Origin of the sequence: Paenibacillus sp. OK003, assembly GCF_900109515.1 — a bacterium.
Lineage (GTDB): Bacteria > Bacillota > Bacilli > Paenibacillales > Paenibacillaceae > Paenibacillus > Paenibacillus marchantiae.
In genome coordinates this window covers 230,687-288,357 of sequence record NZ_FOBD01000005.1, presented here as the reverse complement: position 1 = coordinate 288,357, position 57,671 = coordinate 230,687, and the positions used below count along the sequence as shown (strand labels likewise).

Sequence of the window (57,671 nt, the reverse complement as noted above, 5' to 3'; positions counted from 1 at the left end):
GTATCCTGAGCAAGATCCTGTGCATCCTGATGACTCGCACCCATTCCGCGCAAAATGCCGAAGACTTTATTTTTATATCGATCCACGAGCACAGTAAATAGCTGTTTGTCCCCTGAGATAATACGCTGAATGAGCTCCTCCTCTGGTATCTGTTGAGTCATGTAATCCCCCTTCTCTACAGCTTCCATGCATGGTTCTGTACTATATAGACGGAAACACTTCCTGAAACCTCTCACTTTATCCAAAAAAAAGAATTCGCGCCACCCGGTGTAAACCGGATAGCCGAACTCTGCAACCATTGAAGGTTCATTGTTACTGCTACACTTGCTGCCATGTGGAGTTTCTTTTTCGCTTCGTTTTCAGTCCTCCCTGCTTTTCTCTGAGACAAAGTCACTGAGCTGTGAATAGATCGCTACAATCTCATCCATCGACATACGCACGAGTCCACTGGATGACGGGGCTACAAATTCATGAATTTCCTTGACGACCGGGTCGTCCTGAAATCCCCATTCCACTTTGGCACGCTGACTGTACTGGGTGTATACCCCTTTCCCAACAAAACAGGCGATGTCTGGTCGGTATTCCTCCAGCTTTTTCCTTAAAATCTGCCGTCCCTCTGCATATTCTTCCTTTGTAATATCGTCCATACCTCTTGTCGGTCGGGCCACAATATTCGTAAATCCATACCCGAGCTTCAGCAACTCCCCATCCTCTTGTGCATCATATAAACGAGGGGTCAATCCGGAACGTTCAAGAATGCGCCAGAAACGGTTTCCTTTATAAGCATAATGATGACCCGTCTCTCCAGATGTGATGCTGGGGTTGAATCCAATAAATAATATCGATAAACCAACATCCAGATGATCTGGAATCATAATGAAAAGCCCCCTTATCTTTTTTAGTCATTTACATCTTTCATCTGTGTATAAAATGATATAATGGTTGAAGTATTTTCGAAATCGGACTGAAATTTTCATGAAAAAGGAAGCTGAACTGATGATTGCAGACATCATGCTTGAAGTCGTCCTGCCCGTCTTTCTCCTGATTGCCGTCGGGTCCTGGATGCAAAAGGTGTTCAAGTTGGACTTGTACACCCTCGCCAAAATCAATTTCTATTGTATTACCCCCGCAGCCGTCTTTATGAGCATGTATCACTCCGATATGTCGGGGGAATTGCTGGGAACAGTCACGCTTTTTTACGCCTTATATGTACTTATTCTCTATATTGTGGGGTCTGTGTTCGCACGCTCGCTTCGCATGAACAAAGGCATGAAGGCCGCCTTCAACAACAGCATCATGCTGGACAACGCAGGCAATTATGGTCTGCCCATCAACTCCCTGGTATTTCGTGGTGATCCGCTGGCCTCTTCCATCCAGGCACTGGTCATGTCTTTACAGGCATTGCTGACGTTTACCTATGGTGTACTGTCCATTCAAGGTGCGAAGCTCAAAGGCAATTACCGTGCGGTGATCATTGGATTTCTAAAAATGCCCGTTCCTTATGCCCTGTTGCTCGGCATTTTGTTTCATATGGGGAATATTCCATTGCCCAATTTCCTGTCCATGCCGCTGACTTACGCGCAGCAAAGTATGGTCGCTGTAGCATTGTTGACACTCGGTGCCCAAATTGTAAAATATCCAATTCGCCTGTATCGTCTTGATGTGTATATTAGCACATTTCTGCGTTTGCTGATTGGTCCGGCCATCGGGATTTCCATTGTACTGCTGCTCGGTTTACAAGGGATCGCCGCTCAGGCCCTTATTATCGCATCCGGTATGCCTACCGGAGTCAACGCATCCATCTTAGCCGAGGAATACGATAACGAGCCAGACTTTGCCGCTCAGACGGTGCTAATCTCGACTTTGCTGAACATCATTACGATTACTGCACTGATTTCCTTTGCCAAGACGTTCTGACCTCGTACGCAAAAAATAACTAGTCCACTCTCCTTAACGGAGCTGTGGACTTTATTTGGTCTGAGGAGAATTCAGCACAAAGCTGGCACAACCAAAAAAGTCCAAACACAGCCGTCTCCGGATGCGCTTGAACTTCTTTTGTTACCTGCATATTCGATCTGATCAAGTCTGTTGTTCGACTTACCAGCCCTAAGAAAACTAAGATTCACATGTCGTCCGTTCAGGGAACTTACCGCCTTCTCTGAACAAACATCGAATCAGTCGCTGTGCGGCCCGATTGAAATAAAAACTCGGACTGACACCCTCGACCTGAACAGGTTCCAGTTCTTTCACACTTTCCTTGACCTTATTCATTTCAATGAGTCCCATCTTCCGCTCATTCGGTCCGAATCGATAAATAACCTTTTCATCGTCTTCCGTCTGTTTCACCAGCAGAATCATTGACGCCATACAGGTTACCCCCTATCGTTACGTTGTGAGATTCCAATGACCACTTGCTTACTATTAATTATTACCCAGAACGGATTGGAAACATATAGGGCTTTAGTTATTTATATTAACGTTAAAACTCCTAATTTTAATTATCTTGAATGAAATATTTTGACGAAAAATAACAAAAACAGGCTTGGATATACCAAACCTGCCCTATTACCTTGCGTCCAAAGGAATCAGAAGTCTCATGATTCACCGATTCTATTACAAACGTGGGTCCACCGGTTCAAAATTTAGATGTGCAAATACGCACGACCTCGTACTTTAATCGCAGGTTGCCGCCCACACCTCTTGCAGTGCAAAACGGAAAATCCGGTCCAGTTCTTCATATGGAATAATCTGTTCATTCTCCAGTTGAGCGGCCAGTTGTTCAAAATGTTCGATCTTCTCCGCCAAAAAAGCCTGTATCGCGGGCAGCTGAGGTTCCAGGTCGAGTTCCTCACCTGCCTTTTTCCGGCACAGCAGCTCATGGATTTCCGTATAGAGCGGCGCGCTCTGAGGAACAAGCTCTTGCACCAGCTCTTCAAATGCCATTGGCGGCATCGCATCATAACGTTCGATCCAGCCACACGCGAGCAGTGGGCGCAGCACGTAGAAATACTTTTTAATCCTCACCTGCTCACCCTGTAGATAATCACGGAAATTACCCTTTGCCATATTCAGATAATGATACATACAGGACTTCGGTGAGAAGGTCAACGGCGACAGTGCACGAATATGCTCTGCCACGCTGTACGGTTCGTCATACTGAATCGGAGATTGCAGCCACTCCAGCAGCGGTGGATTCGACTTGCGAAACAGCTTCAAGGCTTTGCGCAAATCCCAACCATTAATATCGAGCTGATCACTGATTGGGCGTTCGATAACATCCCTTTGTTCCTCAATCGACAAGTACCATTCCAGCGGTCTCACATACAGAAAACGAACATCATAATCGCTGTCCTGTGAAGGAAATCCCCATGCCCGGCTGCCCGATTCACAGGCATAGATAATCCGCACCTGCTCCTCCTGTTCAATCTGCTTCAGCTGCTGTCTAATCGTATCTCTCATTTCTTCATGAACATGAGTCATCTCTGTGGCCTCCACATTTTCCAATTTAAATCTCTATCTCTCTCACCCGGCTCGCAAGTGTATCATATCCCGCTATAGTCTCAGCAATATACGTCAGTACCGTTTCACTCCACCCATAGATATAAAAGGTTTTACCATCCCGTGGCGGCACCATTGCCTGCTGATAAGGTGCAATATCCACAATAAATGCTTTCAGATCCGGATTCATCATCCGCCGATAACGTTCAAGCTCAACATATAACGGACTGCCTTCATTCTGCTGTTCATCGGTGATCATAATGATCTGATCCACTTTCTCTCCGATATCCCGAAGCTCTCGTACAGGCCGTCCCGTGTCGGTTCCACCTTGTGCGCGAATTCGGTGAGCTTGGGAAAGGATGCTTTCATTCATCTTAGGACGAGCATCCTCAACCATATGGTCGAATAACCAGAACAGCGAGTTGCCTCGTGTTTGTTTATATAGCGCCAGTGCCAGCACCGATCCAATCCGCAAATAATCCCCTTGCATGGAACCGGAGCGATCCAGGAAAATGGCGGTTCTTCCCGGCAGCGATGGCAGGTTGCCAATCGATAGCTCCACCGCTTCCCGCAAAGCATAGCGCAGCTCTTCTCTTGCGATCATTTCATACGCACTGGCGAAGCGGAAAGGCAAGATGCGCGACTTGCGCAGGGCTTCTGCATCCGTTAGACGGCCCGTTACGTAATCGATATTTTTCGATTTTTCAAACACTCCCGCCCGATCCATCGCATTCAGATGACGTAACAATGCAAAGGTCGGCATCTGCGACATTAACGCCTCCCATACTGTACGTGTCGGCTGCATGATCGATGTGACCACCGAATACGGCAGTTTGCCTTTTTGGATCAGATGCATCCGACTTGCCGGGTTTGGAGTAGCCTTCAGTTTTTCCAGCGCCTGCAACTGCGGCAGGTCCGTAAGATCCACCTCATGTCCTCGCAAATAACGGAACAAGGCTTGTTGCTTCCTATCTGTCGGCTTGGGGTGTGCTGTAGCGATCATATCGCCCAGACTGTATCCACGTCCGCGCCCGTTGTATTTGATTGCCCAATATTCAGTAATGCCGTTCAAAAATTGACTTACCTGACGCTTCACCGCTCGACCGCCCTGCCCCCGACCTGTTCCTCTTAGAATCGTCAGAAAATCGGCCAAGTCAGCCGGGGTCTGTACGACCTTGGAGAATATCTTTGCAAACTGATCCGACTCCACCTTGGACAACAGTGCCAGTCCGTACAGAGGCTGTAAACGCATCAAGCCTTCATTACGAGCATAGACCAGCGCCCGAGCCATAAACCCTGCATCGACCTAAGCCATCTCCTGATGACTGACCATCGCATCGTCCATCAATTGCTGTGTATCTGCATAGAACGTATTGTTCAATGTATTGGTCAACAACATCTGTATATATTGTTCCTCCACCAATCGCTCATAGGCTCCGTAGTCCCCATGATTACGAGTCGTTGGCTGAGGTTGATTGAATAATTGTTTTGCTCTGCTCATCCCTCATGACCTCCCGGTGTGAGTCTATTTACTGATACTCCATAATAAAATGTTCCGAGGAAAAAGGGGGGAAGGTATAATACCCGCTCTACCGCTGAGCTACACCGCCATGAACGGCGGCGATTGGATTCGAACCAACGACCTGGTCGATTAACAGTCGAAGTAACCCTCCCTGGCGCCTCGGAACCTTGATCCGCAGAGTTTGTTGCTGTCCCGCTTCACAACCTTATTATGCCTCACACGTCTGCACGCGAACATGGCGAAAGTATGGCGACCTCCATAAGTTTAAAATGAAACCAGCCACTCATCCTGATACAATGTAGGGATATAGTAAATGGGAAGATCACGAATGTTTCTATATATCGCAGAATTGTTCTGCCAACTTAGTCATCCACTATATCCGCCTGACTCCAGGCCACCAAGGAGTGAATATTCATGGCTAAAGAAAGCTTTGACAAAGAAATTCAATTTCTGCGCATGTTGTCCCTGACAAGTGGTGCGTACAACCGTAAACAGTATGCCGAACGGCTTGGCATATCCGTACATACTTTTGATAAAACCCAACGCAGATTAAAAGAAATTATGCAGACCGTCGCTGACCAACGCTCAGGCTCGGAACCAAACAAAGAAATGGCGGATCTCGTCCGCTTCCAGTACGGAGAATCTGCTGAGCCCATGCTGCTCTTCCTCTTTCGCGCCAAGTCGATGAAAGAGACTGAAGTTCAGCGTCTTTCTATCCTTTTGCATACCCTGCAAGATCAAGCTTTAACCGCTATGGAATTACTGGATGCCTGCTGCGCGGATCTGCCAGAGGAACTGGCGCTGCCTGACGAAAAGACCATTCGCTCCGATCTGAAGTATCTGGAAGAAGTCGGGGTGATCCGCAAGCAACCCGGCGGCAGGCCCTATCGTTACCTTTTGCAGCAGGACGTACTTACGGGTCTAACCGTAGAAGAACAGCTGGAGCTGTATGATTTTGTGGATATTATGGCGAACACCCAGGTTCCGTCCGTGCAGGGATATTTATTGCGCGACAGTCTCAAAAAAGCCATTGCCGCAAGTTATCCGCAGGAAGAAGCCACCGAGCCATTCATATATAAGTACCACTATTATTCACGCATTCTGGACGAAGCACATCTGTACACTCTGCTTAGTGCGATTCGCCAACGAAAACATATCCAGTTTCTGTATTATTCACCCAAAAAACCGTCCAGCTACAGTTCGCAGAATACGAATCCACGCTTTGAACGGGAAGCAGGCGGACGATCCAACCGGATCGTACCACTTGAAGTGGTCTATGACCATCAGTATGGCCGCTGGTATGTCATTGGATATCAGGGACGCCGTGGCTTTGTGAAATTCCGGATGGAAGGCATTACACAGCTGGAGGAACAGGATTCGATTGAAGAAGAATATATGCTCGAATTGAAGCAACAGTGGGCCGAAATCAGCCGCTACAGCTGGCTGGTGGATACGGGGAACACCGTAACGGTTCAAGCACGCTTCTTCCATCCTCAGGACGGCCAGCGTAACTTCATTCTGGATCGGGTTCGTTTGCAAGGCCAATGGGGAATGATTACGCCCGAAACGGAACATACCTTTCTGTATGAAATTCAGGTCAACGGTACCACCGAGATTAAGCCGTGGCTTCGGAGTTTTGGTTCAAGCTGCGAGGTGATCGCTCCACAGAGGCTGCGTCAGGAGATGATTAAGGAATGGAAGGAGATTGCGCAATATTATGAATCTGTTCGAGAAGATGTTCAACTACCAGATGATGACGAGATTGAATGAAACCGGACTTTTCACCTGGACATCCCAGGAACGGGCCTGGCTGCGCATGATGCTGAATCACCCTGCCGCACCAGAAGCGCTGCACCCTGACACGTTGCACAAAATGCATGAAATGCTGGATGCAGAGCAGGATCTGGACCTTCAGGATTACCTGACCGAAAAAGCCAAAAGTGAAGAAAACAGTGTCTTTCATCCGCTGCTCAAACCATTACGGCAGATGATTTTGCATCATCAAGGGTTTCGTTTGACAGGGCGTGTCCGCAATGGACGAATCAGCCAGGATCAGTTTGGATACCCCTACAAACTCGAATATTCCATGGTCAAAAAAGAATGGTACGTACTCTGGTATGCTCCACTCTACAACAAACTGATGTCCACCAAGCTGCATAGCATCATTACCGCGGAAGCCCAGCCGCTTCAACCGGAAACAGCTTCTCAGTATGCTGCCAAAATCGCCATTTTAACGGAGAACCGGAAGACAACCGTAACGATCGAAGTGCTGCCGGAGTTTAATCAGGAGTTGTCGCGAATTCTATATGCCTTTTCCTGCTTCGAGAAGCAGGTGGAATTTGTGGAAGCCCAACAGACGTACCGCATTGAACTAACCATTCCGCGAAATGAGCTGGATTACGTACTGTCCAAAATGCGTTTTCTAGGCAAACGGGTACGGATTGCAGACAACGCTGCGCTTCGAAAACGAATGTCTGAGACAGCCGCCAAAGTATTGGCACGCTATGCGGAAACCGAGCTTGAAGCAATGCCTGAACGGACTTCTGGAGGAGTGCGGAGCCACCACGGAGAGGAACCTATTGTAAAGGCAGAAGGCAGTGACTCTGCATAATGATTCTGCCTAATAATTCTGCCTAAAGTACATCTTTTATTGCCAAACGACATATATCCCCATTTACGTATAAGAACTGGTGATTGCTTCAAAATATAAAAATCTGCCAGCTAAACTGCAGCTGACAGATTTTTAACTTAAACTTCAACTTTTCTATTATTCAGATATACGGCAACGCCAACCAAAATTACAGCCACGATGATTTCAAAGATAATACTTGCCCACGTTCCATCTGACCACATGATTCGATTGGACATAATGGAGAGCCCTGTACTTTTTTCCGTTACCTGAAATAATTCATCCGGGTTAAAGCGACCCGAGAAGATGGTATTCTCCAGCCAGCTAATGACATTGATTAGTACGAAAAATGCGACGATACTAATCCAAGGTCCTGTTTTAAAGCGGAAGCTGCCTCCAATCGAAATGGAGAGGAAGATGATTATGATACAGAACAAAGCTACCCACCAGAAAAACAATAGCAACGAAACAATCTCCGAAAGATGAATGCCCGAATCGTTAATAAAGCTGGCAAAGTTGATCCCTGTATGCGTTGCACTGAAAATAAAGTAGTGAATGGTGGCAACAGCCAGCAAACCCAGCCCGCAGAGCGTTCCGAATATGATCGGGGATAAGACATGAGACAGTCCTGTTACCGGCACAAGGCGGCGATTGTACGAACGGATGTTGGACCAATACGTTTTGATCATTTTCACATATATGGACACGCCTACTCCGACATATACAATAACACCTATAGCACTTGCAGTTATATCTGAAACAAACAAGGACAGCCCAATTTGAACAATAATCAATACGGCTAGCCCAGCCAGCAATGTGTTCCAATTCCTTCTAAAGTCATACTTCAGCAGTGTCATCATTCCGCATAAACCTCCTTGAACATCTCATCCACACTTTTACCGTACTTGAGACGCAGTGTCTCCACTTCTTCCCGCATCACCAGCTCACCTTCACGGATGAAGATCACTTCATCAAAAATTCGTTCGATATCCGTTACAAGATGTGTAGAGATGATCAGACTGCTGTCTTCGTCATAGAACTTCACAATCGCATCCAGAATTTTGCCCCGGGCAACCGGGTCTACCCCGCCAATCGGTTCATCGAGCAGATAAAGACGAGCCTTACGGGAAAGAGCCAGTGTTAGTTGTAATCGTTCATTCATGCCTTTCGACAAATGTCTTACCTTTTCTCCCTCTTCAAGCTTCATGAAATCAAGCATCTCTCTTGCTTTGGCTTCATCAAAATCAGCGTAGAAATCGCGGTAATACGCAATCGCGTCCCGTACCTTCATCCAACTCTCGGTTAATGGGCGGTCCGGCATAAAAGATACCAGCGACTTCGTTTCCAAGCCAACCGCTTTCCCCGTGACACGAACATCTCCACTGCTGGGGTGCAGAAGCCCTGCAACCAGCTTCATCAAAGTGCTTTTACCGCTGCCGTTACTGCCCAGCAGACCTACAATTCGGCCTGGTGCGATTTCAAGCGTGATGTCATGAAGAGCTTTCTTGCCGCCATACGTTTTGCTTACATGGTTCAGCTCAAGAATATTACTCATTCACTGTTCCTCCTATTCCATCGCGATGCAGTGATTGTTTTCCTTCCGCAACGGCATCAGCGACGATATTTACGATATCCTGTTCTTCGATGCCCAGCTCCTGCATTCCTGTCAGAAAACGCTCCAGCAATTCACCAGCCATCTCTTTTTTGATCGTCATAATTTTCGACTCCTCACTTGTCACGTATCGGCCCAGACCTCGCTTGGTTTCAACCACTTCTTCCCGCTCCAACTCCTGAAATGTTCGCTGTACTGTATTAGGATTGATCTGTAATTCGGCCGCGAGCTCACGAACCGAAGGAATTTTATCGCCTGCCTTAAGTGTCCCGGTCACAATCTGTCTTTTGATGTACTGCATAATCTGCAGGTAGATTGGCAAGTTGTTGTCAAATTCAATGCTCACAATGTCCTCGCTCCTCTCTGTATCTGTGTGTTAGTTACATAGTACACTAGTGATTTGTTGTTGTAAAGCCCATTTATTTAAAATGGCCCCAAATGCAAAAAAAGAACAGATCCTCAGATCTGCTCTTATTACTCTTGATTCTTCCAACTACGGTCATTGTATGATGTAATCGGCCTGACAAGAAGTCTCTATACGATATCCAAAGGCACTTTACCCTTAGGTGCAGGGAATGCCTCATTCAACCGAACAACTTCATCTTGGGTCAAAATAACGTCCATCGCCGCAGCATTTTCTGCAACATGATTCAGCTGTACAGCTTTCGGGATCGCCAGTATGTCTCCATCCCTGATAACCCAGGATAACGCAATTTGCGAAGGACTGACTCCTCGATCCTCGGCAATCTCACGGATGACTGAATGCTCCAACAATTCTTTACGAAGCCTGCCACCTTGGGCCAGCGGACAATAGGCCATAACAGGAATAAGGCGTTCCCTCAACCAGGGAAGAAGCTCGTATTCAATACCACGAGAAGCTGCATGATACAGCACCTGATTCACTGCACAATGCTGACCAGCTGGAATGTTCCAGAGCTCCTGCATGTCCTCTGTATCCAGATTCGAAACACCCCAGCGCAGAATTTTGCCTGATTGTTTCAGCTGTTCCAGAGCTTCAACCGTCTCCTCCAACGGCACACCTCCACGCCAGTGCAGCAGGTACAGATCCAAGCGATCTGTACCCAGACGCGAAAGGCTGCGCTCACAAGCGGTAATCATCTGCTTCCGATCCGCATGATGAGGATACACCTTGGATACCAGGAATACATCATCGCGACAGTCTTTTATCGCCTCACCAGTGACCTCTTCCGCCCCGCCTTCAGCATACATCTCAGCCGTATCTATTACTGTCATTCCACGTTCAATACCATAACGCAGTGCCTGAACTTCTTCTCTCCGACTGGATTGCTTCTCACCCATATACCATGTTCCCTGTCCGATTGCAGGCAGTGTTGTCCCATCGGGCAGCTGGATCGTACGCGTCTGATTTCCTTGTTGCATCTGTACTCCTCCAATCTGACAATATTCCTCATGATCTATTTATTATTAAATAGATCAAAGCTACTTCCTTCACTCGACCTTTCAATCGATTGCTTCCAACGCTCCACCATCATGATATACAACTGGTCCAGTGGTAATGTGAGGCTGTTCTGGGCAATGCTTACCGTAGCATCGACCATGCTGCTGTTTACCGTCATTAGTTTGCGCTTCATCCCATTCTGGCGATCCAGAAACGCTTTCTCGTCCCACAATTTAACCCCAATCATCTTCTGTCCCATGAATTCATACATAAAAATATTCTCAACATCTTTCCAGGCAATTAACCCTCCTGATGTGTAAGAAGATGCATCCACAAACCCATGATCATCAACAACAAAGGAAGGTTCCTTCTTAATCATCTTCACCAGGCTGTAGCAGAGACAAAGCCCGAAAAACAAAATAGAGAACAAACCTATAACCGAAGAAATGGCAGATCCCTTGGCTAAAGAATCATCTAACATCAAAAAAAATCCGGCTGCTACAAAAAGTGCCGCCCCCAATGTAAGCCATGCCATTCGTTTCCGGCTTGGGTATTCCACGTGCTGTTGATCATAGGATGTGGACAAAGTGATGCTCCTCCTTCATGGTGACTGAGACAAGAATGATCTATATAAACGGGGTGCAGCTCATTAAATCAGCTGCATTACCAAATATACTTAAATAGCAATGTTCATTAAACAGATTCAACTGACATTAAACATCATTTTCAGACAGCTTTTCGTCCATTTCATGACTATTCAACATTAGGATTCGTCATGCTTCCAATAATTCCTTTCGGGCATAGGCGATATTGTTAAGAAATAGGAGTACGTTCGTTCAGAATCGTGTTGTCCTGCCTCATGCTTTCCGTTAATATAAATGGAAAGGTTAGGAAATTAAAACAATCTGATCGTGGTGGGAGGACAAACAATGAATAGTCTGCGCGGCATAACATCGGAAGATCTTTTTCAGATTACATGGGTTAATGATCCAACTCCGTCTCCTCAGGGCGGACAACTGGTATATGTAAGTCGGAAAACAAACAAAGCACGAGACGGTTATTCTTCTCACCTGAGACTCCTTAACCTGGAGAACCAGAAGGACAGAGCTTTCACATCCGGAGATAAGGATCACGCTCCTGTTTGGTCGCCGGATGGTTCACAGCTTGCTTTTTTACGAGAACATGAAGGCAAAACACAAGTGTGGCTGATCGCCTCAGATGGTGGAGAAGCACAGCAAGTCAGCCATTTGAAGCATGGCGTCAGCTCCCTGCTTTGGTCACCGGATGGGCTCACTTTGCTTGTTAAATCATCTGTGGACATGAGCGAAAAAGACGAAGATGAAACGGAAGACATCGATAAAAAACGGCCGCAAGAACTTGTCGTGGATCGAATTCGAATGAAATCTGACAGCGGTGGACTGTGGAACGGTCGACGAACCCATCTCTTTCGTGTTCCAATCGAAGGGGGAGAGGCGATCCCTGTAACTACAGGTCATTATGACGTTGGGGACTATGCGTGGTCGCCGGATGGAGAGTCCATTGCCTGGATCGCTCAGTTTCCGGAAGAGGGCGAGCACCATAACGATTACTCCCTGACAAACCATGTATATCGTGCCAAGGCTGACGGATCTGACGTGCAGCAGTTGACTCCGGAAGGATACTCTTTCGGCCGGCTGACGTACGCACCTGATGGACAAACCCTTGCATTGCTTGCCAGCGACCGTTCCTATGGAAATGCTACGTTGGTCAAGCTCTATACCCTTCCGATCTCAGGCGGCCAACCCGTATGTCTAAGCAAGGATTGGGATGTACAGATCAATCATAGCCTCGTTGGTGATATGCGCTCACACTTAACTAATACGGGCCCGGTATTCAGTCGTGATGGTTCATCCATTCTCTGTCTTGCTACTATTGAAGGTAGCGTTCGGATTGCCCGATTCGCACGAGATGGCAGTCATGCCGAATACATCTTGCCGGACGAGAAAGAGTTCTATCAGTTTGCTGAGCTGGAAAACGGACAGATTGTGGCTGCCGTAGCAGACGTACTTCGTCCTGGTGATCTCTTTCTGTATACTCAATCTGATGAAGTTGGGGCCGAGCCTATACAATTGACCCATAGCAATCCTCAACTGGTTGAAGAAATCCAACTTAGCACACCCGAGACCTTCTGGTTCAATTCCTCTGATGGCCTGCGACTGCAAGGCTGGATGCTGAAACCGGCTGGCATGGTGGAAGGAGTCAAAGTCCCAACCATTCTTGAGATTCATGGCGGTCCACATATGATGTATGGCTTTACGTTTATGCATGAGTTTCAGCTCCTCGCAGCACAGGGCTATGCTGTTGTATATATTAATCCAAGAGGTGGGCTCGGATACGGACAGCAATTCGTGAATGCCTGCCGGGGTGACTATGGCGGCGGGGATTATCGTGATCTGATGGAAGCCATGGATTATGCGGTTTCCCGATATCCGTTTATCGACGAGTCCCGTCTGGGCGTCACTGGCGGCAGCTATGGTGGCTTCATGACCAACTGGATTGTTGGACATACCGACCGTTTCAAGGCAGCCGTCACTCAGCGTTCCATCTCTAACTGGCTCTCGTTCTACGGAGTCAGTGATATTGGATTCTTTTTCACGGAAGACCAGATTGGCGGTAATGCATGGGATGACACCGAGAAGTTATGGAAACATTCTCCGCTTGCATATGTGGGTAATGTCAGCACGCCGCTGCTGATTTTGCATGGTGAGCAGGATCTGCGTTGTCCGATTGAACAAGCTGAACAACTATATGTTGCCTTGAAGCGGCGCAGACAGACCACTCGGTTCGTTCGTTTCCCGGGAGCCAATCACGAGTTGTCCCGCGGAGGTCACCCGCACTTACGGGTACGTCGTCTGGAGCATATTGCTGGATGGTTCAATGAGCACTTGTAACGCTATCATAAGATCACATTTATGAAATAAAAGATAAATATTCTTCCTCTTGCTACCTATGTCTGCCTGAGCGGGAAGAATTTCTGGATTAGTAAAAACCACCAGTAGAAGCGGTCATATCATGACCTTCCCTGGTGGTTTTTTACTGTTTTGACGTTTGGAAATGGGACAATTACTGCGTTCTGCGTTACTATCCCATGTTTATTTTTATGAAAGCATGACTATGAGTACTTGATAGTGCTCCCTTACTCTTCGCCCCACACAACGGTTACTTCATTAACATCCTTGTACGTTGTAGAAGTGGAACCCGTAATGGATACGGCGAATTTGCCTTCTTCACGACCAACAATGCTGAATCCATCCGCCTGTACGTCTTGCGCGTATTGAGTCAGGTCTTTGTTCTGGTAATAATCTTTGTAAGATGTTCCTACCGCGAGCAGCGTCTCTTTTGTTGTATATATAAAGACGATTTTGTTCTTACCTTCTACACTAGACTCAATCAGGCTGATGGTCTTGGCATCCGTTGGTAAAGGGAAATCAACCGGTAAATACTTGGCTTTCACACTCTCAGCCTGTTTGTTTTTATCTGTTGATGTTGAAGTCGAACCGCTGTTGCTTGTGGAACTGGACCCACTGGAGGAGCTTGTGGACCCGATGCTTATTTTATTGGTTTTCGAATCATACGTGACTTCCGTGTTCAACGCATCTGCAATGGAACGAACTGGGAGATACGTACTGCCTTGATATGTAATAGGGACGAGCTTCTTGCCCTGATCACCTGTTGGTGTGAACTTCTGTCCGTTAACTTCAATGCCTAACCCATGGTTCAAATAAGCCTTAATGGTTTCCAATTGCGTTCCTGCATATACCCCTGCTGATCCTGTTAATACCATACTGAAGACACCAGCGGTTAACATCCACTTTTTATTTTTCATCCAAAGTCCCTCCTGATTGTCTCTATTACCGAAATTTATGTACGGTTGCTGCTTCGTTGTTAAACCAAAGCTTGGAATCATAATACCATCTGGCGAGAGCTTGTACATGATTTAATAGAAAAACAGGACCAGCGCCGCACAAAATTAGTCGTTTCATTCATTTTGCTTTACGCACGCTCGAATCATTGTTATTACATGAATAAAGTCCTGGATGCAGCCCCATACAAAATGGAATCCATCTGCTGGTTACAAGTTGCGAAATCATCAAATTTATAAGATAATAATCTGTCGATTGTAGTCGAAGGAACGGATTTCAAGGGGGATTTAAGCAATGAGCAAGAACAATAATCATACATTTGACGAGCCGATTAATCGACTCTGCACGGGATCAGAGAAATGGGATGCACTTGAGGAGATTTTTGGGGTCACAGATGCGCTCCCCATGTGGGTTGCTGATATGGATTTCGCCGCTCCACCATCGGTCATTCAAGCGTTGAAGACTCGAATGGAACATGGGATTTTTGGCTATACAGTGCGAACAGATGCGTATCACGCAGCACTATCGGGATGGATGGAGCGACGTCACAACTGGAGCATTAACGATGCATGGGTTGTATTCACCCCAGGTATTGTGCCTGCACTCAGCATTGCTGTACAACGGTTCACCGAACCGGGAGATGCAGTAGTAATTCAGACTCCGGTGTATGCACCCTTCTATGATGTGGTACGCGGTCAAGGCAGAGAACTGATGACCAATCCGTTGGTGGAGAACGATGGACATTATTACATGGATTTGGAGCATCTGGAATCCTGCCTGAAGACGGGTCGGGTCAAAATGTTAATTCTGTGCAGTCCTCACAACCCGGTTGGACGGGTATGGACTCGTGAAGAACTTCAAAGCCTTGCTGCACTCTGCGTGCAATATAACGTACTCATCGTTTCGGATGAGATTCATGCCGATCTGGTCCACGAACGCGGTGAGCATACTCCGCTGGCCCTTATTTCTGAAGCTGTCGCTGATCTCAGCATTATCTGTACTGCACCAAGCAAAACGTTCAACATTCCAGGTCTATGCACCTCCAATATCATCATTTCAAATGCCAAGCTGCGGGAATCATTCATGCAGGGCGTGAAAACGATGGGTCTTGCCAACATCAGCACGCTGGGAGCAGAAGCAGCCGAAGCGGCATACAACGGCGCTGAAGAATGGCTGGATAACTGTCTTGCTTATATCCGCGGAAATATGGAATACGTGCAGCAGTATGTCGCAGAGCATATGCCGCAAATCGGAATTCGGCTTCCAGATGCGACTTACCTGCTGTGGATGGATTTCCGGAAGCTGAATATTCCGCATGCGCAGCTGTGTACGATGCTGCTCAAGGAAGCAGGACTCGCCTTCAATGATGGAAGTATCTTCGGAGCAGAAGGCACAGGATTTATGCGCATGAATGTGGCCTGCCCACGTTCCACGGTAGAAGAAGCCATGCGCAGATTGTCTGTGCTGGTGGGCAGGCTGTCGGACAATAAGTTGAATTACGTTTAAAGTACATTGAAGACGTTAACGAATCGGGCATAAGGTGTCTACAATTCGTTCCAACAACGAAACTAAAATTTCGTCTAATAACCCGCGCTCGTTTCATTAAAGCGCTGATTTCGGTAAAATTGCAAAAGGGGCTGTCCCTGTAGTCAAATCCATGATTCATGTTCATGATGGACTACTCGGACACCCCTTTTATATCGGAAAACGGTTTATACCCCGTAAGTTATGAGGTTGGCATCTGCACAATCCGATCGCATAACCTGTCCAGTAACTCCCGATCATGGCTGATGATCAACAGTCCCAGGTTACGCTGACGCGCGATATTCATCACGGTATGCCAGATCTGCGCCTGTGTGATCGCATCCAGCATGGTGGTCATCTCATCAGCGATCACGTAACGAGTTGCTGTGCCGAGTGCACGTGCAACGCAGAATCGTTGCAATTCTCCGCCTGACAACTCACCGGGCCTTCGATCCAGCCAATTCGTCTGGATACCCAAGTCATTGAGCAGCTCCTGATCCTCGATCATGGCTTCCTTCAAGACACGGCGCATCCGCCAGCGTGGATTCACCGCTTTCTCCGGATGCTGGAATACCAGCTGAACCGGACAGGCTCCGGCTTTGGGGCGCGGCTTCCCATCCAGCAGCACTTGACCTGCGATCGGTTCCACATACCCTGCAAGGATACGTCCAAGACTTGTTTTGCCACAGCCACTGGGCCCCCACAAGCCAACGACTTCCCCCTGCTGTACTTCCATACTTATATTTTGAAATACCCAAGCTTCTTTACCATAACGATACCCTGCATCACTAACCTCAAGTGGCATGGATGCACCTCACTTCCCCGCCTCGGACCTTGCGCAGCTCAGGACGTTCGTTCGTGCAAGCCGTGGTCGCTCCGATGCAGCGTGGTGCAAATGAGCATCCTTCTACCCGCTGTCGACCTGCTACAGGCTGGGTTCCAGACAGAGGTTGAAAATCATTTTGTGGCAACGCGTTCCAGAGCGCTTTCGTGTATGGATGTCTTAATCTTTCGCCCTTTCCCGTAAAATCACAAGCCTGTGCCGTCTCCACATTGGAGCCTGCGTAAAATACGGATATGCGGTCTGCTGCCGTCAAGGCAGTCGTAATATCATGGGTAATCCAAAGAATGCCGACCCCTTCATTGGCCAGTTGACGAAAATGCTTCATCGTTTCAGCCAGCACTTCGGGATGGATGCCAGGTGTTGGCTCATCTGCAATAATGAGTTTCGGAGCACCAGAGGTGGCCGTTGCCATCAACACCCGACGTGCCATGCCACCTGACAGCTCAAACGGATATTTGCCCGACGTTCCCTGAGGCAATCCATAGCGTCCCGTCAGTTCCTGCTCTGCCTTTTGCATCGTGGATCGGTGCGTCGATCCTTGCTTGCGCCCTGTCTTTTGGCTTACGGGTTGAACCTGCCTGCCCACCTTCAACAGCGGGTCCAAATAACTGACCGATTGCGGAATGTACACCAGTTCATCTCCACGCAGATGAAGCTGCCGATCCATGGTCAAGGGTTCGCCTGCATAGCTAATCCGGCCTTCTATCGTCGCATTGGCAGGAAGAATGCCTATGATCGCCTGCGCCAGCACACTTTTGCCTGATCCACTTGCCCCTACGACGGCGACAATCTCCCCTTCATTGACAGACAGAGTCATATCCTGAATAACACGGTTCTCCTCGTGCCCAAACCATCCCCGAGCACGCCGGAACGAAACCGATACTTCATCCACTTCAAGAAGTGCCATGTCTACATCACCTCCCTTGAACTGCCGGTTCCCGTTAATGTCTTCAGACTACCGCCCAACACATCAAACGCACGAACAACCAACAACAATGCGAGCCCTGGGAAAAAAGCCAACCACCACATCCCTGCGGACAAATATCGCATCGACTCTGATAAAATAATTCCGATGGCTGGCTGCTGCGGCGACAGCCCCAGCCCCAGAAACGTAATCGCTGCCTCATGCAGAATGGCATGAGGGAAGATCAGCAGCACTCCCACGAACAGCTGCGGGATCAGATGGGGCAGCATGTGCTGCACCGCAATACACATTCGCGAATGGCCCAATCTGCGTGAGATATGAATATACTCGGCTGATCTCAGTTGAATCATCTCTGCCCTTACAATGCGGGCCAGATTCGGCCAATGGGTCAGGGCAATGGCTAACGCCACCCCAGGCAAACCTCCACCGAACACAAAAGCCAGCATCACCAGCGATACCAAGTGGGGAACACTCAGAAAGAGGTCAATGATCCATGAAATGACCCGGTCCGCAGCTCTCCCTGAAGCAGCAGCAAGACCCAGTAAAAGAGCGATAAGTCCGCCGCCACAAGCCGCGAGTAACCCCACCTGAATGCTCGTTGCCAATCCTTTCAATGTGCGCATAAACATATCTCTTCCCAGCCAATCTGTACCGAAAGGATGTGCCCAGGCCGGAGCCAGATTCCGATCCATCAAGGAGGTCAGCGTCGATTCTGCGGGAAGCAGTCTGCCTGTCAGCCACACGGTGGCAATCCAGATCACACCTAGGCCACCCCAGATCATCGCCCATTTGCGCGGATTACGAAAACGAGGAATACCGCCACCTGAATAACCTTTCCCACCATGAGTACGTGGATGTACTGGCCTCCAATTCCTCTTGTTCCCCGCCTCACTTTTGGGAGAGTTAACTTTCAGATGCTGTGCAGTCTGAGCCTCAGGCCGGGAGGGACGTTCTAATGTCTGTTTCATCCTATAGCCTCCTCCTTCATGCGCGGATCAATGATACGGTACAGAATATCGGCCAGCATATTGCCTGTAAACACAAATATCGCACTACACAGCACAAGTCCCAGCAGCAGCGGCACATCACCGCGTAATCCAGCCTGGACTGTTGCTTGCCCCAATCCGGGATAGGAAAACACTTGCTCCGCGAGCACAGCTCCACCGAACAATTCACTAAATGAAGCAAATTGCAGCGTCAAAGCTGGCAGTACCACATGTCTGAACCCATGACGACGAAACAGTTGAACACCTCGCTCACCTCGTGCCCTCGCAAAAAGAATATAATCGGAGTCCAGCACATCCACGAGCTTCTGCCGGGTATGTAAGGCAATCGCGGCTACGCCCGTCAGACTCAACGTCAGCGCAGGCAGAATCATGTGCATGGCCCGATCTCCCCATGTCACTTGATCTGCTGCCATGCCCGCAGGTACACCAAGTCCGATTGGCAGCCAGCCAAGCCATACACCGAATACCATGAGTAATAACAGCGCGATCCAGAATACAGGCGTGGAAGCCAGTGTGTAACAGTACCAACAGATCAGACGATCCAGCCGTGAATCCCTTTTCATGGCAGCAACGACGCCCAGACCGAATCCAATCAGACCGGATAACACCCATGCCACCGCCATAAGAGCAACAGAATTCATGAATCGTTCCTGGATGATGTCCGCAACCGGCTGCCTATAGATCATTGATGTTCCTAGATCGCCCTGAATCAGTGCCTGTCCCCAAGTAAACAGCCGTTCTACGGGTGAAGCATTGAGCCCCCAACGTTCTTCAATAAGACTGCGCTGCTCTGCGCTCACCCTGATCATATCTCCACCAATGTAAGCCTCCACCGGGTCCACTGGAGAGAACTGCATTAATATAAAAGACACCACGCTGACTCCTGCCAGCAAAGATAACAGCCGCAGCATTTTAAATCCGACAAATTTGGCCCATCCCATCCTGTCCTCCATCCAATCTCTCCCCAATTCAGGCTAAAGCTACCGTAGCGTTTCTATTTCGAATCTTCATCCCAGGACCATTCTTCCAGATTGGATGTCACAGGCCACCCATGACCATGTGGATGGATCTGCTGTTCACCGATTTTCAAACTATTCTTCACCAGATACAGATGATCAATGTTCACCAGCCATGCCCATGGCGCATCGCCCTGGTAACTGAATCCTGTCGATCCATCCCACTCCGCCTTCTGCCAGAAGGGCAGTGCCTCTTCTTCCGTTGTCGCTCGGAGAGCTTGATGCATCCAGTTGTCCACGGTTGGGTTGCTGTACAATCCAGTGTTGTAGTATCCTTCACCTTTATGGGTACTGCTGTAGAGATTGTAGGTTTCAAGCGGATCATGACTTCCCCAGCCAAATAATACGGCATTGGTATAGGCCAGCTTTTTCGTCTCTTCCCGGCTTTTCCCCTCCACATTGACCTGGATTCCCGCTTGGGCCACCATATCCGCAGCAGCCAGTGCCAACGACTGTCTCGTTAAATCCCCTGCAAAATAAAGCAGATTGAACTCGGCCTTTGTACCGTTCTTCTCGACAATTCCGTCACCATCTGTATCCGCCCAGCCGCCATCAGCCAAAATCTGCTTCGCTTCATCGGGATTCGCATCTGCAAATACAGAATCCGAATTGCTCCACGGCAGATCGTCGCTGACCGAGTAGGCCGGACGACCATGACCCTCCAGTACCCCCTCCACCAATGCAGTGCGATCAATCGCCACATTTACCGCCTTACGAATAGAAATGTCGGATGTAACATCATTGCCTGCCGGCAGGCCGTCACCAGACTTAGCGCCTGCGGGCTGCATCGGAAACATGATGCCCCGGTTATCAACTGTTTTCACTGTTTCCAGCTTCATGCCGCTTACCTGCTGCTTACTGAATGCCGCCGGGATTGCCGCAATATCGACTGTTCCGGCTTGCGCCGCTGCAAAGGCTGCATCCTCATCCAGATAGAGGAACGTCAGTTTATGGAATGTGGACTTTTTCCCGTAATATTGTTCGTTAGCCTCGACGATCGCCTGCTGACCCTTATCCCATTGCACCAGCTTGTATGGACCAGACCCAACCGGATGCTCGGCGTAATCAGGACCATAGGCGTGCTCAGGCACAATTCCGAGTGTAGTCAGCAGACTGATAAACGTGGACTGCGGCGACTTTAATGTAAAGACGACAGTTGTTGTATCCGGTGCTTCCACATCAGCCATATTGGTCAAATCGATGACTGAACCACTCTTGGCAGCCGTTTCAAACGTAAATCTGACATCTTCGGCCGTCAGTGGCTCACCATCCGAGAACTTTACATCATCCCGGAGTGTGACGGTCCAAGTCAGCCCATCTTCACTGACGGAATGCTCTGTCGCCAGATCATTGACCAGTTGAAGTTTGGCATCCCTTTTCAGCAAAGTGCTCTGAAAGAGCGGTGAACCGTACTGTCCCCAGCCCGTAGTGGGATCAAATCCGCCTTCCGGTTCCGTGCCAACAGCCAGCACTAATTCGTCTTTGGGAAGAGAAACCGCTGCCTGCTGAACGCTCTCTATTGTTGAGGATGTCCCCTGTGTACATCCCGACAGCCCAACTGTGCATATAAGTAAAATTCCTACTCCCGCTCTAACTGGTCGTTTCCCCCATGAAAATCCGCGCATTATGCTGTTCCCCCTTTAATTTTGACGATAAAATCTAATTCCGTGTTACTTTTTTTGAAAATTGTAGCACAAAACAGTTTCATTGTGTCAACAAACTTAACTTCAAAATCCATTTATTTTCATTTACAGGGAATTTAAATGAGATTAACAGGGGGTTCCGAAGATGATACAGTGTTTCGAGTTAGGTATTATAACAAAACAAAAAGAACAACAGATTATCGGTAATGGACCAATAATCTGTTGTTCTACATACGTGCTATGGACAAAGTCGGCTAAAGCCAATGAATCGGTTTTTGAAATTTTAAAAGTTAATCCGTTGAAGAATCAGGAGAATTGTGAGGATGGTGATGACTTTGTTGATTTTGGCTGTGATCATGATTGTGCGGACTGTGGTGGCTTGCCATTTTGTTGAGCTCATCCACATACGTTACGGACAGCTCTGCATACAGTACTCCTTTTTGAACCTGGATCTGCTGATGCAGATGACGCAATCGTCCTAGGTTGCCCCGCACTGCAATGACCTCCAAACACTGATCATGGTTCAGGTGCACATGCATATTGGAGATGATGTCATGGTGTGCCTCGTGCTGCAGCTCCATTAACCGAATAGGAAGATCACTGATATGGTGGTCATACACCATCACAATGGTTCCAGCTACATCCTGCTCGGAATGCAATGCAGAGGGCTCCAGCAATGTTTTACGGACCAAATCACGAAAAGCTTCCGAACGGTTCTTGTATCCCTGCTCTTCAATATAGCTGTCAAACTGTTCGATCAGAGGCGTGGGAAATGCCACACCGAACCGGGTCAAATCTTCTTTGTCTGCCATTCATATCCTCCTGCCGCCTCGTTTGCTTCGAGTGTACCACAGTCCTGTCTTCTCATCGACTATACTGTTGTTTCTTGGTACTGGCAAAAAGGATAATGTAGCTCGCTTTTATTTCGGTCTCTTGGTCAGTTCCTGACTGACTTTGGCGTAGGTAGCACTTACCTTCTGCTCAAGTGTATAGATATGTTGTTTGGAGCCAGCCCATTTCTCCGCTACTGCGGATAAGGAGTTCAACGAGCTTAATACGCGTGATGACTGGCCTAGTTTTGTACTCTGTTTGAACTGCTGCAACGCGTTTGAATATCGCTCTTTCGACAGGCTCGCCTGTTTTTTGCCCGTTTGAATCTGCTTCTTCACCGGATCAGCTCCTACCAGTAAAGTACGCAACCGTTTCACTTCTGTACTCTTTCGTTTGCGGGCTTCGGCAAGCTCCTTTTTCTTGAAACGAATGTCTTCTCGGGCAAGCTGAACAACAGGTTTCAACGTATCCGCTTGGGTGCGAATAGCCGCACTCCATTCCTTGTTTTTGATCGCTTTGGCGGCGTCGAGCTGCCTATTCACTGAACTGTACAAAGCAAACAAAGACTCATACCGGGCCTCGGTTTGTTTTACCTTTTCGGTTAAACCAGCGATCTTTGCATCATCGATTTGCCTTATACCCACACGTAATTGTTCCAGCTCCTTGCTATTAGCGGCATGAATGGTCTTTATCTTTTGTTCCCAAGTTTGTTCCTGAGTCGTCCAGTTGCCTACGTTCTCGTACGCTCGTTGCAGGGACAACTTGGTCTGCGAATCAGCCTTGCTCAGCACGGTTTCCCACGCCTTCTGGGCTGTTACGCCAAGCTCAAGTCCCGCTGCTTCAGCAGCGGAGGAATAATACATTACACTCATACTGAATATGATGATGAGTCCCAGGCTCATACGGGTCCATACGTTAGCGCAAAGGTTTGGGCGTGACCCGTATCGGTTGCTCAGGTTGCTCATGAAACTATGATTTTTCGTGCTCCTCCTCATATGGGATTGGTTCATGATCTGTTGCTTGTCTTCATCCCCCTCATTGATGCCTTGCTCCCTGATTGGTGTTGCACACGAACAATGACCCACCTGATGACTTGCATTTTCATCGAAAATTCCAGTTTGCATTCTCTTCTGCTCCCTTCCATGTGAATTGATAATTAGAACCTGCTGGATGTGTCTGTGCGGTGACTCGATTACGATCCTTACGCTCCCTAATGAACACACTGGCAAAAAGACAAAAAAAGCACCCGCAAGTCAGGCGTATTGCCTGCTCTTACGGGTGCTTCCCTCATAAGCCGTTCCATTATGGGATTCGCCGAAATGGTCATCATCTCGAATCGAACCACTACCTTTTTCTAATATATTCCATAGTTGTATTCTGGTCAAGTCAGATAGAGAAATCAGCATATTTACCGGGAGAACCCTTCCCGCTTGCAAATGATCTTACTGTTCAGCCAAGATAGCTTTCATTTCTTCTGTCAGGTCTTCTTCCTTCAGGATCATGTAGATGTTCTCCCCTTGGGTAACATTCAATTTGATCTGATAGATGGTATCTCTCTCTGTTTGATAACCGGACCGTTGACGCTTGAGCAGTTGGCTGATAATTTTTTTATTTTTGGTCGCAACCTGTTTATTGCCACTCAAGTTATCGTCAATATACTCTGATTGTGGATAAGCCGTCTTCGGATATCCTGGACTATCAATCTCCTGCTTCACAAATTGCGCCGAAGCGATTTCGTCTACCGGAACTTGAAGCTGCTCGTATAAGTTGTTATCTTTCAACCATGCCAGCACTCGCTTATAACTCGGTTTAATATCAAAATTCCACATCTCCTTCGGTTGATAAGGGTCAGAAGATGTTGAATTCTGGTTCATTTCCGCGTAAGCAAAAGACTGCCAAGGGGAGCGCTGTTCTTCGTAGGTCTGATCCAACATGTCCTGCTTCAATAATTCCTTGAATTCACGGACTTGTTCTGGATTGCTGATATATACTTTCCGATACGAGCTAATACTTGAGCGGATTCCGATACTTAATGCATCCTCTTCCAGTTTATACGTGTCATAGGCCACCGATTTGTATGCCTGAGTCTGTTTCAATACCATGAGTTCCTGTCGGAAATGGATTTCAGGAATTTGGTATCTTCGTTTCATTACCTTGCCGTTATCCAGCTTGTAGTTAATAGACACATACTCGTCATAATCATTTGGATTAACCGGATCTAGCAAAGGAAGATCGGAATCGATAATTTTATGATGCAGGGCAAGAACGGCTTCCAAAAAATCAGGATCATCCGAGTAGAATGGACTATCATCCAGCTTCAATGAGACACCGTTAGTATAAGAGTATCTCTCTCCACCAAGCTTGATACTGTTAACCTTGTTCAACTCAGGCACTCGTGCAGCATATCCATTCCAGCTAGCAACAGGGACGTACAAAATCAATCCGGCAACTATACCATATAAAGCAAACTTGGGCAGGAGCTTGCTGCTCCAGATCAGCCACGTCTTGCGGATAATCATCTCGGCAAATATATAACCGACAACCCCACCGAGGATATATCCGAAGATTCCCCACCCGGATGATCCTCTCGGAGCAATAATGGTGAAGTAGGCTCCGCCAATTAAAACCAGCGTAAACATTAAACCAAATCGGAATATGGGTTTAACAAGCTTAAACGTCACCGCTTGGGTAGCAGATTCCACCTTTCTCTTCGCATAGAATACGTAAGACAACGGGATGAACAACAGTGTCAATATCGAATAAATAATGAGTTCCCAACCGATCACAGGAGCTCCACTAATCGAACCCATGCGAAGGACTAAAGATATTTTTTCTGCACTTCGCCCAACACCATCGTACGGATATCCAAGCAGGTAATTTTGAAGATGCAAGGAAAAAATGAACCATACAACAACAGGCAACAACAGAATAGCGTACACTGTGAGTCCCTGCAACACGGACTGTCCAATGCACATGCCTACCACCACGGTCAGCATGAACATAAACAACGAGTAGATGCTCATACTGAGGCCCCACATCCAGATGGAGCTGCCTCCAAATATATAAGCAGGCTTATCCAGAACAGCCCATACCCAGCCTGTAACTGCTGTCGTTATCCAGATTGGAACCAGAGTCATCACGAACCCCGTCAACAAATTAACGGTTAACAGATGCTTTCGGCGCAGCGGCAAACTGTGGAACAGATCTGAAGGTGCACCGGATTGCACATACCGGAACAGAAAAATGCCCGCTGCTACCGGGAATGTAATGGCAAACAGAATTTGTACTTCCCCATTCGCTTGGAACAAACTCGTAATCTGCTGGGGTAAATCCCGGTACTCTGTACTGATATGGAGCGGTAGCGAAAACAACAACGTGATCAGGTACAAGATGCCGATCCATCCATGCTGCCTGAAATTTTGGAACAGGATGCCCCGGTTACAGAACAATCGGTTGAATATCATATCCTGCATCCTCCATTTCATAGATAAATATTTCTTCCAGCGTCAGCGGCAGCACATCCAGCAGATAGGGATCAAATGCACGGAATCGTTCCGTCACAGCCTCGCGATTGCCTTTCACAATAAACAGGGATACACTTCCACGCTGCTCTTCATGCAAAATATTCACCTGTTCGTCCATAGCCTTGGCATGATCAGGATGACGGAAAGCGACCTGAATTTTATGTGTATCAGCCTTCAGATCATCTAAATCTTTCTCTACGATAATCCGGCCTTTGTGCATGATGGCAACATGGTCGCATAGGTCTTCAATCTCGCGCAAATTGTGAGACGAGATCAGAATCGTCACCTGACGCTCCGCTGCTTCCTGGAACAGCAGGTTCTTGATCTGCTGCCGCATGACCGGATCAAGCCCATCAATCGGCTCATCCATGAGCAGCACTTCAGGCATACAGCTGAGCCCAAGCCAGACGGCTGCCTGACGGCGCATGCCTTTGGACATGCGATGCAGTTTACGTTTCACATCCAGTTTAAATACACTGCCGAGCTGTACAAAACGCTCCTCATTCCAGCGCGGATATACCGAACGGTAGAAGGCAGCCATCTGATGGATGGAGGATTGCGGGAAAAAGTATGGCGCATCCGCCATAAAAATGGTGCGTCCCTTGAGGTCCATATTTTCATAAATTTCTTGTCCCTCCATGCGAACCGTTCCGCTATCCTGACGATAGATGCCTGCCAGTATTTTGAGCAGCGACGTTTTGCCTGCCCCGTTGGAACCGAGTAAACCGTAGATCGATCCCTTATGTACTTGCATCGTGACGCCATCAACGGCTTTTTCCTGTTCAAATGCCTTAATGACCTGATTCAGCTCAATCATGCGGCTCCCCCTTCTCTATACGGGCCATCGCTTCCTCAAATAAAAGCGTCATATCGGCTTTGCTAAGACCGGAATATGAAGCTTCCGCAATCAGCTTCACCAGAGCGGCTCTGATTTCATCTCTCATAGCTGCATTCGGATGTTCCACGGACGATGATACGAAGCTCCCTTTTCCCTGCAATGAATAGATATAACCTTCACGTTCAAGTTCCCGGTACGCCTTCTGAATCGTATTCGGATTAACCGTGAGCTGCCCGGACAGTGTGCGAACGGAAGGCAGCTGCTCATCGGGTTGGAGAACACCGTACACGATCATTTCTTTGATTTTGTCTACTAGTTGCTCATAGATCGCCTTACGGCTGCGTACATCCAATTCGAACATCCCGCACCTCCTCTCTATAAAAGTTGTAATACCCTATTAATGAACGATGACTGTGTTTTGAAGTGTATGTATCCAACACTAAGGTGTATTAACTGTACTACTATTATTAATACAGTTAATACAGATTGTCAACCATTTACTTTGACTTCTCGTATGATTCGCGTTAGGTTTATATATATGATTAAAGTGACATATAGGCAGATAGAAATAGATTACTCTGTTATATAAAACGCGTAATTTCGGGGTTCAGTCTGGTTCGGGCGGGTTGCTACTGTTCGTTAAATCGCTTATCCCGCTAAATACGTTCAAAGCTTGTTCTGATCTTTCCCCTTCCGTTATGATGGAGAAGAACGTTGTGCTCGTTCACTGGTTCACATGCTCGCTTCGCTCGTTGTCAGTACAGTTGTCACTCCGTCTGGCCTATGCGTACATATTTTATAGATGGCTTTATAAAAACCTCATGAGGGAGAATTCGGGATGAATGAACAGAAACAGAATGATTCTATAGAACGTAATCGCCCAGAAACTACAAGCTTGTTAAGTAGCTTTGAAACAAACTCGACATCCACAGCATCGACAAAGCGTGTATTAATTGTAACCGCCGTTGATGCGGAAAAAGAGGCTGTACTGCGCGGTCTGGGTGACCAGGCCACGGAACGCTTTGATGTAATTGCTGCGGGCGTAGGCCCTGCCTCGGCCGCAGCAGGAACTGCTGCCGCGCTGGCCTTTGCCTCAGCAGCGGCTGGCGCAAAGGCGCTGGCGCAAGGCTCCGCTGCGCCAAGCCAAACTGATGCGGCACAGGCATCTGCCGCATCCTCAAGGCCGGGGCCCCTTGCCAGGACCGGACTGACCCCAGCGTACACGCTGGTGGTCAGTGCCGGCATCGGCGGCGGGTTCCCCGGCCGGGCGGACGTCGGCTCCCTCGTGGTGGCCGACGCCATGGTTGCCGCCGATCTGGGCTCGCAGACGCCAGACGGCTTCCTCAGCGTGGACGAGCTCGGTTTCGGCTCGTCCCGTGTGGCGGCGGACGCGGTGCTTGCCGCGCGCCTGCGCCATGAGCTGCAGCGGGCAGGGCTCGCTGTCAGCGGAGGCACGGCGGTCACCGTATCCACGGCGACCGGAACTGCCGAGACGGCCGCGGAGCTGCTGCGCCGCGTGCCGGATGCCGCCGCCGAAGGCATGGAAGGCTTCGGCGTGGCAACGGCAGCCCAGCAGTTCGGCGTGCCAGCACTCGAACTGCGGGCTATATCCAACGCGGTCGGTCCACGCGACCGCGACGCCTGGCGCATCAAGGATGCTCTGGGTGCGCTCCAGGCTGCAAGTTCCATTTTACGGGAGGTACTTATATCATGAAAATTGCATTTTCCCCTTGTCCTAACGATACATTTATCTTTCACGCATGGGTGCATGGACTGATTCCAGGTGCACCTGAGCTTGATGTCCGTTATGCGGATATCGATATTACCAACGGCCTTGCGGCAAATCCGGATGGACCAGATACACCTGAAGTTATGAAAATATCCTATGCAGCACTGCCTTATGTGCTGAATGATTATGCGCTCTTGCCTGCGGGCGGCGCACTTGGCAGAGGATGTGGTCCGCTGGTTCTGACCGCTAACGGTACAACCGATCCAGCCTATCTCTCGGGACGCCGAGTTGCCGTGCCGAGCGAACGTTCAACAGCCTACCTGCTATTCCGTCTCTGGGCAGCACAAAATGTTCCCGGCGGTGTAGGCGAGATTGTCGTTATGCCATTCGATCAGATTATGCCTGCAGTCCGGGATGGCAAGATCGATGCCGGCCTGGTTATCCATGAAGCACGCTTCACGTACCAGAATTATGATCTCAAACTGATGACAGATCTCGGTAACTGGTGGGAAAGCGACACAGGCCTGCCAATCCCGCTGGGTGCAATCATCGCCCGTCGCAACCTGGATGCTCACGCCCTTGCAGGTTGGGCACGTGCCTCGGTGGAATACGCATGGGCGCATCCGGATGAGTCCAAGGCATACGTCATGGAGCATGCACAAGAGATGGACCCTGATGTAACTGCACAGCATATCGGCCTGTACGTTAACGAGTTCAGCGCCAACCTGGGCGATGATGGTTACGGTGCAATTACAGCATTGCTTGGACGAGCGATGAAAGAAGGACTTGTTCCCGAGTTCGATCTGGATTTATTGCGGATTTGATTTGATTTGATTTGTCAGGCATCAATTCAGACCATCAATCAGGGTGTGCCCAATCTCGTTTTCCTATTTAGTGTTGGGCACGGTCTCATTGCTGTGCTATTGACCTGCGTGTCCAAGGCGCTAACGAATCGTTAACACCTTATTGAGCAGAATCGAGCCGAATAGCAATAGCAACGAACCTCAGTCACGTTATTACGATAAATCTCAGCGCAAAGACATAAGAAACAGAATGAACGTCGAAATAACGCTTCTGGGGTTCGTAACATTCCAGTATCTATGGAATTCCGCCCATTAGCGTGGCTCCAGTTCGTTAAATAATACAAAGGGCAGTCCTATAAAGTCATATTCATGACCATAGGACTGCCCTTTGTAATTTATTTCAACAACAAATCGAACCTATACACAATGTTGATCCAAACTCCGTCACTCCGCCACTACCGTGCGAATCATAATCCGCAGAGCATCCAGCATCATGGGGATAGGGAGCGACGGCACGGAAGGCTGAAGCACAGCCATCTGTGTTGAAGCCGGAAAATGTACAAATCCGGCACGAATCGGAAGCTGTTTCACTCGGATATGATCCAGCACCCGGTACATCGTATTGTTGCAAATATACGTGCCTGCCGTATTGGACACCGCAGCCGGGATGCCTGCTGCCCCCATGTTATTCACCATCGCACGAATCGGCAATGTGGAGAACAGGCCGTCCGGGCTGCCTTCCACTATGAGCTCGTCCACGGGATGCTGCCCTTGGTTGTCCGCATAGGAGCCAGGAGGAATATCTTTGACATTAACAGCAATCCGTTCAGGTGTAATGGCTGTCCTACCTTTGGCCAGACCACAGGCGATGACAACATCCGGTTGATAGGATTCCATCTCTGCGATCAGCAGATCCGCACATTCATCGAAGTGCACAGGCAGCAGCACTCTTTTCAGCTCTGCTCCCTCTATCACTTCATGCGCAAGTGCCTCCATCAGTTCTCCCGTCGGATTCACCGTATCCCCGCCAAAAGGTTCAAATCCGGAAATCAGAATTTTCACCATCGCATTTCCACTCCTGTCTATTTCTCGGATTTGTAACGCAGGCCCCACTGCCCACGAATCGTGTCCATCAACTTCATAATTTCCAGGGATTCGTCCAGTTGGATCGTTCTGCTCTCCGTACGTCCTTCCAGAATGCAGCGACCTGCTTCCTCCGCTTCAAACGCATAACCAATACACGTCCGGTCATCGATAAATGTCTCCGGTTCGTCCTGACCGTTCACATGAAGATAAGCTTCTTTGCCTGCCAGGAAAAGTGGTAAACGAATGTACCCTTCCGTGCCATATACGACCGCTTCGTTACTCAGGTTAAGACGAATGGCCCCGTTCAGCGATGCAGAACGACCTTCCGAATAAGACAACAGTACGGAGAACTGTTCATCCACACCCGTCTGTCCAATGTTCGCAGTACTCCACACATGCTGAGGCTGCTCGCCAAAAATCATGGACGCGAAGGAGATCGGATATACCCCTGCATCAAGCAAAGCCCCACCACCCAGATCCGGGTTAAGCAACCTGCCTTCCGGCTCCCAGCCTACGCGGAAACCAAAGTCTGCTTTGACCAAACGTACCTCGCCGATTCTGCCTTCCGCAATCCAAGCTCTGGCTTGGGTAATTGGTGGCAGAAAGCGTGTCCACATGCCTTCCATGAGAAAAAGATTGCGCTCACGCGCCTTCTCCACCAATTGCTCCAGCTGACGGGCATTCATCGTAAACGGTTTCTCACAAAGTACTGCTTTACCCGCTTCCAGACAAGCAAGTACATTTTCCTTATGTAACGGATGCGGTGTTGCCACATAAATAATGTCCACTTCAGGGTCCTGCAGCATCTCATCATATGAACCGTAAGCGTATGCAAAACCATATTCAGCTGCAAACTTCTCTGCGCTTTCAGATGTTCGTGAACCCACCGCCGCTTTTACGGCGTTTCCGGCATGCTCCAGATCTCGTGCGAACTGGGATGCTATCCATCCCGTACCCATAATGCCCCAATTCACCTTGTCCCGTCCAACCACTTTCGTCATCGTAAAGCCTCCCCTGATATCAACATATTTTAAAAAGATCACGATCTCGATTAGGCCAACACGGAGTCTTCTTTATTTTACCAAAAAGAACCGCTTGCGTCAGACCCGTTTCATCTTTCACATTCCATGTTGTCATTTCAATGATCTAATTGAGATTCACTCTCATTTCAATTTTTTCGTATTTTTGCTAAGATGATTGCAGATCACGGATGAAAGGACGACCCGACTTTGTCCACACTTTTAACCATTGATAATCTAGTAAAACGTATCGGTTTAACCGAGCAGCGTATTTTATTTGAACATGTGAACGCAGAAGTGGATCAGGGAGAACGTATTGCCATACTCGGTGCATCCGGCCAAGGGAAGAGCACATTGCTCCGCATTCTCGCCCTGCTGGATATTCCTGATGAAGGAGACCTGATCTGGAAAGGAATTTCTTATCGGGATTCGGACCCTCGTATCTGGCGTACACGCATGACTTATGTCGCACAGCAAGCTGTCATGCTGGCAGGCAGTGTGGAAGATAACCTGAAAACAGTGCATCTGCTTCACAAGCAGCCATACGATCAGGATCTCGCCCGACGCCTGCTTACAGGTATGGGATTAGAGAATCTTGATATTCATAAGCGGGCCATCGACCTCTCCGGTGGGGAGAAACAGCGCATAGCTCTTATTCGTTCCATGATACTGCGTCCTGAGGTCCTGCTGCTGGATGAAGTGACTGCTTCCCTGGATCGGACCAACGCACGCCTGGTGGAAGAGCAATTGACCCGCTGGAGCCAGCAGGAAGGTACTTCGCTCGTCTGGGTTACCCATGATCAGGAACAGGCACAATCATTCAGTACAACCACCTGGTTTATGGGCAATCAGACACTGCTGGAGCGCCAGCCGACAGCTCATTTTTTTGACAATCCGGCCACGGACCTGGCCAGACAATTCATTATGCACCCTGCCCCTGCGGCAGAATAAGGAGAAATCATGTCACTCATCGCTCTGAGTTTTACCATTATATTTGTGATGGTCACCATGCTCATCTCTGTCTGGCAGAAGCTTGATCTGGAAAAGGATATTGCTATAGGCACCGTTCGTTCCGCTGTACAGCTGTTGCTTGTCGGATATGTACTTCAATTTATATTTAACTCGGACCACCCCGTTCTTATCATTGCCATTGTCGGATTCATGATTATCGTAGCCTCCATTAATGCTGGCAAACGTGGCAAAGGACTTCGCTGGATTTCCTTATATATTGCGGCTGCAATTACGGTCACGGAGCTGCTCATGATGGGGCTCTTGCTAGGCCTGGGTATTGTAGAGCCTACTCCCCAATACATTATTCCATTGAGTGGGATGACCATCGGGAATGCCATGGTAGTGTCCGGGCTGTTCCTGAATCAGATGAAACGCGAGGTCGAATCCTCCAAAGGAGAGATTGAATCCCTGCTTGCATTGGGCGCAACGCCAAGACGTGCTTTTCAGGACGTATTGAAACGTTCCGTAAAATCCAGCATGATCCCCACGATCGATGGCATGAAAACGGTAGGACTCGTACAGCTGCCTGGTATGATGACAGGCATGATTATTGCGGGTGCTGATCCGGTTGAGGCCGTGCGTTACCAGATTCTGATCGTGTTTGCTTTTACCAGCTCAGCCGCCATTACCAGCATTCTACTCAGCATGATGACGTACCGACAGTGGTTCACATCGGATATGCGGCTGCGCTCGCTATGATATATCAACCTCGCGAGGAAAGGAGGTCACACCATGTTAACCCATCCAAGCACCAATAATAACGGCAATACCTCCCACACGTTGACCCAACCGGATCAGCCGAAACGCACTGATGAATCCATGACACGAACGGAAATGGATGCTTTTCTGAACGATGCGCTGCTCGAATTGCGTCAGGCAGAGCTGGTTACCGTGAATACGCATTGGCAATGGAGTCAGTCTGAGCTCCCTCACCATACCTTTGTCTACATGCACAAATTCACGGGCAAGCTGGTAGCGAACGGAATCGAATCCCTTGTGACTCGTAAATCCGCCTTCTTGTCTACACCGGGAACTTCTCTGGAGCTTTTCTCTGATGCTGACCATGAGATTGAATTGTATATCATTCATTTCGATCTGTTTCGGGTTGCTGAGAAAACGAAAGAACGGCGAATATATGTGCGAGAGCTTGGTTCACCTGTAACTGGGTGGATTCAGGGCCCTTACTATGGGATACAGCGAATTGCCGCACAATTAACAACAGAAGCTTCACAGACCAGCCTGAAAGTGCAGCTGCTTCTGACCGATCTGCTTCATACGCTCTGGCCGCAGGAAGGTCAGGAGCATGCGGAAGCACAGGACGAGCCTGAACAGTGGCTCAGATCCACCTTGCAGTATATGCGGGAAAACTATATGAACGAAATCAAGCTGGAGAAGCTGGCCGAACTGGCAGGTATGCATCCGTCGTATTATTCACAGCTGTTTAAGAGCCGGATGCAGAAAAATCCTATCGAATATATCACTCATTTACGAATGAATCGGGCCAAGGAATGGCTCATGACTTCAGATCTGCGTATTCGTGATGTAGCCCGCCAGGTAGGCTATCGGGACGAATTCTATTTCAGCCGCCGCTTCAGGAACCATGCCGGTTACGCGCCAACTTCCTATGCCAAGCAGGTACATCGAAATATCGTCTCACTCTCCTATCCTTACACCGATCATCTAATGACGCTTGGCATCACACCATGCGCAGCGCAGATCCAGGGCCATCTGCCCCATGTTCCCAAATCGTTGACATTGCCATTCCATGCCTATGAACCATGGGAACAGGGACGTCAGGCATTTCTTGATGTGAATCCCGACTTGATTCTAACCAAGGACAACGCCGCCGCTAAGGCGATGGAACATATCGGAGATGTAGCTCCAATCATTACCGTCCCTTGGAATCAGACAGACATGTTTGGTCATTTGCAGAAAATAGCCTCTATCGTGGATCGTACTCAAGCGGCTAAGGAGTGGCTGGATCGGCATGAGCGTAAGGCGGAGCGGGCTCGCAAAAAGATCAGAGATACAGCAGGTCAGGTCACCGTCGCGATCTGTACCTTAACTGCAAAAGGACCGCGTATGTACAGCAATCGTAACTTCGGTCATGTATTTTACCGCAGCCTGCAGCTGTCACCTCCAGATCGAATTCAGAAAGAACTGACAGGCAAACCTGACGGTGTGGGATTCAACTGGATGTCTTTCACGCCTGGAGAATGGGATGGCCTCGAAGCGGATGTGCTGCTGATTGCGGTTACGTCCATGCACGAACGTACTACTCTGTTACAGCAGATTACTGTTGATCCGTTGTGGAAAAGCTATCCTGCGGTAAAAGCTGGACGCGTTCATGTCATAGACTGGAATTCATGGGTGGTATATGCTCCTTATTCCATCAACATCCAGCTCGATGAAGCGCTCTCTATGTTGACGAACAAACCAGCATTTCTGTAATCTAAAAAATGTCCATCTCTAAAATCTTAATTTATGCCATGTACGGGCCTGAATTAAGATTTTATAATGTTCACTAATTGATAATGATAATCAATAACAACAGCAAAGCGTTGTTGGTAACAAAGGAGTGACCCGCATTCAACATCCGGGACTGTCACAACGTCCGTCCAAATCAAGAAAATCCGCAGTGACGGTTGGCCTGATGTTTTTGGCGGCCATTGCCGCACTGCTGCTTAGTATGTTTGTCGCCATTTCTCTTGGTGCCAAGGGGCTGACACTGGAGACCGTGTGGACTGCCATATTTCAGTACAACCCGGCTTTGACGCCGCATCAGATTATTCACGAGCTAAGGCTGCCACGTGTCATTGCTGCTGCTGTGATTGGCGCAGCCTTTGCTGTAGCTGGAGCGCTCATGCAGGGAATCACACGTAATCCGCTGGCAGACACCGGCATTCTGGGGATCAATGCGGGCGCTACCTTTGTCGTGGCGCTCAGCTTCGCCTTCTGGCCAGGATTGCCTTATGGCTGGATTATGTTCCTGTCATTTGTAGGGGCTGTGCTTGGCACGCTGCTCATTTTCCTGCTGGGCATGGCGGCACCCGGAGGACTGACGTCCATCAGGCTTACCGTTGCGGGTGCCGTTATTGCAGCCATGCTGAGTTCGCTTAGCACCGGTGTCGCCATATATTTTGACTTGAGCCAGGATTTGGCCTTCTGGTATGCGGGTGGTTTCGGGGGGATTGAATGGCGGCATCTGAAGCTGATTCTGCCTGTTCTGCTCGTTACTCTGGTGCTCACTTTGCCTATGGCCCGTCGGATATCTCTCATGTCGCTAGGAGAAGAAGTTGCGATTAATCTCGGAATCAACCTCCGCTGGACCAGACTGTTTGCCTTGACGGCGGTTGTTGTGCTGGCTGGCGTATCCGTTTCTGCTGTAGGCTCGATCGGCTTTGTTGGGCTGGTTATACCACATATTTCTCGCAAATTGGTTGGCGTGGATTATCGACTCATCATTCCGATGTCCTCCCTGCTCGGAGCCGTCTTGCTGGTACTCGCCGATCTGGGATCACGCATTGTGAACCCGCCTCAAGAACTGGCTGTAGGCATTATGGTTGCCTTTGTCGGTGTACCTTTCTTCCTCTATCTGGCCCGTAAAGAAAGGAGGGCCCTATAGCGATGAACACCAATACACCTTCACGAGGCAAACGTTCCATAGCGGTCAGCGTTGCGCTGCTCTGTATCGCCTGTGCCGTTATCATTATCAGCCTCAACTCGGGAACCATTCGCTTGTCACCAATAGCCGTGCTTCACACCCTGCTTGGCTATGGCACGCCGGATGATCAGATTGTATTGTTCGACTATCGACTGCCACGTATTCTGGTTACTGTACTCGCCGGAGCGGGACTCGGTGTTGCCGGTGCTGCACTGCAAGGCATTACACGCAATCCGTTGGCCGATCCGGGCATCCTCGGCTTGCATGCAGGAGCGGCTTTTGGATTGATGGTATTCGTAAGCTTCTCCCATTCCATGAATGGTTCGGTGGCCTTGATGATTCCGCTGTTTGCTTTTGCAGGCAGTGTCGCCGCGGCGTTGATTATCATGCTGCTATCCTATGACCGACATAACGGAGTATCCCCCATTAAGCTTATTCTGGTGGGCATTGCCGTAGCAGCCGGGTTCCATGCCCTGACGCTCTATCTGTCCCTGCGTTTGGATGAAGACACCTATTCCTTCGCCGCCCGCTGGCTGGCAGGTAGCGTCTGGGGCAGAGACTGGGTACATGTCCAGGCGCTGCTTCCATGGATTGTGCTGTGCATCTCGTACATATGGAGCCGCTCCAAAACGCTGGATGCCTTCAATCTGGGAGATGCTGCCGCGACCAGTATTGGTACACCCGTCAGATCCCAACGTGTTATTTTGCTATTGTGCACGGTAGCATTGTCTGCCGTCAGTGTGTCCATGGCTGGCGGGATCGGATTCATTGGTCTGGCGGCGCCGCATCTGGCCCGCAGACTGGTTGGCCCGATGCATCGCCATCTGACCCCAGCCGCCGGACTCATCGGCATGGTGATCCTGGTTGCTGCCGATACGGTCGGGCGAACGATCTTTCAGCCCAATTCCATTCCGGCAGGCGTTGTGGTCGCGGCGATCGGCGCACCTTACTTTTTATACCTGCTGGTACGAACCAAGTAATAAATTTATCGGAACAATCCGAATAGGTTCACCGTTACACCCAACATAAAAACGACATCCATGAGATGTTCAAGGAGATTGAGATTACCCATGTTAAAGAAAAACCTTATGCTCTTCATGAGCATCTGTCTGGTGCTTGTACTCGCAGCCTGCGGGAACGCCAATAATTCATCCTCTGCGTCGGAAAGTTCTACTACGGACACTTCGAACGCTACACAGGATACCAATTCCGCTTCCGGAGATCAACGCATCGCATCCATGTCGATCCATCTGACCAATGACCTGCTGTCTCTCGGCATTACACCGGTTGGTTCGGTGATCGGCGGGGAAGCCAAAGCCTTCCTGTCCCATGTTGCTGACCGTCTTCAAAATACAACGCCGCTCGGTCCCGTTAAAGACCCGGATATGGAAGCCTTGCTTGCCCTGAAACCGGATGTCATCTACCTGGACGAAGAATTCTCCGGAGATGATATTGCCAAATTCGAGAAAATTGCTCCTGTACACGTCTTCAATCTGGATGATGGCACTTGGCGCGACCACCTGAAGGACATTGGTAAACTGGTCAATCGCGAGAAAGAAGCCGAGCAATACATTCAGGATTATGCAACTGAAACGGAAGAAGTGAAATCCCTGATTCACGATACAATCGGTGACGGCACCGTAATGGCGATCCGTGTTACCGCCAAAGAATTGCGTGTATTCAGTACACGCCGTCCCATGGGCCCGATTTTGTATGAAGATCTGGGGTTAACTCCAGCTAAAGGCATTGAGGAATTCGATTCTTCCAAACCGTATCAAGTTGTTTCACGTGAAATACTGCCGGACTTTGATGCAGATGCGATCTTCGTTGTTGTGAACTCGGATGATGAAGCTCAGAACATGTTCAAAGAACTGCAAAACAATCCGATCTGGCAAGGACTGAAGGCTGTCAAAGCAGGCCATGTCTACCCGATCGGCGCTCAACCTTGGCTGGACTATTCTTCAATCGGCAATAAAATGGCTATGGATGAAGCCAAAGAAATGTTTTCTAAGAAATAAAATGATCCTTACGCACAACATATAAATAAAACACCAAAAACCTCTCTTTGTAGATAGGAACAGAGTCAGCTAACATGCTCTCTCTCCATCCGCTCAAAGCAGAGGTTTTTGTATTCAAATTGGTAGCCCTGTACTCGATTTGCTTCCCATTTACGGATCTCAGCATGCGTTTGGTTTTGTTTTATGTGGACTGATTGGTTGGGTGTACACGGTATGAGTGATTACATACAAAAACAAGCGGCCTTCATCCTCAGTCCCATTGAACTCAGGATGAAGGCCACTTATCCGTAGTCAAGCTGGATGGAACACAATAATTTTCATCCTGTTGCCCTTGCAAAAACATGAATTGGTGAATGTGATGTTTAGGCTAACCAATCGGCTTTGATGAAGTAGTTTAGCCAGATTCGTGCTATAATGGTGTTCACCTGATTAACATTCATCATTCTGCCGAGATGGCGATGATTAAGGAGATTGAACTTTGACGAACAACCATGATGTTGGAGCAGTTAACGAACTACCGGAAAACTTTGAAGAGCTTAAACGAGCGGCTAATCGGTCGGCAAGCTGGAGAGACAGACTGAATGCGGTGAATGAATTGGGAAACTGGGATACAGTCCCTACCATACAGTTGCTTCATTATCTTTTGAAAAGTGATCAAGTGTTTCAAGTGCGCGAAGCCGCATATCTCAAGCTTAAGCAGTTGGATGAAGATGTACAAATGCCTGCCAAAAACAAAGGTGATCTGTTTAAAGGTCTTAACAAAATTTTGCTGCGAATCAAAAAAAGCCTTCCTGACGGTCACACATTTGAGCAATTTAAGGAAAAATTGCAAAAGACACGTCTGGATATCTACGATACTTACGAGGGCGACAAAGATGCTGAGTTCGACTCCTGGCTCCATGGAATTTGGGAGACACTAGGCAGAAGATAGCCGCCGTTTAAGCTATAATGTAGTCTTTGCACAGTCTCCATCGGGCTGATTTAACATTGTAACTTTAACTCGATCCTTTGCTTGATCACGATCGCTATTATACCGTTCACCGTATAATAGCTGAGTACAAAGCCACTCCAGAAAAATGGAGTGGCTTCTTTATATTTCACCGTGACCTGCTGTCAAGAAAATCAATCCGACGCATTGCTCGCTCATCATGAACATCAAAGCTTTCAAAAACAAACACCTTTTGTGGCTCCCCTTTCGTGGGAGTTACCATGCATCAACTCTTCATGCATCGTATCCATGAAGAGTTCAATACATAGGATTCGTTGTATAGATGTGTCCAATTTATACTAATGGATGTGGTACATAAAGTTCTTCTAAACTGGTAATTTCTTCAGGTGTCAATTTAACCGACAACGCCGAAACGGCATCTTCGAGATGGCTGGTCTTGGTCGAACCGATAATTGGGGCGGTGATCTCTTCTTTTTGCAGCAACCATGCAAGAGCAACCTGTGCGCGTGGAATTCCTTGGTTAGCAGCCACTTCCGCAACTCTCTCAGCTACTTTACGATCAGCTTCTTCCGTTTTAATAAACAACGCTTTAGCTATCTGGTCATTCTCGGATCGTGAGGTCCGTTCATTCCAATCCCTAGTTAACCGGCCTGCAGCCAAAGGCAGGTAAGGAGTGACGCCAACTCCCTCGTCTCTGCAAAGGGGAAGCATTTCTCTTTCTTCTTCCCGGTAGAGCAGGTTTAATCTATTCTCCATAGAGACGAACCGTGTCCAACCCTTTGCGCATCGGAACAAATACCTTTGTAGCTATGACGACTTCGTCACGATGAGCGAAGTCCTTTAAGGCACGCCCAAGGATTTCTTCGCTTGTTCCGTCGGAATACATGTTGGCGGTACTGAAAAAGTTGATGCCCAATTCGAGTGCCCTCTTAATAATCAGTCTGCTGTGCTCCTCATCCAGAGACCATGGAGTATTGCCGCGTTCAGGTACACCGAAACTCATGGTTCCAAGGCTTAACTTCGAAACCTCTACGATTGTTGTTCTGAATATTGTTCTTATGTTGTTGATCGTTCATCTTCATCACTTCCTATATTCTCTCTAAGACGAGTGAGGATCTCACCCAGCCAATTGGTTCCCCGCCACGTTCTTCTATCACGAATGCGCGGGTCTTCTTCCGCCAGTCCAACACCCCAGATGCGATCATCCGGGCTTGCCTCCACAAGGGTCGTGCCGCGGGTGGCGAGCAGTGTGGTCAGCAATTGTTCGTTTTGAGTGAATTTGGCTTCGTTGCCCTCATACTCAATGCATTTTGCACTCCGCTTCCCATACAGCCTGGTCGAATCCTGCGACCTGTCTGCCCAGCTTTTTTTGTACAGATACGGAGCTTGCTTTCAGGATCTTATCTGCAATAATCTGATCACCGAACAGCAGTGCTTTCTGGTACATCATATATTGCTCTGCACTGTTGTATTGATGTCCGGCATTCCCTGCATACTCCCCCGTTTCGATGACCCCATCGGCGATTTTGCGCCGGAAAGCAGCAGCCAGCAGTTTTTTGCCACTGATGGTCTCGTATACTTTCTGAAGAGCGGTCAGCGTGAACGTCTCCGGCCTGCGTCAATATTTTCCTTCTCCTTGAAAAATTCATTATGGCTCACTAATACATACTTCCTGTGGATGTCAAAAATCACTTGACGATATGTCAAATGAAACTTATCATTTAGTTAGTCGACTAATTAAAAGGATGGAAGCGCTTATGAAATCAGATCGAAATGAACGATTACTGGGCCAATTATCAGAACTCGTCAAGCTACAGCGTTACAAGGTCCATGAGAAGCTTGTCAACCACCCTGAGTTATACCCTGGACAACCGCCGCTGCTATTCCAGCTTGAACGGGAAGATGGCCAGACCCAGAAACATCTGGCCGAACAGCTTCGCCGCGCCCCTGCAACGGTAACGGTAATGCTGAAACGCATGGAAAGCTCGGGGTTTATACGGCGTGAAGCCGACCCGAAGGATCTGCGCAGTCTGCGTGTCTACCTGACCGACCAGGGCCGTGCTGCTCTTAAGGAACTGAGAGAAGTATTCCAGGAGCTTGATCGCCAAGCCCAGAAGGATTTTACACCTGAAGAATCGCAGCTGATGTCAGCGCTCGCCCAGCGCATGGTTCAGAATCTGCGAGAATATTAATCAAAATTCAATTGTCTTCATCAATAGTTGCAACATGATTATTTCATATCAAATGAGGTGATTTTTCCCATTGTGGACGTTAAAACGATTTCTTACCCCGTATAAGTCAGCGGCCATTCTTGCTCCGCTGCTCATGGTCCTTGAGGTTGCCATGGATCTGCTTCAACCCAAGCTGATGTCCAGCATTGTGGATGATGGTGTTCTTGCAGGGAACCTGTCCCACATCGTGACTACAGGTTTATTTATGCTTCTTTTTGCGTTAATCGGATGGGTTGGCGGTGCAGGATGTACGCTATTTTCAAGCAAAGCTGCCGTTGGATACGGCACCGATCTGCGCCAGGAATTGTTTGATCACATCCAGAAGTTCTCGTTCCGTAATCTGGATACCTTCCAGGAGGGCTCGCTCATCACTCGCCTGACGAGTGATATTACTCAGATGCAGACCTTTGTACAGATGCTTCTGCGTATGTTTATCCGTTCGCCGATGCTGATTATCGGCAGTATTATTATGGCGTTTACGATCAGTGTCAAACTGGCGCTCATTCTCATTTTGTCCGTTCCGATTCTGTTTATCATCTTATATATCCTGATATCTGCTTCCTATCCGCTGTTCGCCAGTGTTCAGAACAAGCTAGACAAGGTGAACGCGGTTCTTCAGGAGAATCTGGCCGGCATTCGTGTCGTCAAAGCTTTTGCACGCGCACGTCAGGAGAAGAAGCGTTTCCAGCAAGCCAATGAAGACTATACCCATACAGCGGTGAAAGCCTGGCGCATCGTATCGCTGAATGCACCGGTATTAAGCCTGATGCTGAATGCGACCATTGTAGCGGTGCTGTGGTTTGGGGGCTTTCAGGTGGTGGGAGGCGATATTGCCGCCGGGGATTTGATTGCTTTTATCAACTACGTAACGGTTGTACTCTCGTCGCTGACTTCAATCGGCATGATGATGATGAGCTTCTCCCGCGCCAAGGTATCTGCAACACGCATCAACGAGGTGCTTCACACCCAGCCTGATATTCAATCGGGAGATGATATGTCTCGTAAAGGAGCAGGTCAGGTGGAATTCAGGGACGTCTACTTCCGCTATGATGGAGAACATACCCTCTCCAGAATTACACTGACGGCTCGGCCGGGAGAAAAAGTGGCCCTGCTCGGATCTACAGGATCAGGCAAAACCTCACTTGTACAGCTGATCCCCCGCTTGTATGATGCCTCACAGGGTGAAGTGCTCGTGAATGGAGTGAACGTGCGTAACTGGGATCTCCAGGATCTTCGCAGCCGTGTGTCCATCGTATTACAGGAGTCCATCCTGTTCAGTGGCAGCATTCGTGATAACATCTGCTTCGGCAGACCTGATGCAACGGAAGCTGAACTGCGTACCGCAGCTCAAGCGGCGGCGGCTGATGATTTTATTATGAATCTGAAAGACGGATATGACACGGAGCTGGGTCAGCGTGGGGTCAATCTCTCGGGTGGGCAGAAACAGCGGATTTCTATTGCCCGTGCCCTGCTCATGCAACCGGAGGTTCTGATTCTGGACGACAGCACCAGTGCCGTCGATCTGCGTACCGAAGCAAGCATTCAAAAGGCGCTGCATTCACTAATGAGAAATAGCACCACCTTCTTGATTGCACAACGGATCTCTTCTGTACAGGATGCAGACTGTATTTACGTGCTTGATGAAGGAGAAATCGTGGCAAGCGGTACACATGCACATCTCATGGCCCATTCATCACATTACCAATCCATCTATTATTCGCAGCAACGGAAGGAGGATGTTCAATTTGGCTAAAAATACTTCTTCCTCCATCCATCAGACCGTTGTCCCACCAATGATCGGAAGACCTGGGCCACCCGGCCGAGGTCCGGTTCCCAAAGTAAGAGCCAAGAACGCCCGGCACGCCATCATTCGAGTATGGTCATACATGGGACGTCATCGCAAAGGGGTTATCACTGCTCTGGTACTGACGGCTCTTGGGACATTACTTAATCTGGCAGGACCTTATCTGCTCGGCCGTGCGGTCAATGAACATATCGTTCCCAAAATTACGGACGGTCTGCTGAAAGACTGCATGTTATTGCTGACCGTATACGTCCTCGGCTCGTTCATGATGTGGGCTCAATCCTATGTCATGATCGGTGTTTCCCAACTGACCGTAAAAGATCTGCGCCATGCTCTGTTTTCACGGCTGCAGCAGCTGCCGATCAGCTTTTTTGACAAAAATCAGAGCGGTGATCTGATGAGCCGCGCTACCAATGATATCGATAACGTGTCCACGACGCTGAATCAAAGTGTAACCCAACTGATGTCCAGCGCCATCTTGCTGGTTGGCTCCCTGTCGATTATGTTAGCCCTGGATGTCCGACTGACACTGCTCAGTCTGGTGACGGTTCCCTTGATTACGATTGCCACTCGGCTGATCGCTTCAAGAACACGCAAACATTTCACCGCCCAGCAAAAGCTGCTTGGTGAGCTTAATGGCTACGCTCAGGAAACCATTGCCGGACAAAAGGTGGTTGCAGCCTATAATCGTCAGGAGCAGGCACAAAAACATTTTCAAAATCTGAACGAGAAGCTTCGCACATCCAGTACCCAAGCTCAAAGCGTATCAGGTCTGGTCGGGCCAACGATGAATGTCATGAACAATATCGGCTTTGCCATACTGGCAGCCGTAGGTGGATGGATGGCTTATCACGAACTGACGTCCATCGGGCTAATTGTAAGTTTCCTTGCTTACTCCCGCCAGATTGAGCGGCCCATCAATGATTTGGCAAACCAGTACAATCTAATTCAGGCAGCTATTGCAGGTGCCGAGCGCGTATTCCACATTATCGATACACCAAGTGAATACGTGGAAGAACAGAAGAAACAACTGCAGCAGATCCAGGGTAAAGTTGTATTTGAAGATGTATCCTTTGGGTATAACTCCGAGAGGGAAATCTTGAAAAAGGTCAGCTTCACTGCCAAGCCAGGCGAGATGATTGCACTTGTCGGCCCTACGGGAGCGGGTAAAACAACCATCATCAACCTGCTGCCCCGTTTTTACGAGATTACGGGCGGACGGATAACCATTGATGGCTGTGACATCTCCGAATTGGAGAAAGACCAGCTAAGGCGCGAACTTGGCATTGTGTTACAGGATGCCTATCTGTTCTCCGGCACCATTCGTGACAATATTGCCTACGGCAAACCGGATGCAACGGACGAACAGATTCAGCAAGCAGCGAAGTTGGCAAATGCCCACTCCTTCATCCGCAAATTATCGCAGGGCTACGATACCCCGATCATTTCCGGTGGCAGCAATCTGAGTCAGGGACAGCGACAACTGTTAACCATTGCTCGTGCCATTCTCGCTGATCCCGCGATTCTTATTCTGGATGAAGCGACCAGCAGCATCGATACACGCACCGAAATGCAGATTCAAGAAGCGATGCGCACCTTGATGAAGGATCGCACCAGCTTCGTCATTGCCCACAGGCTGAGTACCATCCGTGAGGCCGATCAGATTCTCGTCATTGATGAGGGCAAAATTGCCGAACGAGGCAGCCATGAGGAGTTGATGCAACAGCAAGGTTTCTATTATCAGTTACATCAGGGACAGCTTACCTGATTGGGGTCCGTGTTCATGATTGATCAAAACACAGCACCACAAACAAAAACGCCGCAAACGGTTCTTCTGGAACCCGAATGCAGCGTTTTTGTTTGTTGTTGGAATTAAGCTCCCATAGGCAAATGAAGCGTGAATGTAGAGCCAATCCCCATTTCACTATGAACGGTAATTTTGCCATGATGATCCTGAGCGATTTTCTGACAGAGTGCCAGTCCAAGTCCTGTACCTTCTTCCTTGGTCGTATAGAACGGATTAAAGATCGTCGCCAGAGAGTTCTCTGGAATGCCGCTGCCTGTATCGGTAATTGAGATAAGCGCTTTATCTCCATCATGTAACAGATCAATATGCACCTCACCAGGGTCTGCCATCGCTTCAAAAGCATTACGGATCAGGTTGATTAGAACCTGTACGATCTTGTCCCGATCCATGTTAACCACAACTGGCTCCCCAGTCATTTCAAGTGTAATTCGGTGGCCCCGTGATGCTGCATCCGACTCGGTTAACGACATGACACGTTCGAGACATTGCCCTATTCGTTCAGGTTTCATGTGATTGGTGTGTGGTTTGGAAAACTGTAAAAACTCAGCCGTTAGCTCCGTTACCCGTGTAATCTCACCCATGATAACTTCATACCACGGAGCGATATTGAATGCCTGTCCGCGTGACAGCTGCAGGAATCCGCGAATGGCAGTCAGCGGGTTACGAATTTCGTGAGCCATGCCAGCCGCCAGTTCACCTACGGCTCGGAGTCTTTCAGAACGGAAGACCTCCTCTTCATTTTTTAACCATTTATTGCGTTGCTGCTGAAATAACCTGTCCTCCGCCACCGTAATAAAGTGCTGTAACGTCTCCGACATTCCCGGATACAGGGAAATACTGTAGTTCACCTGCAACCCCCGCAACTCCCCTGACAGCAGTGACGACATGCGTTCTTCAATATTTTGTATTTCAGGCAAAATGACGGCATAGCGATCTCCTGCATAGCGGGATATACCGTATGCATCTGAAAACTGTGTCGTAATAATTTCGCCTGTATTTCCGATTACGCTGCACCAGTTGTCTTCGACCTCTTTGTCAAACCCGTTAAAATTCTGAATATTCAGGATAATCAGTAGAAAGGAGCGGTGCTCCTCCACCGTTTTATTAAGAGCATCCATGTAACCTTCGTAATTCAGCAACCCGGTGAGCGGGTCATGGAGGGTAAGAAAGTGATTTTTCTCCCGAAGCCTGCGCTTCTCTGCCTCACTATTAATCAGGGTATGATAAAAAAATATAATGACAATCGCCGTTAACATGTCAAACAGGGATACCAGCAAAGCATATGTATCAATCGGTACATAGGAAAGCCGAATCACTGTATATTCGAGCAATAGCAGCATCGAAATGGGTAACGTCTGCGCAACACGTTGTTTATTTTGAATCATCAACATGATCAGCAGATAATATAACAATTCGCACCAGTTCAGTTCACTGAAATAATGGAATATGCCGAGAAAAATCCAATGGATGTTACGCAAAGCAGGATAACGTTTCTCCCCATATATACTCGCTACAAATAACACACCAGCACATATCATTAATGCGAGATGGGGAGTAAGCCCTAGAAAATAAGAGGACAGGATAACAAGCAGACATCCCAGCGGGAAAATAAGCATTTTCATCGTGTAACTTAGCAAAAAGCCTCGCCCCCTTTGACATTTTACTCACATCAAATACCTCAATTACATGTATTATATCGATTATGTTTAGCTAATGTTGTCGATTAGTGGAGGCTCGTCAAATTCACATGAATGTATAAATTTATAATTAAAATAGGACAAACGGTTTATAGGAAAATGCATATTACGAAACGATCTTACATCAGATTGATCCATACTGTGTTACAATACATTAATGGATTTATTTAGGATAAAACTTTGGTAATGGAGGGATAAGCATGATACAACAAAGAAAACCTTTGGGCATCGGGACACTTTCTCTGCTGGTGCTCGCAATGGGGTTGGCCTTTAATTTTCCCTGGGGCACAGAAAAGGTACAGATCAGCCACTATTTGTTTAATCTACTGAACTTGCCTATCTATAGTAATGGAGACCAGGGACTTCACCTTCCCTTCGTGGCGGCGGCAATCTTCTGGATACCTGCTGTAATTATCGCTAGCAAGTATCGTTCGCACTATGGTACAAAGGTAGCCTTTAACGTAGCCGGGTTTATGCTGCTCCTCTGCATCGTTGGTCCCGTGGTTGATATTGTGGACAGGTTTGTAAATTCATAAAATAAAGAAGCCAGCACTCTTGTCATTCCAGAGTGCTGGCTTTATGCTTCATTACTAAACCTCTATTTTTTCGCCATATACTTGCGGATATCAAATGCCACCGCAGCCACAATAATCAACCCTTTAATAATTAGCTGCCAGTAAGGACTTACACCGATAAAGGTCAGACCATAGTTGATAACTCCAAAGATCAGCACCCCTGCCATAACACCAGGCACCGTACCGATACCACCCGCTGTGGAGACGCCCCCCACGACACAGGCCGCAATAGCATCCAGCTCATACATGTTACCGTAATTGTTCGTTGCCCCGCCCGTACGCGCGGCTTCCAGCACACCGCCCAATCCATACAGGGCACCTGCAATGGCATACAACGCAATCAGGTTGCGTGCCACATGAATGCCGGACACATGCGCAGCCTGAATGTTGCCACCGATGGCATACATGTTCTTCCCGAGACGGGTCTTGTTGAAGACCACCCAGCAGATCAGCGCAACCGCTACAGCAATCAATACGATATACGGAATGGAATAACCACCACCAAGATCAATGTAACCAGAACCAATAACGGTAAAATCGGGCCTCAATCCACCAATGGGTTGTGACTGATTGGGCTCTGTATCAAAATAAATCGAGTTCAGACCATATACCGCAACCATCGTACCCAGTGTCGCGATAAAGGGTGGAACATGTAATTTGGCTACAATGATACCATTCACCAGTCCTACTGCCAATCCGGCAATAATCCCGAAGACCATGGGCGCCCACACCCATAAATGTGGCAGATCAGGAAAGAACCGATTGGCATATTCGTCGATTTGCAGCATGGATGCGGATACAACAGCCGTTAGACCAACGACCCGTCCTGCCGACAAGTCGACCCCGCCCGTTACCAGGATAAACGCCGCACCCAGTGCAATGATGGCCCGTGTGGAGGACTGTTGTAATATATCCCGCAGCGTAGAGAAAGCAAGAAAGTGCGGATCGGCAATGGCAATGCCAATGACGAGCAGGATCAGCACAATAAAGATCGCGCGCTGCGCCACATACTGCTTCACCTGATTGATAACTTGTGTATTCATGTATTTCCCTCCTGACTAAGCCATCCGCTGCTGTGCGGCCAGCCTCATGATATCCTGCTCTGTTGCCTCAGCACCGTCGACGATTCCGGTAAGCCGCCCTTCGCTCATGACCATGATTCGATCCGACATGCCCAGCAGTTCGGGCATCTCCGAGCTGATCATAATAATGCTTTTGCCCTGGCGGGCCAGTTCCGTAATAATGGTGTAGATTTCAAATTTCGCGCCTACATCAATCCCACGTGTCGGTTCATCGAGCAGTAGAATTTCAGGGTCAGTCAACAGCCATCTAGCCAGAAGTACCTTCTGTTGATTACCACCAGACAGGTTTCGAATCAGCGTGTTAACTGAAGGCGTTTTAGTTCTAAACTTCAGAGTCTGCTCACGTGCCTCATCTCGGCCTTTCTTCTCATCCAGCAGACCGATCCGATTCCGATAACGTCCGAGACTCGCGATAATCGTATTTTCATACACAGACAACACTGGAAAAATTCCTGTGACTCTTCGCTCCTCAGTCAGCAGAGCAATGTTATGGCGCTTTGCTGCGGCAGGTGACTTGATCCTCACCTTGCGCCCATGAATCGAGATCGTCCCTGAAGCAAGTCCGCGTAAGCCAAACAATGACTCAATCAATTCCGTCCGCTGTGCCCCAACAAGGCCGCCAATTCCAAGCACTTCGCCTTTCCTCAATTCAAACGTCACATCCCGGAACGAATTCGGCTGGCTGGAGGTTAAGCCTTCTGCCTTCAAAATCACTTCTCCAGGTACGTTCGTCCGTTCCGGGAACCGTTCATCCAGATCACGTCCAACCATGCGGGTAATGATCAGATCGGTCGTTAAATCAGCAGCATCCCAGGTACCGACTACAAAACCATCACGCATAATCGTGACCTCATCCGAGATCGTCAGAATTTCCTCCATCTTGTGCGAAATGTAGATAATAGACACCCCGCGACTGCGCAGCTGATTAATAATGGCAAAGAGCTGGTCCACTTCCTTGCCCGTGAGCGAGGAAGTTGGCTCATCCATCACGATAACTTTAGATTGGAAAGAGACCGCTTTGGCGATTTCCATCGACTGTATTTTGGAAACGGATAACGTTCCCGCCTGAGCCTTCGGATCAATGTCCAGATTCAAGTCCTTGAACAGAGCCAGTGTATCGGCATACATTCGTTTTTCATCCACCAGCAGCCCCCTCATCGGAAAACGCCCCAGCCAGATGTTCTCCATCACCGGACGGTGTGGCACCGGGTTCAGCTCCTGATGAATCATCGATATGCCATGCTGAAGCGCCGCTTTCGAACTCTGAATGTCCACCTGATTGCCGTCCATCCGAATCGTCCCTTCATCCGGGCGATACATACCGAATAGACATTTCATTAGCGTGGATTTGCCCGCTCCATTCTCTCCCATCAGCGCATGAACCGTACCCGGCTTTACCTTCAATGTGACCTGACTCAGTGCTTGCACACCCGGAAATGCTTTGGATATTCCGTCCATCTCCAGCAGGTAAGGTGATTCCATCTTTCATCCTCCCCTTCCGTAAACCCGGCAAAAAAAGGACGCCATCTCATGACGGACGTCCCTGTTTGCTGCTGTTATTGGGCGTCGGCAATGTTGTCTTTCGTAATTTTTTTGTAGGCAATCCAGACGTATTTGCCATCCGTAATGTCATAACCCGTGTTTTCCTTCGTTGGCGTCTCACCCTTCGCAAGTACGGAAGCCAGTGCAACCGTAGCTGCGCCCTGGTTCTTGGCATCATTCAACACCGTGCCCAGCATCGTTCCGTCCTGAAGGGCCTGAATGGCCGGAGCCGTTGCATCCACGCCGACAACCGGCATCGTTTTGCCGTCTTTGAAGTATCCCGCTGCTTTCAACGCTTCAATGGCTCCGAGTGCCATGTCATCGTTGTTAGCCAATACCGCTTCAATCTTGTCTCCGTGGGAGGCAAGGAACGCCTGCATTTTCTCCTGTCCTTTGACCCGATCCCACATCGCCGTGTCTTCCGCCAATGCTTCCACTTCAATTCCGGCATCCTGGATGGCCTGAACGGAATATTTGGTCCGCAGCTCAGCATCCTGGTGACCCGGCTCGCCTTTCAGCATGACGTACTGCAGCTTGCCGTCTCCGTTTTTATCTGCTTCCGGATGGGCCTTCCAGTAGTCCACAATGAGCTGACCGGAGATCGTGCCGGACTCTTCCGCCTTGGCTCCAACGTAATACACTTTATCCCACTTGTTCATGTCTTCAGCAACCGGCTCACGGTTCAGAAAGACAACTGGAATGCTGGCCGCTTTGGCTTTGTCAATAATGACACCTGCTGCGGTCCGGTCAACCGGATTCACGGCCATTGCGTTGTATTTCTTGGATACAAACAGATCGACTTTCTCATTCTGGGTCGGCTGTGCGTTCTGGCTATCCACGATATCGAGTGTGGCTTTGCCTTCCGCTGCTGCGGTCATTGCATTCCGTACACCCGTCATGAACGTGTCATCGAACTTATAGATCGCCACGCCAATCTTCGGCGTTTCCGTCCCTGCCGCTGTCTGGCCTCCTGTATCTGTTCCTGTACTTCCACCTGCGCTGTCTCCGCCACTGCTGCACCCCGCCGCCGCAACCATACACGCTGTAAGCAACAATGTCATCCACGTTTTCTTCATATCCTAATGACCTCCCCCAAGTTCATTCGGCTGTACCGATGTCTTTATTATGAAAGGGTTTACAATAAATTCGAATACAATATCTTCCTCTGTTTTATCGAAATCTTCCTCAATTGAGCCTTCACTGTACAAAAGGAAACAACAGCTTCTGATTATCCATCCAGAACATATTGTCCGTACTGACCAGCTTCGTTTCTAGCGTTACCCTGGCTTGCACCTGTTGATTGTTCAACCGTGCAACGGCCTGATTCACACCAAGATAACCCGCACTGAATCCGTTTTGCACGATCAAATGCTGAATTCTGCCTTCCTGTAACTGCTCTAACTGCTGCTGTTCACTGCCAAAACCCACAATCTTCACCTTGTTCCCATTGTTCTCGGACGTACGTCGGTTCAATTCATCCGCCGCCCCTAGAGAAGCAGATTCCTGAAGGGCAATCACCCCGTTCACCTGCTGCTGGTCAAGCAGTTGCTTTGCCGCCTGCCAGCAAGCATCCCGCGTGCTGCATACGGACTGGGTCTCCACATGAATGTCCGGATACTGAGCCAGTGATTCTTCTACCCCTTGTTCCCGGTTAATCAGAACAGGATTTACAGGACCAGGACCAAGCAAGGCTATAAATCCTCGTCCTCCTAGAAGCACGGCCATGGCCTGACCCGCCTGCCGTCCAGCCTCAACGTTATCTATCGAGATAACACTTGTTATACCTTTTACAGGAAACTCGTCATTCAACAAAATGACGGGGATAATCACTCCGTTGGCATCCTTAGTCTGTGCCTTCTGAATAATGTCGCGGAGTGCCTTTTCACTCAAGGGATCGATCAACAGGGCAGATGCTCCCTGCTCCATTGCCAGCGATACTGCATCGACCTGGGCTTGTTCACGCTCGCTCAGTGGATAAGTCCCATTTAGCAAGTGCTCTTGCTTGACCTTTCCCTGTACTGCCGTGAAGTCAGGATTAGATGGCGCGTAAGTTAGTCCCTCCGAGGGAAAAGCCTCCACCGTAATGAGCTCCGCTCCCGCTTCTTTGGCAGCCGCTTCGGCCCCAAGACGTATCGCTTCTGCAAGTTCTCCCGTTCCCGCTGGCGTAATCAGTGCAATACGCGGCGGTGATCCCGCCGGATCAGCATTGGACATACCGCACGCCATACATAACAACAGGCAGCAGATTGCTGCTGACATGCCCATATAACGAAGGATGGGGACTCTCGTCCGTATGGCTTCCACGTGAGTGCAGATTTTTATTTTCATAACCAGATGCGCAATCCATTCCGTTCTATTTCTATTGATCTTATTTTTCGACCTGTTGGTTCGCTTGGTGCACATGCTGTTCCCTTTATTGTTCATCATGCGCATCGTCCTCCTCTCGTTCCGATTGGATCGGAATCCGAATCCAGACGGTTGTGCCTTCCTCCAGCTCACTCTCGAATTCAAGACCGTAAGCTTCGCCATAATAAAGCTGTATCCGATCATGTACATTGCGTACAGCTACACCTGATCCTGCACCACTTTTTACGATAGGACTGCCCATTAGAAGTTTCGACAGCTGCTCTTCCGTCATGCCGACCCCATTATCTGTAATCCGAAATACCAGCTTATCGTCCTCCCGGTACACACGAATTTCAATACATCCCTCGTCCATATAATATTCAATGCCATGCACGATCGCATTTTCAATGAGTGGCTGAAGCACCAGCTTAAGGGTCAGGCAGTCCAGCGTATCTTCATCCGCCTTCATGCTAAAATTAAATTTACGCTTGAACCGCATCTGCTGAATCGTCAGGTAATGGTGGGCGTGCTCCAGTTCTTCCCTGACCGTAATAATCGTTTTGCCTTGACTGAGACTAATGCGAAACAATCGGGATAACGAAGTGATCATCGTAATGACTTCCTCATTCCGGCTCATGCCCACCATACGCACGACCGAATTCAACGTGTTGTAGAGGAAATGTGGATTGATCTGAGCCTGCAAAGCTTCCAGTTCGAGACGACGCTTCTGCTCCTGTTCATGAATGATTTCATTCATCAAGGTCCGGATTTTATAGACCATCAGGTTAAAACGACGGGATAAACGTTCCACTTCCAGCGGCCCTCCGATCGGTAGCTCCACGTTAAAATCCCCTCGCTCCACGGCCTTCATCTTTCGTTCCATCCGCCGGATCGGACGTGTCAGACTGGAAGAGAGGAACAGCGAGACGAGAATAACCAGTACCAGCACAACCAGCAGTACCCGAATTAGATATCCATTGACCTCCTGGCGGGTTGTCATGATCTCATCCAGATAGGCCACACCTACGATTTTCCATCCGATATTGGCGACAGACTTGACCGCATTCAACCTTTTCTGCCCGTCCGCCTCATCCTCATAACTGCCGGTTGCAACCAGCGCCTGTTCGATATTTTCACTTTTGAGCCCCATGTACATCAATTGCTGCTGCGGATGGTAGACGATATTGCCTGCACTTTCGTCGATAATGTAGACGTATCCCCGCTGCCCCAGACTGACCCGGCGGCTCAGTTCGTCCATTTGTTTGAAGTTGATATCCACCAGCAGAATGACCTGCCGATCCTGACCATTTTGGCGCACAGTAATGCCTTTGCTCATAGAAACGACCCATTTGTATGGGCCTGTGTACATGTTCTGAATATGAGGCAGCGAGAAACTAAGGTGATCCGGCACCCGGAGTGCAGATTGAAACCACCCTTGCTGGGTCACATGGGCACTCGGTTTTAATTCGGCTGAAGGTCTGTTCTTGAGCAAATGCCCTGTTGAATCCAACAAAGTAATGGAGATGATATCTTCGCGGCTGCTGAGTAGCGTGTCGAGCTGTTTATCTACCTGATCCCCTTCCCACGTACCATCCCGCAGCATATGTTCTTCGATGGCTCGATACAGATGCGACATGCTGCGAACATAATCCTCCAGATTGTAACTGACCTGATCCACGATCTGCCTCGTCGTCAGCTCCGCACTTCGCTCCGCGGCCTGCGTGAATTTGTCATGCAGCAGCATCGCCATGATGGTCAGCACCAATACAATGAAGACAGAGAAGGACCACGTAATAATAAAGCGGATACTGCTGACTCTGGATGAACGCAACCTGGACCGAAGCTTGAGCCAAAGGGATCTTATCCATCCGGCAAACGTTCTCATCGACTTGTGCCTTCACTAGCTGTTAGTGCAGTCTGTTTGCGATATTCTTTAGGCGAAACGCCGATATGTTTTTTGAAGCAAAAACTGAAATAATTCGGTTCCGCGAAGCCTACCTGACCAGCAATCTCAAACGACTTCATCTCCGTGGATCGAAGCAGCTCCTTCGCCGCCTCCATACGGATTTGCATCAGATATTGCAGGAAGGTAAGCTGTACTTCTTTTTTGAAAATGCCACAAAAATAACCCGAGCTGATATGCAGATGCCCGCATACTTTCTGAATGGACAGATCCTGATCGGCGTAGTGTTCTTTGGTAAACGACAAAGCCTGTTCCACAATATCCTTGTATACATGCTGCCTTCCGCTGGCAATGCGATGTTGAACGAGCAGACAAACCTCACGCACCTTACCTTGTGCCTCAGACAACCCAGGCAAACGGAACAAATCGGCATACAACTGGAACCCTGCCCCAAAAATATCCTCCATGGCCTCACCCGATGCCTGAGCTGCCTTCCAAACGTTTGTTAAAACTTCAATCAGATACAGTTGAATGTCACTTCGCCCATGCTCCACCGTGATTTCCCGGAAAATGATCTCCAGTGCATCCTCCAGCTCCGCCTGCGTTCCCGCTTTCAGACAACGTGTCAGCGTCTGCTGCTTCAACTCGTCAAAACGCAATTTGCCCGCCGTCTGCCGCTCCACATCTGCAATATAGATAAGGGGATCAGTCCCCGGTACAAGCCGATAATCCAGTGCCAGTAGTGCATCCTCATAGGCATGCTTCACACCTGCCAGTGTGTTCACGATTGAGCCCGATCCAACAGTGGCAGGAATACGCAGATAGTGATTGATGCTGCGCATTACATTTTCCAGCGCCTGCTGCTGTCGTTTCTCCCCCTCTTCTCCACCCCACCGATCTACATAGAGCAGCACAATCGTCTCCTGATGCATAAAAGCATGTCCGGCCCCGTGTTCCGTCCATACCTCTGCGGCAATGTTCAGCGCAGCGAACTGCTTCAACTCCGCATCCTCGGATGGGTCTCCGTCCATATGCAGGGTCAATACGGATACACCATAGCGTTCACCTTGCAGATCCAGTCCGCATTGCTTCGCTTTGCCATGGATATATTCCGGCGATTTCTGCCGATGCAGCAAAGTGGCCATCAGGTCTGCCTGTAACAGGGGCAGGCTTGTATAATAATGGTCGCGCAGCTGCTGTACATCCTCTCGCTCGGCTACTTCCGCCGCCATTTGCGCACGCAATCTTGTAAGCAGTTCTGTCAGATGTCCCGCCGAGAATGGCTTCAGTAAATATTCATCCACACTCAGCGAGACCGCTTGTCGGGCGTAGTCGAATTCATCATATCCAGTCAAAATCACCACTTTCACAAGCGGATTGCGCTCCCGCAACCTTCGAGCAAGTTCAAGTCCATCCATAAATGGCATGCTGATATCCGTTACCACAATATCCGGCTCCACTCGTTCGGCCATCTCCAGTGCTTCACGTCCATTCTCTGCCAGACCCACTATGCGCAGATCGAGCGCTTCCCAATCTACCTCTACAACCAACCCTTCGCGTACATCCTCTTCATCATCCACCAGCAATACCCGGTACACGTCAGATTCCTCCTTTATTTAACGGGCCATAAGCCCAAGCAATAATGTATATGTCGATATGATCCAAGGTTGCCATCATAATATACAATATAAATTTAAATATGTAACCGCTTACTATTAAGGTGAAAAGATTGATATAATGAGCGCTCACAAACGAAATATATGGTAAATTATTGAAAGGAGTTAGTTATGAAATAGAACCAACCTCATGAACTTCAAGAGAAGTTAACAAAATCATGGAGGGGAGGAATAGAGGCGGTACGTACCACGCTGAATGAGAATAGTGAGAAGGAGAATATAACTGAATGGAAACTGTTTTACAGCTTGGAGGATTCATTAAACACCCTTCCCCGTGAAGAGCACTCTTCCTTCATCGCTGCCTATTATAGTAACGAACGAAGAACCATGCTGGAAACCGGGGATATCATGCCTGCATTGCTTTTACATCCCGATCATACAAAGGCGATACTTTTTTGGGAAAAGCTTGATGGAACCTATGCCATTATTACATTAGAATCGCAAATCAATGCAAACAACAAGCCTGAATGGGATGTAAGTCATTCTTGGATAACCAAACAACCCTCATCCACTTGAAGTGGGTCAGGGCATCATTGATCCTATATCCGTTCGTAATCCCTCATAAAGAGTACTGCATGTACTTTAATGCGGTTCCGTTTCTCCATCCTCTTCTGCTGACAAAGATAGATTGGCATTTAAACCCTTCACATAAATCATCGTGGTATCCGGATTAATGTGTCCCATCATTTCTGCCAAGCGATGCAGTGGTGTATGCTCAGCCATGGCGTATCCGAACCGATGACGCAGATCATGGGAGCTTAGCCCTTCCAGCCCGGCTGTAGTCATCACTTTTTTGATCAAATGGCGCAGCGCCCTCTCTGTTAAGCGATCATTGGTTTTCTCGGAAGGAAACAGGTAAGGACTATCCGGTGCGAGACCGACCATATACATCTTCAACAAAGCAATACATGTCATGTTCAGCGGAATTTTCCGTTGACCGTTTCGTTTATCGGCCCTCACCGTGAGCTGCCCGCTTCGTTTGCCCAATTCGATATCACTGGGAGCGAGATTGCATATCTCCATCGTTCGCATACCGGTATGATACATGAGTGTAAGGATGGTCTGATCCCGAAGCGAGTTGCCGTTCTCGACCGCAGATATGAATGATTGTTCTTCCTCAGGGGTCATTCGGCGTGGGCTAACCTTGTCTTCCGGAATGAATTTCAGAGGTTTAGAAGGATCACTGTTAATCCTGGCTTCCGATGCAGCCCACTTGAAAAAACGCTTCAATGTAATCAGTCTGCGATTAATGGTAGACGGCTTCAATTGCATTACCTTTTGTGAATCTTCCCGATAACGGACCAAAGTCGCTGTATTCACGTCTTCGATTTGAAATGAGATCTCTTCCCCCCGAGGTTCGTCACCCTTATACCATTCGGTAAAGTGCTTCAAATCACTCGCATATTCCTTCAAGGTTTTGGGAGTCAATTCTCCCTCGATCGTAAGCATATGTATGAATTCCTGAACAACCATTTCCCCTTGTACCGAAGTACCCGAAACCTTATCCATTAGAAAAAACCTCCAAATCTTGACTTATATTAGCGGACATGGTATTATCATATTAATCGATACATTAGCGGACATCAAGTCTGTGGGTTTGAATATACCCGATTAGCGTTGATTTCTAAAATTAGCCTTTTCAAAATGGTCGTTTAAAAACTTATTTTTTGGAGGAACTACATGCAAACAGGTACAGTGAAATGGTTTAACGCGGACAAAGGATTTGGCTTTATCGAAACTGAAGAAGGAACAGACGTATTCGTTCATTTCAGTGCAATTCAAGGCGACGGTTTCAAAACATTGGATGAAGGACAACGCGTCCAATTTGAAGTAACTCAAGGTAACCGTGGTCCACAGGCTGAGAACGTTACTAAAGTTTAATTATATTAAAGCTGCCTTGTACAAGGCAGCTTTTTGTTTTATTACATGAGCATGTTGCATAAATTTAAAGAGCGTCTTTCACTCATGAATTGAATTGCGCAACATGCTGATTT

50 protein-coding genes and 4 pseudogenes (1 of these 54 cut by a window edge) are annotated in these 57,671 nt (G+C 48.5%); 20 read left to right on the top strand and 34 right to left on the bottom strand.

Annotated features, from left to right (window positions below; all coding sequences use genetic code 11):
* Both BMW94_RS09920 and BMW94_RS09915 read right to left on the bottom strand, forming a co-directional pair.
* Positions 1-161: the start of an RNA polymerase sigma factor gene (locus BMW94_RS09920; RefSeq protein ID WP_090997730.1), read on the bottom strand. Its footprint begins 412 nt before the window's first position; the window shows 161 of its 573 coding nt (coding positions 1-161); it begins with the start codon at positions 159-161; the stop codon falls past the left edge of the window.
* Positions 162-359: 198 nt separating this feature from the next.
* Positions 360-875, bottom strand: coding sequence for a mismatch-specific DNA-glycosylase (locus BMW94_RS09915; protein WP_090997727.1), 516 nt, complete (start codon positions 873-875; stop codon positions 360-362).
* A gap of 121 nt (positions 876-996) precedes the next feature.
* Between BMW94_RS09915 and BMW94_RS09910 the strand changes: the two genes are divergently transcribed.
* On the top strand, positions 997-1,917 hold the full coding sequence (locus tag BMW94_RS09910; protein WP_090997724.1) for an AEC family transporter: 921 nt from the start codon (positions 997-999) through the stop codon (positions 1,915-1,917).
* A 198-nt stretch (positions 1,918-2,115) separates the two neighbouring features.
* On the opposite strand, the gene BMW94_RS09905 is transcribed toward BMW94_RS09910, so the two are convergent.
* The 3 genes and pseudogenes from BMW94_RS09905 to BMW94_RS09895 form a co-directional block, all read right to left on the bottom strand.
* Entirely contained in the window at positions 2,116-2,367 is a 252-nt protein-coding gene (locus tag BMW94_RS09905; RefSeq protein ID WP_090997721.1) for an RNA-binding protein, read from the bottom strand.
* A gap of 306 nt (positions 2,368-2,673) precedes the next feature.
* The gene (locus BMW94_RS09900; protein ID WP_090997718.1) at positions 2,674-3,480 is read right to left on the bottom strand and encodes a nucleotidyltransferase domain-containing protein; all 807 of its coding nucleotides are present in this window, start codon (positions 3,478-3,480) and stop codon (positions 2,674-2,676) included.
* A 25-nt stretch (positions 3,481-3,505) separates the two neighbouring features.
* Positions 3,506-4,999, bottom strand: a pseudogene (locus BMW94_RS09895) (TROVE domain-containing protein).
* A gap of 435 nt (positions 5,000-5,434) precedes the next feature.
* On the opposite strand from BMW94_RS09895, the gene BMW94_RS09890 reads away from it, so the two are divergent.
* Both BMW94_RS09890 and BMW94_RS09885 read left to right on the top strand, forming a co-directional pair.
* On the top strand, positions 5,435-6,790 hold the full coding sequence (locus BMW94_RS09890) for a helix-turn-helix transcriptional regulator (protein WP_090997716.1): 1,356 nt from the start codon (positions 5,435-5,437) through the stop codon (positions 6,788-6,790).
* Positions 6,738-7,631, top strand: coding sequence for a WYL domain-containing protein (locus BMW94_RS09885; protein WP_090997713.1), 894 nt, complete (start codon positions 6,738-6,740; stop codon positions 7,629-7,631). Before BMW94_RS09890 ends, BMW94_RS09885 begins: the two co-directional genes overlap by 53 nt.
* Positions 7,632-7,768: 137 nt before the next feature.
* Here BMW94_RS09885 and BMW94_RS09880 read toward each other — a convergent pair whose 3' ends face one another.
* The 5 genes from BMW94_RS09880 to BMW94_RS09860 form a co-directional block, all read right to left on the bottom strand.
* Positions 7,769-8,509, bottom strand: a complete 741-nt coding sequence (locus BMW94_RS09880) for a hypothetical protein (protein WP_090997710.1) — start codon at positions 8,507-8,509, stop codon at positions 7,769-7,771.
* Positions 8,506-9,204 carry an ABC transporter ATP-binding protein gene (locus BMW94_RS09875; RefSeq protein ID WP_090997707.1) on the bottom strand — a complete coding sequence of 233 codons (699 nt, stop codon included), beginning with the start codon at positions 9,202-9,204 and terminating at the stop codon, positions 8,506-8,508. The genes BMW94_RS09880 and BMW94_RS09875 overlap by 4 nt, the downstream gene beginning before the upstream one ends.
* On the bottom strand, positions 9,197-9,607 hold the full coding sequence (locus BMW94_RS09870; RefSeq protein ID WP_064640316.1) for a GntR family transcriptional regulator: 411 nt from the start codon (positions 9,605-9,607) through the stop codon (positions 9,197-9,199). Before BMW94_RS09870 ends, BMW94_RS09875 begins: the two co-directional genes overlap by 8 nt.
* Positions 9,608-9,795: 188 nt before the next feature.
* Positions 9,796-10,662: an aldo/keto reductase gene (locus BMW94_RS09865; RefSeq protein WP_090997704.1), complete on the bottom strand. Its 867-nt coding sequence runs from the start codon at positions 10,660-10,662 to the stop codon at positions 9,796-9,798.
* Between the two features lie 35 nt (positions 10,663-10,697).
* On the bottom strand, positions 10,698-11,267 hold the full coding sequence (locus BMW94_RS09860; protein WP_090997700.1) for an STM3941 family protein: 570 nt from the start codon (positions 11,265-11,267) through the stop codon (positions 10,698-10,700).
* Positions 11,268-11,610: 343 nt separating this feature from the next.
* Here BMW94_RS09860 and BMW94_RS09855 point away from each other — a divergent pair, with 343 nt between their 5' ends.
* Positions 11,611-13,611 (top strand): S9 family peptidase, encoded by a 2,001-nt coding sequence (locus BMW94_RS09855; RefSeq protein ID WP_090997697.1) that lies wholly within the window; start codon positions 11,611-11,613, stop codon positions 13,609-13,611.
* Positions 13,612-13,856: 245 nt separating this feature from the next.
* On the opposite strand, the gene BMW94_RS09850 is transcribed toward BMW94_RS09855, so the two are convergent.
* On the bottom strand, positions 13,857-14,546 hold the full coding sequence (locus BMW94_RS09850) for a stalk domain-containing protein (protein WP_175480641.1): 690 nt from the start codon (positions 14,544-14,546) through the stop codon (positions 13,857-13,859).
* 331 nt (positions 14,547-14,877) lie between these two features.
* Between BMW94_RS09850 and BMW94_RS09845 the strand changes: the two genes are divergently transcribed.
* Entirely contained in the window at positions 14,878-16,089 is a 1,212-nt protein-coding gene (locus BMW94_RS09845; RefSeq protein ID WP_090997691.1) for a MalY/PatB family protein, read from the top strand.
* A 220-nt stretch (positions 16,090-16,309) separates the two neighbouring features.
* On the opposite strand, the gene BMW94_RS09840 is transcribed toward BMW94_RS09845, so the two are convergent.
* The 10 genes from BMW94_RS09840 to BMW94_RS09795 all read right to left on the bottom strand — a co-directional run bounded on the left by BMW94_RS09840 (position 16,310) and on the right by BMW94_RS09795 (position 27,096).
* A complete protein-coding gene (locus tag BMW94_RS09840; protein WP_090997688.1) occupies positions 16,310-16,912 on the bottom strand; it encodes an ABC transporter ATP-binding protein in 603 nt (200 codons plus the stop codon).
* Positions 16,902-17,858: an oligopeptide/dipeptide ABC transporter ATP-binding protein gene (locus BMW94_RS09835; protein WP_090997685.1), complete on the bottom strand. Its 957-nt coding sequence runs from the start codon at positions 17,856-17,858 to the stop codon at positions 16,902-16,904. Before BMW94_RS09835 ends, BMW94_RS09840 begins: the two co-directional genes overlap by 11 nt.
* A 2-nt stretch (positions 17,859-17,860) precedes the next feature.
* On the bottom strand, positions 17,861-18,844 hold the full coding sequence (locus tag BMW94_RS09830; RefSeq protein ID WP_254790199.1) for an ABC transporter permease: 984 nt from the start codon (positions 18,842-18,844) through the stop codon (positions 17,861-17,863).
* On the bottom strand, positions 18,841-19,836 hold the full coding sequence (locus BMW94_RS09825) for an ABC transporter permease (RefSeq protein WP_090997682.1): 996 nt from the start codon (positions 19,834-19,836) through the stop codon (positions 18,841-18,843). Before BMW94_RS09825 ends, BMW94_RS09830 begins: the two co-directional genes overlap by 4 nt.
* A gap of 41 nt (positions 19,837-19,877) precedes the next feature.
* Positions 19,878-21,524, bottom strand: coding sequence for an ABC transporter substrate-binding protein (locus tag BMW94_RS09820; protein WP_090997678.1), 1,647 nt, complete (start codon positions 21,522-21,524; stop codon positions 19,878-19,880).
* Between the two features lie 308 nt (positions 21,525-21,832).
* Positions 21,833-22,354: a nickel-responsive transcriptional regulator NikR gene (gene nikR / locus BMW94_RS09815; RefSeq protein WP_254790198.1), complete on the bottom strand. Its 522-nt coding sequence runs from the start codon at positions 22,352-22,354 to the stop codon at positions 21,833-21,835.
* A gap of 108 nt (positions 22,355-22,462) precedes the next feature.
* Positions 22,463-23,497 carry a hypothetical protein gene (locus BMW94_RS09810; protein WP_090997675.1) on the bottom strand — a complete coding sequence of 345 codons (1,035 nt, stop codon included), beginning with the start codon at positions 23,495-23,497 and terminating at the stop codon, positions 22,463-22,465.
* A 318-nt stretch (positions 23,498-23,815) separates the two neighbouring features.
* The gene (locus BMW94_RS09805) at positions 23,816-25,837 is read right to left on the bottom strand and encodes a hypothetical protein (RefSeq protein WP_090997673.1); all 2,022 of its coding nucleotides are present in this window, start codon (positions 25,835-25,837) and stop codon (positions 23,816-23,818) included.
* The gene (locus BMW94_RS09800; protein WP_090997669.1) at positions 25,812-26,714 is read right to left on the bottom strand and encodes an ABC transporter ATP-binding protein; all 903 of its coding nucleotides are present in this window, start codon (positions 26,712-26,714) and stop codon (positions 25,812-25,814) included. The genes BMW94_RS09805 and BMW94_RS09800 overlap by 26 nt, the downstream gene beginning before the upstream one ends.
* Positions 26,707-27,096 (bottom strand): GntR family transcriptional regulator, encoded by a 390-nt coding sequence (locus BMW94_RS09795; RefSeq protein WP_053783970.1) that lies wholly within the window; start codon positions 27,094-27,096, stop codon positions 26,707-26,709. The genes BMW94_RS09800 and BMW94_RS09795 overlap by 8 nt, the downstream gene beginning before the upstream one ends.
* Positions 27,097-27,573: 477 nt before the next feature.
* On the opposite strand from BMW94_RS09795, the gene BMW94_RS09790 reads away from it, so the two are divergent.
* Both BMW94_RS09790 and BMW94_RS09785 read left to right on the top strand, forming a co-directional pair.
* Complete coding sequence (locus BMW94_RS09790) at positions 27,574-28,449, top strand: futalosine hydrolase (protein WP_175480640.1); 876 nt, start codon at positions 27,574-27,576, stop codon at positions 28,447-28,449.
* Entirely contained in the window at positions 28,446-29,288 is an 843-nt protein-coding gene (locus tag BMW94_RS09785) for a 1,4-dihydroxy-6-naphtoate synthase (protein ID WP_063568235.1), read from the top strand. Before BMW94_RS09790 ends, BMW94_RS09785 begins: the two co-directional genes overlap by 4 nt.
* A gap of 423 nt (positions 29,289-29,711) precedes the next feature.
* Here BMW94_RS09785 and pcp read toward each other — a convergent pair whose 3' ends face one another.
* Entirely contained in the window at positions 29,712-30,332 is a 621-nt protein-coding gene (gene pcp / locus BMW94_RS09780; protein WP_175480639.1) for a pyroglutamyl-peptidase I, read from the bottom strand.
* Positions 30,333-30,349: 17 nt separating this feature from the next.
* On the bottom strand, positions 30,350-31,354 hold the full coding sequence (locus BMW94_RS09775) for a Gfo/Idh/MocA family protein (RefSeq protein WP_090997667.1): 1,005 nt from the start codon (positions 31,352-31,354) through the stop codon (positions 30,350-30,352).
* Positions 31,355-31,582: 228 nt separating this feature from the next.
* On the opposite strand from BMW94_RS09775, the gene BMW94_RS09770 reads away from it, so the two are divergent.
* The 7 genes from BMW94_RS09770 (at position 31,583) to BMW94_RS09740 (ending at position 38,996) form a co-directional block, all read left to right on the top strand.
* Positions 31,583-32,323 (top strand): ABC transporter ATP-binding protein, encoded by a 741-nt coding sequence (locus BMW94_RS09770; protein ID WP_254790197.1) that lies wholly within the window; start codon positions 31,583-31,585, stop codon positions 32,321-32,323.
* Between the two features lie 9 nt (positions 32,324-32,332).
* Entirely contained in the window at positions 32,333-33,082 is a 750-nt protein-coding gene (gene fetB, locus BMW94_RS09765) for an ABC transporter permease (protein ID WP_064640349.1), read from the top strand.
* 33 nt (positions 33,083-33,115) lie between these two features.
* Positions 33,116-34,834 carry a helix-turn-helix domain-containing protein gene (locus BMW94_RS09760; RefSeq protein ID WP_090997664.1) on the top strand — a complete coding sequence of 573 codons (1,719 nt, stop codon included), beginning with the start codon at positions 33,116-33,118 and terminating at the stop codon, positions 34,832-34,834.
* A 202-nt stretch (positions 34,835-35,036) separates the two neighbouring features.
* A complete protein-coding gene (locus tag BMW94_RS09755) occupies positions 35,037-36,008 on the top strand; it encodes a FecCD family ABC transporter permease (protein WP_064641087.1) in 972 nt (323 codons plus the stop codon).
* Positions 36,009-36,010: 2 nt separating this feature from the next.
* Complete coding sequence (locus tag BMW94_RS09750; RefSeq protein WP_090997661.1) at positions 36,011-37,027, top strand: FecCD family ABC transporter permease; 1,017 nt, start codon at positions 36,011-36,013, stop codon at positions 37,025-37,027.
* Positions 37,028-37,117: 90 nt separating this feature from the next.
* A complete protein-coding gene (locus BMW94_RS09745) occupies positions 37,118-38,065 on the top strand; it encodes an iron-hydroxamate ABC transporter substrate-binding protein (protein ID WP_090997658.1) in 948 nt (315 codons plus the stop codon).
* 478 nt (positions 38,066-38,543) lie between these two features.
* Positions 38,544-38,996 (top strand): HEAT repeat domain-containing protein, encoded by a 453-nt coding sequence (locus tag BMW94_RS09740; RefSeq protein ID WP_090997655.1) that lies wholly within the window; start codon positions 38,544-38,546, stop codon positions 38,994-38,996.
* Positions 38,997-39,347: 351 nt separating this feature from the next.
* Here the strand turns inward: BMW94_RS09740 and BMW94_RS09735 are convergent.
* The 3 pseudogenes from BMW94_RS09735 to BMW94_RS30905 all read right to left on the bottom strand — a co-directional run.
* Positions 39,348-40,017 (bottom strand): annotated as a pseudogene (locus BMW94_RS09735) (aldo/keto reductase).
* Positions 40,018-40,070: 53 nt separating this feature from the next.
* A pseudogene (locus tag BMW94_RS09730) lies at positions 40,071-40,494 on the bottom strand (NADAR family protein); the annotation flags it as partial.
* Positions 40,486-40,626: pseudogene (locus BMW94_RS30905) on the bottom strand (ADP-ribose pyrophosphatase); the annotation flags it as partial. The pseudogenes BMW94_RS30905 and BMW94_RS09730, both read right to left, overlap by 9 nt.
* A gap of 145 nt (positions 40,627-40,771) precedes the next feature.
* Here BMW94_RS30905 and BMW94_RS09720 point away from each other — a divergent pair.
* The 3 genes from BMW94_RS09720 to BMW94_RS09710 all read left to right on the top strand — a co-directional run bounded on the left by BMW94_RS09720 (position 40,772) and on the right by BMW94_RS09710 (position 44,817).
* The gene (locus BMW94_RS09720; RefSeq protein ID WP_175480638.1) at positions 40,772-41,206 is read left to right on the top strand and encodes a MarR family winged helix-turn-helix transcriptional regulator; all 435 of its coding nucleotides are present in this window, start codon (positions 40,772-40,774) and stop codon (positions 41,204-41,206) included.
* A 70-nt stretch (positions 41,207-41,276) separates the two neighbouring features.
* Positions 41,277-42,998 carry an ABC transporter ATP-binding protein gene (locus BMW94_RS09715; protein ID WP_090997644.1) on the top strand — a complete coding sequence of 574 codons (1,722 nt, stop codon included), beginning with the start codon at positions 41,277-41,279 and terminating at the stop codon, positions 42,996-42,998.
* Positions 42,982-44,817: an ABC transporter ATP-binding protein gene (locus BMW94_RS09710; RefSeq protein WP_175480637.1), complete on the top strand. Its 1,836-nt coding sequence runs from the start codon at positions 42,982-42,984 to the stop codon at positions 44,815-44,817. Before BMW94_RS09715 ends, BMW94_RS09710 begins: the two co-directional genes overlap by 17 nt.
* A gap of 104 nt (positions 44,818-44,921) precedes the next feature.
* On the opposite strand, the gene BMW94_RS09705 is transcribed toward BMW94_RS09710, so the two are convergent.
* Positions 44,922-46,493, bottom strand: a complete 1,572-nt coding sequence (locus BMW94_RS09705; protein WP_254790196.1) for an ATP-binding protein — start codon at positions 46,491-46,493, stop codon at positions 44,922-44,924.
* Between the two features lie 260 nt (positions 46,494-46,753).
* On the opposite strand from BMW94_RS09705, the gene BMW94_RS09700 reads away from it, so the two are divergent.
* The gene (locus BMW94_RS09700) at positions 46,754-47,089 is read left to right on the top strand and encodes a hypothetical protein (protein ID WP_090997637.1); all 336 of its coding nucleotides are present in this window, start codon (positions 46,754-46,756) and stop codon (positions 47,087-47,089) included.
* A 62-nt stretch (positions 47,090-47,151) separates the two neighbouring features.
* Here the strand turns inward: BMW94_RS09700 and mglC are convergent, their stop codons facing one another.
* The 6 genes from mglC to BMW94_RS09670 form a co-directional block, all read right to left on the bottom strand.
* On the bottom strand, positions 47,152-48,171 hold the full coding sequence (gene mglC / locus BMW94_RS09695) for a galactose/methyl galactoside ABC transporter permease MglC (RefSeq protein WP_076290270.1): 1,020 nt from the start codon (positions 48,169-48,171) through the stop codon (positions 47,152-47,154).
* A gap of 15 nt (positions 48,172-48,186) precedes the next feature.
* Positions 48,187-49,692, bottom strand: coding sequence for a sugar ABC transporter ATP-binding protein (locus tag BMW94_RS09690; RefSeq protein ID WP_090997634.1), 1,506 nt, complete (start codon positions 49,690-49,692; stop codon positions 48,187-48,189).
* 74 nt (positions 49,693-49,766) lie between these two features.
* Positions 49,767-50,828: a galactose ABC transporter substrate-binding protein gene (locus BMW94_RS09685; protein WP_076290272.1), complete on the bottom strand. Its 1,062-nt coding sequence runs from the start codon at positions 50,826-50,828 to the stop codon at positions 49,767-49,769.
* 121 nt (positions 50,829-50,949) lie between these two features.
* A complete protein-coding gene (locus tag BMW94_RS09680; RefSeq protein ID WP_175480636.1) occupies positions 50,950-52,179 on the bottom strand; it encodes a substrate-binding domain-containing protein in 1,230 nt (409 codons plus the stop codon).
* On the bottom strand, positions 52,166-53,983 hold the full coding sequence (locus BMW94_RS09675) for a cache domain-containing sensor histidine kinase (RefSeq protein ID WP_090997629.1): 1,818 nt from the start codon (positions 53,981-53,983) through the stop codon (positions 52,166-52,168). The genes BMW94_RS09680 and BMW94_RS09675 overlap by 14 nt, the downstream gene beginning before the upstream one ends.
* Complete coding sequence (locus tag BMW94_RS09670) at positions 53,980-55,599, bottom strand: response regulator (protein ID WP_090997624.1); 1,620 nt, start codon at positions 55,597-55,599, stop codon at positions 53,980-53,982. Before BMW94_RS09670 ends, BMW94_RS09675 begins: the two co-directional genes overlap by 4 nt.
* Positions 55,600-55,923: 324 nt before the next feature.
* Here BMW94_RS09670 and BMW94_RS09665 point away from each other — a divergent pair, with 324 nt between their 5' ends.
* Positions 55,924-56,193: a hypothetical protein gene (locus BMW94_RS09665; RefSeq protein WP_090997621.1), complete on the top strand. Its 270-nt coding sequence runs from the start codon at positions 55,924-55,926 to the stop codon at positions 56,191-56,193.
* 66 nt (positions 56,194-56,259) lie between these two features.
* On the opposite strand, the gene BMW94_RS09660 is transcribed toward BMW94_RS09665, so the two are convergent.
* Positions 56,260-57,186, bottom strand: coding sequence for a tyrosine-type recombinase/integrase (locus BMW94_RS09660; protein WP_090997617.1), 927 nt, complete (start codon positions 57,184-57,186; stop codon positions 56,260-56,262).
* Between the two features lie 171 nt (positions 57,187-57,357).
* Here BMW94_RS09660 and BMW94_RS09655 point away from each other — a divergent pair, with 171 nt between their 5' ends.
* Positions 57,358-57,558 carry a cold-shock protein gene (locus BMW94_RS09655; RefSeq protein ID WP_062320808.1) on the top strand — a complete coding sequence of 67 codons (201 nt, stop codon included), beginning with the start codon at positions 57,358-57,360 and terminating at the stop codon, positions 57,556-57,558.
* The last annotated feature ends 113 nt before the right edge of the window (positions 57,559-57,671 follow it).

What these genes read in the sequence shown, in the direction of transcription:
- BMW94_RS09845 (WP_090997691.1), top strand. Translation starts at nt 14,878, where the DNA reads ATGAGCAAGAACAATAATCATACATTTGACGAGCCGATTAATCGACTC.
- BMW94_RS09885 (WP_090997713.1), top strand. Translation starts at nt 6,738, where the DNA reads ATGAATCTGTTCGAGAAGATGTTCAACTACCAGATGATGACGAGATTG.
- BMW94_RS09875 (WP_090997707.1), bottom strand. Translation starts at nt 9,204, where the DNA reads ATGAGTAATATTCTTGAGCTGAACCATGTAAGCAAAACGTATGGCGGC.
- BMW94_RS09890 (WP_090997716.1), top strand. Translation starts at nt 5,435, where the DNA reads ATGGCTAAAGAAAGCTTTGACAAAGAAATTCAATTTCTGCGCATGTTG.
- pcp (WP_175480639.1), bottom strand. Translation starts at nt 30,332, where the DNA reads ATGGTGAAAATTCTGATTTCCGGATTTGAACCTTTTGGCGGGGATACG.
- BMW94_RS09700 (WP_090997637.1), top strand. Translation starts at nt 46,754, where the DNA reads ATGATACAACAAAGAAAACCTTTGGGCATCGGGACACTTTCTCTGCTG.
- BMW94_RS09855 (WP_090997697.1), top strand. Translation starts at nt 11,611, where the DNA reads ATGAATAGTCTGCGCGGCATAACATCGGAAGATCTTTTTCAGATTACA.
- BMW94_RS09750 (WP_090997661.1), top strand. Translation starts at nt 36,011, where the DNA reads ATGAACACCAATACACCTTCACGAGGCAAACGTTCCATAGCGGTCAGC.
- BMW94_RS09820 (WP_090997678.1), bottom strand. Translation starts at nt 21,524, where the DNA reads ATGCGCGGATTTTCATGGGGGAAACGACCAGTTAGAGCGGGAGTAGGA.
- BMW94_RS09850 (WP_175480641.1), bottom strand. Translation starts at nt 14,546, where the DNA reads ATGAAAAATAAAAAGTGGATGTTAACCGCTGGTGTCTTCAGTATGGTA.
- BMW94_RS09790 (WP_175480640.1), top strand. Translation starts at nt 27,574, where the DNA reads ATGAATGAACAGAAACAGAATGATTCTATAGAACGTAATCGCCCAGAA.
- BMW94_RS09720 (WP_175480638.1), top strand. Translation starts at nt 40,772, where the DNA reads ATGAAATCAGATCGAAATGAACGATTACTGGGCCAATTATCAGAACTC.
- nikR (WP_254790198.1), bottom strand. Translation starts at nt 22,354, where the DNA reads ATGGCAGACAAAGAAGATTTGACCCGGTTCGGTGTGGCATTTCCCACG.
- BMW94_RS09900 (WP_090997718.1), bottom strand. Translation starts at nt 3,480, where the DNA reads ATGACTCATGTTCATGAAGAAATGAGAGATACGATTAGACAGCAGCTG.
- BMW94_RS09800 (WP_090997669.1), bottom strand. Translation starts at nt 26,714, where the DNA reads ATGATTGAGCTGAATCAGGTCATTAAGGCATTTGAACAGGAAAAAGCC.
- BMW94_RS09805 (WP_090997673.1), bottom strand. Translation starts at nt 25,837, where the DNA reads ATGATATTCAACCGATTGTTCTGTAACCGGGGCATCCTGTTCCAAAAT.
- BMW94_RS09915 (WP_090997727.1), bottom strand. Translation starts at nt 875, where the DNA reads ATGATTCCAGATCATCTGGATGTTGGTTTATCGATATTATTTATTGGA.
- BMW94_RS09655 (WP_062320808.1), top strand. Translation starts at nt 57,358, where the DNA reads ATGCAAACAGGTACAGTGAAATGGTTTAACGCGGACAAAGGATTTGGC.
- BMW94_RS09680 (WP_175480636.1), bottom strand. Translation starts at nt 52,179, where the DNA reads ATGATGAACAATAAAGGGAACAGCATGTGCACCAAGCGAACCAACAGG.
- BMW94_RS09710 (WP_175480637.1), top strand. Translation starts at nt 42,982, where the DNA reads ATGTTCAATTTGGCTAAAAATACTTCTTCCTCCATCCATCAGACCGTT.
- BMW94_RS09775 (WP_090997667.1), bottom strand. Translation starts at nt 31,354, where the DNA reads ATGACGAAAGTGGTTGGACGGGACAAGGTGAATTGGGGCATTATGGGT.
- BMW94_RS09755 (WP_064641087.1), top strand. Translation starts at nt 35,037, where the DNA reads ATGTTTTTGGCGGCCATTGCCGCACTGCTGCTTAGTATGTTTGTCGCC.
- BMW94_RS09795 (WP_053783970.1), bottom strand. Translation starts at nt 27,096, where the DNA reads ATGTTCGAATTGGATGTACGCAGCCGTAAGGCGATCTATGAGCAACTA.
- BMW94_RS09785 (WP_063568235.1), top strand. Translation starts at nt 28,446, where the DNA reads ATGAAAATTGCATTTTCCCCTTGTCCTAACGATACATTTATCTTTCAC.
- BMW94_RS09905 (WP_090997721.1), bottom strand. Translation starts at nt 2,367, where the DNA reads ATGGCGTCAATGATTCTGCTGGTGAAACAGACGGAAGACGATGAAAAG.
- fetB (WP_064640349.1), top strand. Translation starts at nt 32,333, where the DNA reads ATGTCACTCATCGCTCTGAGTTTTACCATTATATTTGTGATGGTCACC.
- BMW94_RS09880 (WP_090997710.1), bottom strand. Translation starts at nt 8,509, where the DNA reads ATGATGACACTGCTGAAGTATGACTTTAGAAGGAATTGGAACACATTG.
- BMW94_RS09690 (WP_090997634.1), bottom strand. Translation starts at nt 49,692, where the DNA reads ATGGAATCACCTTACCTGCTGGAGATGGACGGAATATCCAAAGCATTT.
- BMW94_RS09865 (WP_090997704.1), bottom strand. Translation starts at nt 10,662, where the DNA reads ATGCAACAAGGAAATCAGACGCGTACGATCCAGCTGCCCGATGGGACA.
- BMW94_RS09810 (WP_090997675.1), bottom strand. Translation starts at nt 23,497, where the DNA reads ATGCAAACTGGAATTTTCGATGAAAATGCAAGTCATCAGGTGGGTCAT.
- BMW94_RS09760 (WP_090997664.1), top strand. Translation starts at nt 33,116, where the DNA reads ATGTTAACCCATCCAAGCACCAATAATAACGGCAATACCTCCCACACG.
- BMW94_RS09835 (WP_090997685.1), bottom strand. Translation starts at nt 17,858, where the DNA reads ATGGCACTTCTTGAAGTGGATGAAGTATCGGTTTCGTTCCGGCGTGCT.
- BMW94_RS09910 (WP_090997724.1), top strand. Translation starts at nt 997, where the DNA reads ATGATTGCAGACATCATGCTTGAAGTCGTCCTGCCCGTCTTTCTCCTG.
- BMW94_RS09660 (WP_090997617.1), bottom strand. Translation starts at nt 57,186, where the DNA reads ATGGATAAGGTTTCGGGTACTTCGGTACAAGGGGAAATGGTTGTTCAG.
- BMW94_RS09840 (WP_090997688.1), bottom strand. Translation starts at nt 16,912, where the DNA reads ATGCCACTTGAGGTTAGTGATGCAGGGTATCGTTATGGTAAAGAAGCT.
- BMW94_RS09685 (WP_076290272.1), bottom strand. Translation starts at nt 50,828, where the DNA reads ATGAAGAAAACGTGGATGACATTGTTGCTTACAGCGTGTATGGTTGCG.
- BMW94_RS09830 (WP_254790199.1), bottom strand. Translation starts at nt 18,844, where the DNA reads ATGAAACAGACATTAGAACGTCCCTCCCGGCCTGAGGCTCAGACTGCA.
- BMW94_RS09745 (WP_090997658.1), top strand. Translation starts at nt 37,118, where the DNA reads ATGTTAAAGAAAAACCTTATGCTCTTCATGAGCATCTGTCTGGTGCTT.
- BMW94_RS09675 (WP_090997629.1), bottom strand. Translation starts at nt 53,983, where the DNA reads ATGAGAACGTTTGCCGGATGGATAAGATCCCTTTGGCTCAAGCTTCGG.
- mglC (WP_076290270.1), bottom strand. Translation starts at nt 48,171, where the DNA reads ATGAATACACAAGTTATCAATCAGGTGAAGCAGTATGTGGCGCAGCGC.
- BMW94_RS09825 (WP_090997682.1), bottom strand. Translation starts at nt 19,836, where the DNA reads ATGGAGGACAGGATGGGATGGGCCAAATTTGTCGGATTTAAAATGCTG.